The sequence below is a fragment of the Paenibacillus antibioticophila genome (genome assembly GCF_000455265.1).
Taxonomy (GTDB): Bacteria; Bacillota; Bacilli; order Paenibacillales; family Paenibacillaceae; genus Fontibacillus; species Fontibacillus antibioticophila.
In genome coordinates this window covers 698,422-755,949 of the sequence record NZ_HG005140.1, presented here as the reverse complement: position 1 = coordinate 755,949, position 57,528 = coordinate 698,422, and the positions used below count along the sequence as shown (strand labels likewise).

Here is a 57,528-nt window from a genome sequence, read left to right as displayed (position 1 = left end):
AATTAATCGAGTTCTATGAAGACCTGTATGAATTGCTTAACTCGGAGAACAATCGGATCTATAACGTGTTTACTGAGGTGCTGAATGCGCTTAGCTCGATTTTTGCCAAGAACGGGGATATTCTCATCAATGGCGAGGAGCAAACCGATCATAAGGGAAACAAAACCTATTACTGGAACCTGGTGAGCGTTCCTGATATCTCCAAGCTGGTCAACCAGCTGATGGATCAAAAGGATGTCGACGATCTGATTCGCGATTTCTCTTCAGAGCTGCTGAATCATTCCAGCCAATGGATCAAGGAGCAGGAAATCGATATCGTCAACTCGATCTCTTCCTTCCTCAGTGACAAGTTCGGAGATTTGATTACAAAGTCGATGGAAGAATTCCTGATTATCAAATACGGACAGGATGAGTCCATTGAGAAGTTTGTGGAGCGCCAGATTGCCAGCAAGCTGGACGAAGAGGCCGTGCCGGTCTTCCATCTATCAAACAGCACAGGCAATCTAAATTTCCCGGCCTGGGGATTTGTATCGGTGCCCGTGCAGGCGCCAAGCATCCTGAAGGGAATTCGGAATTATCAGAATAACGCGGTAGGCAAATCGCATTTCACCGTGAAGGAAAGTGAAGTCAAGAACCGGATCTTCTGGCTGAACACCCGGAACGGAGTTCCGCTCTTTGTCTACACCCCGCTGAAGGTGTACGAGGAGAGCTACGAGCGCACGATTCTGGAGAAGGAAGGCATCGGACGCCATCTGGTTCAGACCGAGAAGAACAACTGGACGTATTTGCCTTCCCCGATCCCGGAAAGATCCTGGGGCGATGTCTATATGAATCCGCGGGTGAAGAGCTACAACTCCCGGGTACGCGGGGAATTTGCCAGTGCCCGCGAGTTCAAGGTGATTGTCGAGAAGGGCATGGATCAGAATACAAGCAGCCGTTATGCCGTGGTGCAGACCGTGCCGTTCGATCTGAACAAGCAGCTGCAAAAATATGATATGCGACTGGATGCGCCGAAGCCGAACCTGGGTGAGGTCAAAGCGGCCTATACCGAGTTGAAGCGTCTCTTGTCCGATGGACTGGAGCTCGTAGCTTCGAAGGACATTTTCGGCAGCATTAACGAGGAGATGGCGCAGGAGAATCTGATCCGTTCGCCGGAGCTGATTCAAGCCGTGCGCGTAGAACTGGCGAAATATACGGCCATTCAGGAGATGGCTGCGAAGCTGGAAAGCCTGCTCGGACAATTCCGGGATGAAGAGAAGCTGCTGGAGCAATTCCTTGAAGCGATGTACACCAGTACAATCGTGAAGAAGGGCGCCCTGTATGTCTATGACCGCGATGCCGAGGAAGAGGCCTGGGAGCCGTTTGCGAATCTGATGAAGACGCGCAATTATGCCGAGTATGAGGTGTTTGTTCACTTCCGGGGACTGGATGATAAGAGCCGGAGCGCACTCTTGCGGAAATCCTCGCGCCGTGCGAATGAAATGACTTCCTCCGAGGACATCACACCGCTGCTGTCCAAGCTGGATGAGTTGACCGTGAACTTCCTTGAAGCGCGGGATGCGCTGGAATATGAGAAGGTCGAGCTGGCCAATGGTCAGGATATGTACCAATTCTACAAAGAGATCGCATCTCAACTGAATGATATCCGGAAAAGGTTGAAATAAGACATGAAGCAGCAGTTGGAGCGATTTGCACTTGATTATGACCGCGCCGAGGAGCGGTTGGCCGGACAGGGCGATGACCAGAGCAGTATCCATTATCCTGCCCTGTACTTGTTTATTGGAGACAAGGCAGGCGAGGCCATCGGGGCGATGAAAGAAATTCATGACCGCAAGTGGGATAACAGCCGCGGTGTCATGTATTTGTGGGTGACGACCGCAGGAGGAGCCTCTGTGCAAGCAGAGGAGTCCCCTGCGGTTAAGCGCCATGTTCTTGCAGGAACCGAGGGAGGCGGCGACCCCAAGAAGGCTCGCGCCGAGCTGTACCGGAAGCTGTATGACAGCGGGCAAGGCTGGTTCGAGCTGAACCGGACGCTCCGTCAGGTCAGCAGCCATATTGCGGAGTACGGACGGTTATATGCTTCGTTCGACCGGATTCATCTCTCTGTCATTACGCGGGTCGATGACCCGCTTAATGTGTTTGTACAGGAGCTTTCCTTGTTGGCGAAGTCGATCCTGGGCCAGTCCTTCAAGTCTGTCCAGATGGACCTGTATGCACTGATTAGCGAACGGGAGCAGGTGGAGGCTTTCGGTTATGGCAGCTCGGCGGGCGTAGCCTTTTTGCGAGAGCTTGATTATATGCAGCAGCCTGACTACAGCTTCTCGGCTCCTCTGCACGTCACAGAGGACGGGATCTCGATCCCGGTGACGCATCAGGCCTCGCCGCTTTTTGATCTGGTCTATGTGTTATCCGATCGCAATGAGCGGGGCTTGCTGGCCGCAGACGAGCTGCAAGGCTGCTATGAGATGATTAGCCATATCAGTCTGCTGAAGAACAGGAAATACAAAGAGCAAGTCTTTGGCCCTGGCAGTGGCAGCTACAATAATACTTCGTTCAAGAATAATGTAATGACGGAATCAGGACGCCAAGGATATGTCTCTGCGGGGATGGCCAAGGTGAAGCGGCCGAACCAATCGATTGCGCTGGTAGTGCTGTATCACTTTCTGCGTCAGCTCAAGGCAGATATGGCGGAGGAACCGGAGATCGGCGAGCAGGAGAAGCTGAGCATGTTCGGCGTCCACCCGGCAGCCTTCGAAGAGCAGGCTGCGCGGCTCGTACCCGATGTCGAGGCGATATCCGAGATGCACGCGCTCATGACGCATGAGGTGAGCTATGCCTCCCTACGCCAAATGTCGCTTCGTGAAGCCGAGCAGGCTTTGTATGGCGAAGGCTGCCGAGCCTTCTTCCGGAGTAATTATGAGGACCCTGCCCGGCACGGACTGGAGCAGCTGGATGTAGCGGCGAAGCTGGAGAACGAGCTGCGGAGCCGCACGTCGGCAACGCCGATGATTGGTTTATTTCAGCTATATCATTGGAGCGGAGAACGCAAGGAGGAGGGCGGACTTCTTCCTTACGTGCAGAATCTGTACCGGGAGACCCAGCGCGAGCTGGAGCTGGCGCGCTTCGAGCTGGAACAGGCCTATGAGGGAAGAGTCGAGCAGCTTCCTTTCAAAAAGGTGCCGTTCATGGATAAGCGTAATGTGCGAAGCTTCATTTCCGAGCTGTTCCGGAGTGTTTATTATCGAAAGCGCGATCTATTAATGCTGGAAATCAAGCTGAAGCTGATCTCCAGATACGAGGCGGAGATTGAAGCATTCCATAAACGCTGCGAGGTGAAAATACATCAGTTCGAGAGCCTGGAGCAGCTGCTGAGAGCATCTGCCCAGGAAAGTGTAACTTGGGCTGATGATTATATCGGCCAGAACATTATGGAGTATTATGAGCTGGTGACCAAGCGTGTTACGGATGAGCTGAAGGCTAAACGGGGAGCGGGAGCCTTTTTCGAGGATCGGCTGCTTGGGAACCAAAGGGAGCTGCTGGAGCAAGGCACCGAAGGCTTTTTAACGAAGCTGATAAAGGCATGCCGGGAGCATATCCTGACCTCCCCGTATTTCAAGCTCTCCTTCGAGGAGGAGCTGCTGCAGCGCTCGAATGTCACGATCGAATACAACAACAAGGAGGTCCTGTCGAAGGACGACCTGTTTAAGAAATTGTATCGAACCTTGGAGGACCGGGCGGCTATTCAATTGCGCCTGTATGATTATACACAGGAGCATCGTTACGAGGAGAAGTACGTCTTTGGCGATGTGGAGAGCGAATTTGTCCGCTATGTATTCAGCGTGGATGAGTCTTCAAGGATTTACAAGCTGGGCGGGGTGCACGAGAAGCGGAGCAGCGGAATTGTGAAGCTGAATCTGATGGGCGGGTTCCATTTGGAGGATCTGATGTACTACCGGAACGGCAAGGTGTATTACGAGAGCTACGTTGCGAATGGTTATGAGCTCCATGGGTTGGATCCGGCAAGACTGCCTGAGCTTCGTTAACAGCTCCTTATTTCATTTGGAAAGGAAGCAAACAAGATGACGAGAAAAATCAATTTGCTCCTGCTGCTGTTCAGTCTGATCGGAGGGGCCATCGGCTTTGGGATCGGCGAAGTGCTGCTGCATCAGCTATCCGGAGAGGTGCCGAGCATCGTCCTGATCGGGCTGTACTTCGGCATTCTTGCACTATGTGTCGGATTGTCCTGCCTGATCGCAGAGATGATCAAGCCCCGCCTGAACGGCTCGTCCTGGCGCCAGAGATATGTCGGCGCTTCATGGAAGCTGCTGGTGCCTGCGACGCTGGTGCTGCTCTTTGCGCTGGGGACGCTCCTGGAGTTTGTCTATGAATTGAACTTGAACGGAGCGAAGCAGGTAAAGAACATTGTGTTCGTGATTGACGATTCAGGCAGTATGGATGTTAATGATCCGAATGGCGACCGATATGAAGCGACTAAGATGCTGATCGGCAAAATGGATCAGGACAAGGAAGCAGCCATTGTCGTCTTCGATGACAGAGTACAGCTGTTGCAGCCTTTTGTGAGACTGAAGAATCAGGAAGTTAAAAATGAGGTGTACTCCAGACTGGATGAAATGGAGCCGATGCAGGGCGGGACGAACTTCAATCTTGCTCTCAATGAGGCGATGGAGCAGATTCAGGGACGAAGCACCTCCCGGCGCGGAACGCTTGTCATTCTGCTGTCCGACGGATTCAGCGAGGTAGATCCTTCCGGTGTGCTTAGTGAATATCAGAGCAGCGGGGTGGCGGTCAACACGATCGGACTCGGCCTGGATAATCCGGAGGGCTCCGAACTCTTGAAGGAGATTGCAGCCGTTACAGGCGGACAATATCAGGATGTGAGCGAGGCGGATCAGTTGTCCTTTGCCTTTCAGAAAATCTATGACAATATCGGAGAGCGGACATTGGTTACCGAGCGAACCGGAGTTACACAGAACAGCAGCTATTATATGATTCTTCGCATTGTGTTCGTGATCCTGCTCGGTGCTGCGCTTGGACTGGGCTTAGGAGTTCTGTTTGATAACCGCCATCTTGCCAAGAGCTTCAGTATCGGCGGGGCCACAGGCGGCGTGCTGGCCGGACTGCTTCTGGAGTTCGGACTATCCGGAGCTGACTTCCCGGATGGGATCATTCGCCTGTTGGCTTGCCTGATCCTGGCCGCCGTCATTGCCCTGTTCACGCTCGTGGTGCCAGTCAAGGATAACCAGCCTCGAATATCGGAACGTCGCAGCAGATTCGGCGGTGCCAGATCCGCAGGAAATGCGGTCGGCAGACGTCAGGGCGAGAACCAGAACCGGGGATTCTAGAACCCAAGGAGGAGAGAGGAATATGCGGGTTATTGACGCTACATCATCCACCCCGGCCATCCGGGATATGACCCACAGCCTGGATGAGGACCGGGTATGCCTGCGCTGGCGCTGGCCCGAAGGGGTTCAGGCTGTATACATTCACAAGGGTCCGGTCTCCGATAGCACCGCCGACAGGATGCCTGACGAAGCAGACCTGAAGCTGTATACGCGCGAGGAATACAAGGCCTCCGGCGGCTATCGGGATCGTCTCGAAGAGATCGGACAGGTGCAGTACACCGTCTATGCCGGTCTGATGGAGGAGGATGAACTGGAGCTTGTCCTTCAGCAGGATGGAAGGAACCGGCTGACTGTAAATGCCGGCCGGGCCCGCATTTTCTATACGATCTCCCAGAAGAACAACTTGTTCCGCAAGTACAAGAGTATCCAGATTCAAGTGATGGCCGAGGCGGCGGTTGCAAAGGATGTGCTCTGCTATGTGAAGAAGCAGGGCGGCTATCCGGCGAACAGGGAGGATGGTACCGTGTACCACTTCCTGCACGACTTTGCCCCGGGAAAAAACACCCTGCCTGTCATTGAGGTAGGCAAGAACGATTATGTCCGGCTGTTCTTTACGGATGGCCGCAAATACGGGCAATTCTATGAGCTTATTGCACAGTAGTTGCAAGCCTGAAGGAGGAATGGACCATGGGCCTTTTCGAGCTTTTCAAGAAAAAAACGCAGGACGCGCCGCGTCCGTTATTTTACGATATTGTCTGTCCTTTTTGCTTCAGCAAATTTTCACCGGAGGCCGTTGTCTTTCGTGCCGCCCATCACCGGGAGGACGATGAGGATTACGCGCTGGGCGAGGATGAGCAGCTGAATAAATACCGGGAGCGCTTCGGATTGGATACGGTCTATGATCTGGAGGCGATTATCCACCCCAGACAGGTGCCGGAGGAGCATCATATTTACTCGGATCATGTTCTGATCGGACTGAACGACCGTTATGGCATTGTGACCCGGCGCAGACTGTGCCCGCATTGCCACAACGAGCTGCCGGTCACGGCAGGCAAAGTGCCGAGCAATATCATTTCCATTATTGGAGCTTCCCAGGTGGGGAAATCGGTCTATATGACCTCGTTGATCCATACGCTGCAAAATACGACCGCAGATCATTTCGATGCGGCCTGTATGCCGCTGAATGCGGAGATTAGCCGTAAGTTCCGGAGTATGTATGAGGAGCCTTTATTTGAACGGGGCGATCTGCTTGCCTCCACCCAGAAGGAGAGGATGCAAGAGCCGTTTATTTTCCAATTCGTCTTCAAGGACGAGAGTAAGCCGCCGCTGACGCTGGTGTTCTTCGATGTAGCCGGTGAGGGCATGGTGGATCAGGACTATCTTGGACTGCAGGGGCAGCATATTAAGAACTCCTCCGGTATTTTATTCATGGTCGACCCGCTGCAGATCCGTTCCATCCGGGAACGAATCCGGATCAATCTTGGCACCGAGCCGGGAGAATGGGTATCCCAGTACGATGAGCCGCGCGATGTCGTTCTGACCATGTTCGGGGATTTCATCGCTTATGAGGATAAGGGGAAGACCGATATTCCTACAGCCGTCGTCTTGACGAAGAGCGACATGCTTCGTGCGCTCAGTGACGAGGACGGAGAGTATATCAAGTCGAATAGTAACGTCTTCAACAATGTGGTGCACCGGAAGACATTCAATATTACCGAATTCGAGAATATCGACGGCGAAATCCGGCGCTTTATTGAAAAGGTGGATCGGCCCTTCAAGGGAACGATGGACGTTTACTTCAAGAACACCGCGTATTTCGCCGTCTCCGCGCTTGGCAGCAACCCTATCGACCAGAAGCTCCAGGGCGTGGTTAGCCCGATCCGGGTGGATGAGCCCTTTATCTGGCTCTTGTATCAACTGAAATACATTGAGGGGAGAGAAGCGAATTGAAGCCGAACTCTCCAGGAAGCATCCAGCAGCAGATGTATACCCGGGAGCGGAAGGGTGTCTTTCGTTCCACGGAAGGCTTTGATACGGTAGCCAAATCGTCCGGGCTGGATGTCGCATTTATTAAAAAGGTGCTCCACCCTTTTTGTATGTATGATGCGCCGGCGGAGCTTGTATCCCGCAGCGAGAAGGATGGAGCGCTGTATCCGGAGGCCGTTCACTTGTTTCATGCAGAGAACGGAGAGACGGTACTGGGACGGAGCATCTATCAGCCGGTGGATTTCACGGGGCTGCGAAGCGCCTTTTTAACGCATAACTACATTATTCCTTCGGGCCGTTCCGGGGAAGTAACTGAGAGCTTTAGTGCCTGGCTCGACGCGTCATTTGCGGATAGCTATGATCCGGAGATCGGCACAGAGCTGGCTGAGCTGGACGAAGTCCCGACAAGAGCGGCTGCGGATGCTGCGCTTGGACATGCTTCCGCCAAGGAAACTTTGGAGCGCCTGGGGTTTGACGAACAGCTATTCAAGCAATTGCTGTTTGCGGTCATGACCGCTTCCGGCGAAGGACGGAAGAAGGTTTATATCTCGCTGGATGTCCCCGTTGAAGATATCTCGAGAGAGGCCCTCTCGTTAATGCAAATTGTATATTCCTGTCTACCCTATGAACATCGCAGACGGCTTGGATTTCTATCCTATGTGAAGGAGCCGCAGAGCCGGAAGTTTATTCAAGTGCAATTTGTGGAGAAGGGCAGCCTGCGCCCGCATGACCGGAGCATCGAGAAAGACTATATTTTTGATCTGGCAGCCGGGCGATTTGGGCAGATTGATGCGGACTGGTCCCGTCAGCCTTATTTGGACTTCGTATGGAGCCATTTAGAGCAGAAGGAGCAGCTTCAAGGATTTTTTGATTTTGCCGATGAAATGCTGTCCGGCATGGAGGGCGAACGGAAGTCGGCCTTATCCAGCTATCATGAGTTGGCAGTATATTACCGGATCGAGCGCGGTGAAGAGTCTCTATACGAAGAGAACAAGGTTACGGTTCTTCGGGGCTTATTGGAATATTTGAAGCCGCCTGGCGGGCTGGATGCCCGGATGAGGCTGAATGATCTCTTCCTTTCCCGCTTTGACCGGGAATTTGATCTTAACAGGCTGGGACATATCCCGCCTGCTGCTGTGGCAGAGTGCTTCCGCGATTATTTCGGCTTGCCTGGTGCGGGACAGGAGGACAAGATTGTCTCCTATTATATTCTTGCGCTGCACAACGCTATGACACAGGAGCGGCAAGAGGAGGCGGATGCCTTCTATACGCTTATTGAAGGACATACCGGGCTGGAGGCCGCCTTCTTCACGAACGTATTGAATAGTGAGCGGCTGATGACGGTCTTGTTCGATCCGTATATTCGGGCTAAGTTTCAGCGGGCAACCGATCTGAAAGCACTCTTGAATCTGATTCGAGCCTGGGGAAAGAAGTTCCCGTTCGTGCTGCAAAATCATTCCTTTCAGGAGTTGAGCCGAACCCGGCTGATGGACAAGCTCCGAAGTGCGAACCAGCTTCTGCGGGCTGCAGATATTGTGATGAAGGAGATAGGCAAGTGGGATGCCGGAGTCCCGGAGAGGGAGCGGGTCTTCCAAAATTCCGGCATGACCGAGCTGCTAACCTCGTCGGCTCTTCGTTTGCTGCTTAGCGAATTGGATCTGGACAGGCTGACGAAAGAACAGGTGGTAGGGGCCGAATTTCTGAGACAGCATGATTTAAGCCGCCCGGCCAAAGAACTGCGGGATTCCAGACTGAGCAGTCATGCCGTCATGCTTCATGCGCTGTACCGGTTGTTCACCGAACCGAAGCCGGAGGCCGAGATCTTCGCCGGACTTGGACCGATGGAGACAGACCGGGTCCAGCAAACGGCCCGGAAATGGCTGCAGGGCGAGATCGAAACGGCTGAATTTCCGCGAATTGCGCTTGCTTTCTTCCGGGAGTCGGATGCCGGATTTGTAGAGTATGGGGCGTTGCTGGATTACTTGCGCAGAAATGCTGCGGATAAGAATATAATTTACAAGTTCTTGCTGTGGTCGCAGAGCGATTCGAGCTTTACCCGCCCGCGCGGCCTGGTGCCTGCTTATGCTGCGGCAATTCTGGCTTATTTCAAACGGCATGATAAAAATGCATTCAAAAGCCGGGAAAACCGCCGTGAATATTTCGCCAAGGCTGGCCCGGCATTAAGCACGGTGCTCAACAAGGCAAAGCTGGAGCTGTCGTCGCCGGTGAGCCGATTTTTTTCCGGGAATCGGAAGACGGTCATGATGGGTTCTACGATGATGGTGCTGCTGATTTTGATTGTGGCGGCGAGCTGGCTGGTTCTGAAACAGACCGGCATCATCGGAAAGGCAGATCCGTTGCCTGAGACTCCTCCGGTAGTGGCGGACGAAGGGAATACTGCCGAAGAACAGATTGTCTTTGCCGAGAAGCTGATCGTGGCTGACGGTGAAAAAGAGCAGACACGCTTGATTTTCCCGTTTGATGATCTGGCTCAGTGCACGGTGTTCACACCGACCGAGCTGACGCTTACAGCGCCGGGCCTGGATCCGCAAGTGGTGCCGATACAGAACTATGAGAGCGGATGTGCGCTTCCGAAGCAGGAAGATTCAGACGCTGCGGACACACCGGATACTTCAGGTGACTCAGGTAACCCAGGTAGCTCAGGTAACTCAGGTACCTCGGATAACTCGGGTACCTCAGGAACCTCAGGAGCCCCGACAACTGAAAATGGAACTACGGATCAGGTTGAGAACGGGGATGAAGCCGGTGATACGGCAGGAAATCAAAACAACATAGATGCGGCGGATGAAACTGATGGCGAGGCTGCAGATCAAGACAAAGCAGATGCTGCCGGAGAGAGTACCGGCGAACCGGATCAGACTGGGAAATCCGAGTCTGGAACAGCTGCAGGGACCGCGGTTTCCGATGGAGAGGACAACAATGCCGGTCTTCCGAAGGAGAGCAAGACAAGCCCGGATCAGTATGCAGGGCGGGTTACCGTGGTGCTGGATCAAGCAGTGCCTGAGGGCAGTGTAATTCAAGTGAACGGAGTAAATTACAAGGTAAAGGCGTGGACATCCCCGGAGATAGATTCACCGGATTCTACCCGTACAGATGGAGCGGGAAATGCAGAGTCTTCCGGCAACACCGAACGGCCTACGGATTCCGGTAATGATTGATTTACAGTGAAAATTCCGATACGATGAGTACATTAATGGTATTGAATTTGAGCAGGAATGCCTCGGAAAGGAAGAACACCATGCCTAAAAAGGTGAAAGTATCTGAGCTTGTCAATCAGTTCGGGCTCGAAGTCGTGTCAGGAGAGCAAGGACTGAAGCGTTCGATTACCGTGGATGATCTGTACCGCCCGGGCCTTGAAATGGCCGGTTATTTCGAATATCACCCGCCAGAGCGCGTCCAGATTCTAGGAAAGACTGAGCTGGCTTTTTATGAAATGCTTCCGATTGAAGAACGGAAGGACCGCATGGAGCGGTTGTGCAGCAGTGAAGAGACTCCATGTATTATCGTCACGAGATCCTGGGAAGTACCGCAGGAGCTGATCGAGATCAGCTCGAATAAGCAGATTCCCGTACTTCGCAGCAGCATGGCAACGACGATTTTGTCGAGCCGCATCACCAGCTTCCTTGAACGGAAGCTGGCGCCTACCGCTACGATTCATGGCGTGTTGGTGGACGTGTACGGTGTGGGGATGCTGATTACCGGCAGCAGCGGGATCGGGAAGAGTGAGACCGCGTTGGAGTTGGTTAAGCGTGGACACCGTCTGATCGCAGATGATGCGGTGGAGATTCGTCAGACCTCGGATAACCAGCTTCATGGTTCCGCGCCGGAGCTGATCCGCCATCTGCTGGAAATCCGCGGCGTGGGTATCATTAATGTGATGACGCTCTTCGGTGCCGGCGCGATCCGCAATAACAAACGGATTACCCTGGTAGTCAGACTGGAAGCCTGGCAGCAAGAGAAGCAGTATGATCGTCTCGGTCTTGACGAAGAGACCACACGTATCATTGATACTGATGTTCCTTTGGTGACGATTCCGGTTCGCCCGGGACGAAACCTGGCAGTCATTATTGAGGTTGCAGCCATGAACTTCCGCCTGAAGCGGATGGGCTATAATGCGGCACTTCAATTTACAACGAAGCTGACGGAGACGATTGCGGAAGATATTGACGATTTGGATTAGGAGAGTGAAGGATGAACACATTGTTGATTAATCCCATCGCTTTTTCAATCGGCAGCCTGGATATTCATTGGTATGGACTGATCCTGGGTAGTGCTGCATTGATGGGCCTGCTGTTAGCGATCTGGGAAGGGAAACGGTTTAACATTTCGCAGGATTTCTTCATGGACCTGCTCCTGATCGGCGTCCCTTCTGCGATTGTAGGAGCGCGGATTTACTATGTCGCCTTCATGTGGGATGACTACAAGAATAATCTGATTGACATTTTCAAGATTTGGAATGGCGGAATCGCCATCTATGGCGCTTTGATCGGTGCAATTATTGCCGCGTTGATCTATGTGCGGAAGAAAGGCTACAATTTCTGGCGCATTGCGGATATCTGCGCGCCATCCCTGCTGATTGGACAAATCATCGGGCGCTGGGGGAACTTTGTGAACCAGGAGGCCTACGGCGGTCCGACGACGGAGAACTTCCTGCGAGGCAATTTGCATCTGCCTGATTTTATTGTGAATCAGATGAATGTTCAGGGAGTCTTTCATCATCCGACTTTCCTGTATGAGTCCCTGTGGAATGTAGTTGGTATTCTCATATTGCTTGTGCTTCGCAGACAGAAGTTTTTGCGCGCGGGCGAGCTGTTCATGTCTTACTTCATCTGGTATTCCATCGGACGGTTCTTTATTGAAGCACTAAGAACAGACAGCCTGGCCTTCCAAGGGGCCGAATGGTTGGCTTCGCTGATCAATGGCATGTGGGCACCGATGACCTGGTTTGGCTTTGAACAGGGCTATTTGGCACCGTCTTACGGCAATGTCCGGATCTCTCAAATGCTGGCGATTGTCATTGTTATCGCAGCGGTTGGTATTATTATATACCGGAGAAAGACTGTGGTTGATCTGCCGAGGTACTTGGATCCTATTGTCTCAACCAAGCTGCAGGACGCAGAAGCTATGCCCGTCGCGGAAGTCCCGGGGCAGGCTGAACAGCCAGTAGTGAATGAAAGTTCCGTTACTGAGAAAGATCATTCGGATCATCAAGGGGAGCACGGACCGAAGGCGTAAAGGAGTATTTGCTGCATGATTAACACGGTATTGTTTGACCTGGACGGTACAATTATCGATACGAATGAGCTGATTATCAGCAGCTTCATCCATGTGATGGGAAAGAATTTTCCCGGACAGCCCTATGCCAGAGAACAGATCATTCCTTATATGGGAATGACGCTGGAGCATCAACTGCAGACCTTTTCAGGCCGGCAGGAGGTCGAAGATCTTGTCGCGGATTATCGGGAGTTTAATTATGCCCATCACGACAGCATGGTTGCGGAGTTCCCTCGTGTTCATGAGGTCATCTCGACCTTGCATGCGAAAGGTATCCGGCTCGGCGTGGTTACCACCAAAATCCGGCCGACGACGCTCCGTGCACTAGAGATGTTCAAGTTGAAGCAATATATGGACGTTATCGTGACGGTGCAGGATGTGGAGCATCCCAAGCCCCACCCGGAGCCGGTATTAACAGCGATAGAACAGCTGGGGGCCGATCCGGCCTGTACGGTGATGGTGGGCGACAGCCCTGCGGACATCAAGTCGGCCAGGGCTGCAGGCGTGCTGGCCGCCGGGGTGGCCTGGTCGCTGAAGGGTGAGGAAGAGCTTAGGAAGTATGAGCCGGATGTAATCCTGCAGGACATGACTGATTTATACAGTCTGTTGGGATGGGAGTCGAAGCTGCGGTGAGAAAGGTTACCCGCTATCCCGTTGAAGGGCCGAATGCTTTATGGCAGCTCTATCGGACGGTCAGCCCATGGAAGGGTGTAAAGAACTTTATCTTTATCCAGATCAGTCGGTACACTCCGGTTCTCTCCATCAAGAACTGGATTTATCGCCATATGCTTGGGATGCGGGTCGGAGAGCATACGGCATTCGGCCTGATGGTGATGGTCGACGTCTTCTTTCCGGAGAAAATCACCATAGGCCGTAACTCGGTTATCGGCTATAATACCACGATTCTCGCCCATGAATACATGATCCGGGAGTATCGTCTCGGTGAGGTCGTCATTGGAGACGAGGTGCTGATCGGTGCCAATACCACAATCTTGCCCGGCGTCACCATCGGGGACGGCGCTGTCGTTGCTGCCGGTTCTGTAGTACATAAGGATGTAGCTCCCGGCACCTTCGTCGGCGGCAATCCGCTGCGGGAATTAGAGCGCAAGACGCCGGAAGGAATTAAGCCCTGAGCATCGAAATGGAATAAGGTAGTTTATTCCATTTGAGGAGATGGGTTTTTGTGAGTGAGATGGCGAATGTTAGCAATGCGTTCCAGACGTTTATCCGGGAAGCCCCCGAGCAGCAGCAAATCTGGATGGACACGGTAGAGAGGCTTGGACAAGCAAGCAAGCTTGACCCGAAGACGGAGGAACTGGCTTACATTGCCGTACTAGCCGCTGTGAGAATGCATGGGGGAATTCCATTCCATGTGAAGCATGCGAAGGAACTCGGCGCTACAAGAGATGAAATTATCAGCACTGTGCTTGTAGGCCTGCCGGCGGTAGGCAATACCGTGATCGAGGTCCTCCCCGCTGCTTTGAAGGCGTTCGATGAATAGAATAGAAGGATAAAGACAAGAGGGTTCCCAAAAGTGTTCATAAGATGAACTGAGGAGCCCCCTCTTTCATTTCATCAAGCAAAAAAACCGCTCTCTGGAAAATGGAGGTACCACCAACCATAAACCAAAGGGGGCGGTTTCTTTGTACATTCGATCGCAGGGATCAACTCTGTTTACCAATGGAAGCCATGCGGTACATTTGATCTAAGCGAAGTAAATACGTGGTACTTGGTCTAACGGACGTTATATCTCCTTACGGTCCGCTTTTGGATGAGCCAGAATTGTAACGGACATTTTGGCTGCTAAGAGAGTAGAATCGGGTGAACCAGCGTCGTTTGCGTCCTAAGCGCCCGAAATGTCCGTTAACCCTTTGAATCATGAGAACAAGTCTGCTAAGGGTTCAGAATGTCCGTTAGCGAGTCTAGAATGTCGGTTAGCGATTAAAATATCCGACAGCGAACAGCAGATGGCTAATCAGAGAATCGGTTGCACCCAAAGAGGAGTCTCATAAGGAGAGTCCAGCATCATTCCGAAAAAACGGTTCGAAAAATGGTTCGAATAACTGTTCTTTATGAAGTCCGTGCTTACTGTTCAATAAATGGGAAATCCCATTGCATAGCATGCTGTATCTGCTCCCTGTCAATCTGATTGCCTGTGAAGGTCAAGGGCTGAGGATAAGATAATGCATCAAATTTGAGAATGGCTACTCTTTTTAAATAGTCTCCACTAAGGAAGCGATGCCGGTTTCCCTCCTGATCCAGGAAATAGCGATTAAAATCAAAGGATAAGGGTTCGAGGTCAGGGCTATCGGGCTGAGGAGGACTGTAACGAAGCTGAAGTTCTACCTCCTGAGCATTATTTTCTTTCAAGCTGAGTAATGTGAAATTGGATGGAGCAGCTATTAATTGTTCTTTAGCGGTGTCTATTGTTATTTCAAATGCATGGCGTGAGCTTAGTGTAATACCTGAAGCCTGGAAGGTGATCTCGTTGATGTCACGGTAATAAATACTGTTGAAAATTAGTCGCGACAAGCTTAAGTTATCATCGGCTGCATACCTGTACTCGTAGTTTCTTGGATAAATAGCCTGTACAAACCGCCCCTCCTGTTTACGGTCTAAAATCAGCTTGCTATTGATAAAGCCCTCAATTCCTGTGCCGGCTTCCGGGTCTGTATCCACAGCCAGCGTTGTGGCGAGCGGGGTCAATACAAGACTATTCAGCGTAAACGAGTGTCCCTCGATGACTTCTGTTTGATGAAGTGCAATTGTGCGCTGCAAATTTTTATAAATGTCCGGGTTCCACTCGATGGAAATTTCAAATGCGCTTTCAGCTTCATAAGAGCTGCTGGATTGTATATTCCCGGAAAAGACAAGAAGCCCGGCCGGTGACTCATCAAAGGATAGGGTATAGGTCAGGTGCTGAACCGTCTTGTACTTATCGTTGGACATAAAAGCAGGCGATGTTATTCTGCGAGGGGAGCGGTCTCCTTTCGGATCATAAAATTGATAATTGGAAAGTTCCATGGGGGTGGATTTTCCCGATTGATTAGCAAGAGTTATAAACAGATAAATTTGCTGCTGATCAGCCAGTATGCCATCAACCGTAACCTGATAAGGTCCAGTCTGTTCAGAGCGGTTAACGGGTTGATAAAGACCATGCTCGGCAGCTGCCTCCATATCGGAAGTCATCTGTGACAGCACATATTCGGGTATATCTCCGAGACTCCCTTGAACAACAGATTCGTAAGAGGAATTACCCTGCTCTTTCATGTCATGTCCCCAATAATTTAGCAAAAATACAGTCAGGGCGAGAAGCCCGGCCATGATCCCCACCTGAAAACCGATTCGTCTCTTGATGGAAGTCTTCTTGGCACGATCGAGTCCCTTCGCCACTGCCTGATGAAGTCGTTCCTCAGCAACTTGTTCGCTAGCAGCTTCAATTTCCTGTTTAATTTCGTGAAGCCGGAAGTTTTCCAGATGCTCCATAGTATTGCTCACCTCCCTTATTTATTTGCTTTCTAACTTGCTTAAGTGCCTGGTGAAGCCAAGTCTTTATCGTGCCCTCAGGCCGATCCAGAATTTTTGCAATGTCCGGCAATGTCATGTCATGGTAGTACTTCAAAGTCAGTACGTGCCGATATTTGGGCTTAAGACGGGCAAGCGCTATTTCAAGATCCATTCTGTAAATGCTCATCATTTCATGCGTTCCTTCATACGCGGCGTGGGATTGAGGCAGTACCCTCTGCTTTCTCTTCAATTCATCGATACAACCGTTTATCAGGATACGGGTAATCCAGGGCAAAAAAGCATCACGGTCTTTGAGCGTCGCTTTCTTAAGCCAGGCCTTGCATACGCTATCCTGCAGCGCCTCCAAAGCATCAGCCTCATTACGCAGATAGCTGTAGGCAATACTGTAAAGCTTTCTTTTATGCAAAGATACTAATTGATTGAAGGCTAGCTCATCGCCATGACGTGCATGCACAGTCCATTCCTTTTCATTCATTTCAAGGTTCCTTTCCTCGTTACAGCAGCGTTGGATTACCGGCCGGTAATCTTGATCTCTATAGTTAAGACTCCCAAGTGACACAAATGGTTTTAAAATTTTCCAGTTGCAGTTATGATGGATTATATCTGGGTTTTCGGCTTCATTCAGCTTGATTTCAGCTTGATTGGGTAACTTATTATAAATTACCGGCTGGGAGTGGATGATGTGGTATCGAAAATAAAAGAACGGCTTCCTCAACTGGATTTATTCCGGGCGTTTGCGATTTTTTGTGTCATTCAGGTGCATGCCTCTTCATTTGCAGCAGCTGAGCAGGCTTTATCCTCCCCGATCCATTATTTTTATAACGGGATGAACATCTTTTTCCGGGTCGGGACAAGCTCCTTTATCTTTCTTAGCAGCTTCGTGCTCTTCTATAATTATTACAGTAAGTCCTACACGATGGAGCGGATTGGACGCTTCTATAAGAAACGGCTTCTATACATCATTCTTCCTTATGTACTGGTCTCCTGTTGCTACTTTTTTGTGGTCTCCTGGTACACCAAGACGCTATTCAATCTTCCGGTTACGGAGCTTCTCGGCAAGCTGGGTATTCAACTGCTGACCGGGTCGGCATATACCCACCTGTACTTTGTCTTCATCAGTATTCAGTTTTACCTTCTGTTTCCGCTGCTGCTATGGCTGATTCAGAAAATGGGCCGAAGCAAAGTTGCGGTAGCCTGGATCATTCCGATCGGACTCATGCTTCAATGGGGGTTCTTTGTCTGGAATAAGTATGATTTGCAATTGGTCAATAAGGGCAGCTTCGCCCCCTCCTATTTTTCATTCTATTTGCTTGGCGCGGCTGTCGCCGTCTATTTTGATTACATTAAGGATTGGCTTAGCAAAGGCTGGAGTGACTCTACCAAGCGTCAAAAAATAGCAACGGCCTCTCTGTGGGGAGGCTGGCTCCTTCTGTCGATGGTCGATGTACAGCTCTACTATATGCTGCGGCAGCGAATTTACACAGCAAGTACATATACCTTTGAATTAGTCTGGAATATTCACCTGCTGCTTTCTGCGCTTGTACTGCTTCACGCTGCTTTTGCGGTCTATCGCCATGCATCCGCCAGGTGGCTGCGCTGGCTTACCCGGCTTGGGGAGCTGTCCTTTGCTATTTATTTGTTCCATCCTGTTGTTCTGCTTGTCTATCGGCACCTGCGTTATCGCCTGATTGGAGAGGGGATTGGACTCGCTTATTTCTTGTACATTATTGGCGGGGCAATCCTAGCCTTGGCCTTGTCCTGGGGATTCACTCAATTCTGCTTCAAAAGATTGCCGTATGCCTCCGTTATTCTGGGGAATACCCCTGCTTCCTTGAAGAAGACCAAGCCGCTTGCTTCTGTGGAGGACCAGGCATCGGCAAGCTTTTGAATAAATGGCAAGGATGAAAGAACCGTCCGTTGACGATTTGATTTGGAGTATGATAAGATATGGCATATTCTTTATTTTGGTAGCATGGTAGCACTTTAATGTACTAAAGAGGTGAGAGCTTTGCCGAAACCAAAGGGGTTCGAAAAACCGGCCGGCGTCCGCGACTATTTGCCGCATGCCGCAGAGAAGCTGCGGGCGATTGAGCGTAGTGTGCTGGATTGCATGGGGGCCTGGGGATACAGACAGATTATAACTCCGACGATGGAGTATTACGAAACGGTCGGCGTAGCCAGCTCCACGTCTGATCAGAAGCTATTCAAGCTGCTAAATAACCGGGGGACGACGATGGTGCTTCGCTCGGATATAACCGCTCCGATTGCTCGGGTGGTCGCTTCCTTATTGAAGGAAGAGCCGTTGCCGCTCCGGCTGTCCTATCATGCCAATGTCTTTCGGGCTATGGAAGAAGAGGCCGGAAGAGAGGCGGAATTCTTCCAGACGGGTGTGGAGCTGGTCGGCGATGATTCGCCGGAGGCGGATGCAGAGGTGGTTGCGCTGGCGATCGAATCGCTGAAGGCAGCAGGAGTTCAGTCGTTCAAGATTGCACTCGGGCATGTCGGCTTCCTCAATGGACTTCTGGAGGAGGCTATCCCGGGAGAAGGGCAGGAAGACATCCGGGCGGGCCTGAAAGAGGTGCTGCTGCAGCGAGACTTCGTTGGATATCGCGAGATGCTGACGGGACTTGCACTCTCTGAGCTCCAAAAGGAAGAATTGGAAGGGATTTTGCGGCTGCGCGGCGGCAAAGAAATTTGCTCGCAGGCGATAGAATTAAGCGGAAATCCTGAAGCCAAGCATGCCGCCGAGCATTTATGCGCGGTGTGGGATGCTCTGGAGGATTACGGTGTGGCCGAGCAGGTCATGATCGATCTGACGATGATTGGAGACTTCTCTTACTATACAGGAATGACCTTCGAAGGATATGCAGCCGAGCTTGGCTTCCCCGTCTGCAGCGGGGGCAGATATGACAACCTGCTGCAGCAATTCGGACGGCCGGCTCCGGCGACCGGATTCGCGCTCAAGACGAGCCGGATTCTGGACGGTGTGAACGGGATCAAGCAGGAACGAGTGCTTCCCGTGCTGCTGCAATATGATCAGAGCAGGCGCAAGGAGGCTTTTGCCGAGGCGGCGCGTCTTCGGAGCCAAGGACAAAGCGTCATTCTCCGCCATATGGACGATGAAGCAGCTGCACTGAATAAGGAGAAGACAGAAGGGATATCCGAGAGCGGGAAACCGTCTCCCGTGGTTGGTCCTCTTGGTACCACATATGGAGAGGTCCTTACTTTTGCAGAGCGGAAGGGAGCGGATCAGTCTTGACACAGACGATTAAAGTCGCGATGCCGAAGGGCCGGATTTATAAAAAAGCTTCGGAGCTGTTCCGTGAGGCAGGTATTCCGGTGCGGCCGGATGTGGATGAATCGCGCAAGCTGGTGATTGAATTGCCGGAGATCGGGATGGAGTTCATTCTCGCCAAGCCGGTGGATGTGCCCACCTATGTGGAATACGGTGTCGCCGATATCGGAATTGTCGGCAAGGACGTATTGCTGGAGGAAAGCCGGGACGTCTACGAGTTGCTGGACCTTGGCATTGCCCGCTGCCGGATGTCAGTCATCGCCTTGCCGGATTGGACGCCGGGCATTTACCAACGGGTAGCGACCAAATATCCGAATCTGGCCTCGCAGTATTTTCGCGAGCAAGGGCAGCAGGTTGAGGTGATCAAGCTGAACGGCTCCATCGAGCTGGCTCCGCTAATCGGGCTTGCCGACCGGATCGTCGATCTGGTGGAGACAGGCCAGACCTTGAAGGAGAACGGATTGATGGAACGGGAGACCATTCTGGATATTACGAGCCGCCTGGTGGCAAACCGGGTCAGCTATCGGATGAAGAATGCCGAGATTCAGAGCGTATGTGATGCGCTCAGTAAGGTCATTCCGGTTAAGACAGGGATCTAAACGGCGGGCATAAGGGGGATGATGACGATGAAGATCGTCAAGGCGGAGGATTTCGATCTGCGGCGGGAAGTGGAGTACGGCTCTCCCGAGCAGAATAAGGCCGTTCGAGAAATCGTAGCGCAAGTGAAGCAGCAAGGGGATGCAGCCCTGCTGAAATATACAGAGCAGTTCGATCGGGTACATCTTACGGCAGGACAGCTGCGGGTAATGGAGGAAGAGCTGGCGGCAGCTTACCGGCAGGTAGAGCCTTCCTTTGTGGAGGCTATCGCCGCGGCCGCGGCCAATATACGGGCATTCCATTCTCGGCAGAAGCGCAATTCCTGGATGGATTTGCAGCCCGACGGCAGCCTGCTTGGACAGATCATCCGCCCGCTGAAACGGGTCGGCGTGTATGTCCCTGGAGGCAAGGCAGCCTATCCGTCATCGGTGCTGATGAACGTCATTCCGGCACAGGTGGCCGGGGTGCCGGAGATCGTGATGGTGACGCCGCCTTCGACGAGCGGCACGGAAGGCATCGACCCGTATATTCTGGTGGCGGCGGCTGAGGCCGGCGTCAGCGAAATTTACCGGGTCGGCGGGGCCCAGGCCATAGCGGCGTTAGCCTATGGCACGGAGAGCATGGCCCCGGTCGATAAGATCTGCGGACCGGGGAATATCTACGTCGCGCTGGCTAAGCGCGAGGTGTACGGGGTCGTCGATATCGACAGTATCGCCGGCCCCAGCGAGATCGCCGTGCTCGCGGACGACAGTGCAGATCCGGCCTATGTAGCCGCTGATCTGCTGTCCCAGGCGGAGCACGATGAGATGGCGTCGGCGATCCTGGTGACGCCGTCGCCAGCCTTTGCCGAGGCCTGCCGGGCGGAGGTGCAGCGGCAGCTGGGCGAGCTGCCGCGCCGCGGGATTGCCGAGGCCTCGGTGCGGGATTACGGCGCCATTATTCTGGTTGATTCCGTCGTGGAAGGCATCGACGTGATCAACCGGCTGGCGCCGGAGCATTTCGAGCTGATCGTGGAGGAGCCGATGGCGTATCTCGGCCTGATCGAGAATGCCGGGGCGATTTTCCTCGGGCCTTACAGCTCGGAGCCTGTGGGGGATTATTTTGCCGGACCGAACCATATTATCCCTACGAACGGCACGGCAAGGTTCTCGTCGCCGGTGGATGTGGACGATTTTATCAAGAAATCGAGTCTGATTTACTATAGCAAGGAAGCATTGCTGAGCAATGGAGCGACAATTATGGAGCTGGCACGCCGGGAAGGGCTGGAAGGCCATGCCCGGGCGATAGAGATCCGGCTGCGCAAAGAGGGAAAGGCGGGGGAAGCAGAATGATGTCAGAAATTACAGGAGCTGGGGACGTGGTGCGTGAGCGCCGTGCCGAGATCAGCCGCAAGACGAACGAGACGGATATTAAGCTGGCGCTGGGCATTGACGGGACAGGTCAGGCAGAGCTGGCAACGGATGTGCCCTTTTTGAACCATATGCTGGATCTGTTCACCAAGCATGGACAGTTTAATCTGTCCGTGGATGCTCGTGGCGATATTGAGATTGATGACCACCATACGGTGGAGGACATCGGAATTTGCCTTGGACAGTGTCTGCGTGAGGCGCTGGGAGATAAGCGCGGGATCAAGCGTTACTCCAGTGTCTTTATTCCAATGGATGAAGCGCTGGCTCAAGTAGTGATTGATATCAGCAATCGGCCGCATTTTGAGTATCGTGCGGAGTATCCGTCAGACCGGGTTGGCAGCTTCGATGTTCAACTGGTGCAGGAATTCTTGTGGAAATTAGCGCTGGAAGCGCGGATTACGCTGCATGTGATCGTTCACTACGGGCAGAATACGCACCATATGATTGAAGCGGTGTTCAAGGCGCTTGGCCGGGCGCTGGATGAGGCGACCAGCATGGATCCGCGCGTGAGCGGTGTGCCTTCGACGAAGGGAGTGCTATAGCCGGTGGCGATTGCAATTGTCGACTATGGAATGGGCAATCTGCATAGCGTCAGCAAGGCTGTGGAGCGGCTGGGTTACGAGGTGATTGTCACGGGTGATGCGGAGACGATTCTGTCTTCGGACGGGGTGCTGCTTCCCGGGGTAGGGGCATTTGGCGATGCGATGATGCATTTGCGGGACACGGGGCTGGATGTTGTGGTTCGCCGGGCTGCCGCGGATGGCTTGCCCCTGCTCGGTATCTGTCTCGGAATGCAGCTGCTGTTTGACAGCAGTGAGGAGCATGGCCGACATGAGGGCCTTGGCCTGCTGCCGGGGAGAGTTGAACGCTTTGCAGGAGACAGCGGCCTTAAGGTTCCTCATATGGGCTGGAATCGGCTGGAGTTTTTGCAGCAGGATCACCCCATTCTGGCAGGGCTGACGGAGGGTCATGTGTATTTTGTTCATTCCTATCATGTACTGACCGGGCGTTCCGGTGATTTGCTGGCGGTTACGGATTACGGACATCCGGTCACAGCGATTGTCGGTCACGACAATGTGTACGGCATGCAGTTCCATCCGGAAAAGAGCGGAGAGCTGGGCATGTCGCTGCTGCGGAATTTTCTGGAGCTGGCTGTCCGGGGGCGGGAGCAGAGTTAGAGTTGATAGATTGATGTGTGTGTTTTGTGTTGTGTTGTGTGCTGCACCCCAAAGCCGGTTGTATTTAGTGAAAAAACATACCTAAGAATTGGCCGACAGTGGGTATATAAGCGTATAGTGAAAAAACTTCCGCTAGATTTGGAGAAGTGCCCTGATTGGCTGTTTTTTTAAAATGTAAGGTAAGTAATTTCACTAAATTGGGCATATCGCGCAAACTGGAGATTTTAAGGCAAGTTTTTTCACTATATTGCTTTGCGGATGGTGCAAGAGAGCATGTCCAATATACGAAGTACAGTTGGTGCTCTCGGTGTGCTGTGTGGACGAAACAAGAGTTATGCGCATCTATGAGATGTAAGGAGGAGGAGCCTGTATGTCAGCTTTTACAATTTATCCGGCCATCGATATCCGCGGCGGCAAATGTGTGCGTCTAGTGCAAGGGGATTATGCCCGGGAGACGGTTTATAATGAGAATCCGGCGGAGGTCGCTCGTTCCTGGGAAGCTCAGGGCGGCAGCTATATTCATCTGGTTGATCTGGACGGGGCAAAGGCCGGGCATCCCGTAAACGACGAACTGATCGGCGAGATTGCCCGCAGCGTACAGGTGCCGGTGCAAGTTGGCGGAGGGCTGCGCACGTTAGCGGATGTGGAGCGTTTGCTAGGTCTTGGTGTAAGCCGGGTCATTCTCGGCACAGCCGCGATTGAGGACCGCGCATTTACGGAAGCGGTGCTCGGTACATACGGCGACAAGGTGGCTATAGGCATCGATGCAAGAGACGGCTTCGTAGCTACACGCGGCTGGCTGGAAACCTCGGAGGTGCAGGCGGAGGTGCTGGCCAAGGAGCTGGCGGCAAAAGGTGCGGAAACGTTTATTTTCACCGATATTTCCCGTGATGGAATGATGCAGGGACCTAATGTCGAGGCGATCCGCTCATTAGCGCAGGCTTCCGGACGGACCGTGATTGCCTCCGGCGGCGTGACGGTGCAAGACGATCTGTTGAAGCTGGCGGCTTATGCCGCGCAGGGCATCGGCGGAGCGATTGTGGGCAAGGCGCTGTATACCGGCAGTATTGATTTGGCGCAAGCAATTCAGGCGATATCGACGGTAAAATCAGCAGACTAGATAAGTTGAACTAGAAAATGATGTACAGAAAGGGCATAAGTGTGAAGTGTACTGTAGAAGCGTAAGCGTTCGCCTTTGTGAGTGGATTTCTACCTTATAATAACTTAGTTCAATTAGAGAAATCCGCGAACAACAGCGATCGTAAGCACACTTCACACGTTGCCCTCAGTGTTTAATCTTTAGTTCAACTTATATAGACTAGATTTTGAATCCAGCCGAGGAATTGTGGTTAAAGTTGGCCAGACTGGGGACTGGGCTGCAAATGATAGAAAGCGGGTGAAGGCACGATGCTGGCAAAGAGGATTATTCCCTGCCTGGATGTGAAGGATGGTCGGGTTGTCAAAGGCGTGAATTTTGTGAATCTTCGCGATGCAGGGGACCCGGTAGAATTGGCGGCCTTGTATGATCGCGAAGGCGCGGACGAAATTGTATTTCTCGATATCTCGGCTTCGAATGAGGGCCGGGCAACGATGATCGAGGTCGTTCGCCAGACGGCGGGAGAGATCGCGATTCCTTTTACGGTAGGCGGAGGCATTTCTCAAGTAGAGGACATGAAGCGCATCCTTCGAGCCGGGGCGGATAAGATCGGTATTAATACAGCGGCTGTGCTGAACCCGGAGCTGATCTCGGATGGGGCGCGCCGCTTCGGCTCTCAATGTATCGTGGTTGCTGTGGATGCGAAGTTCAACCCAGCCTGGGGCGAGTGGGAAGTGTACACCCACGGCGGACGAAAAGCAACAGGCATCAAAGCCTTGGAATGGATAAAAGAAGCTGAGGCACGGGGAGCGGGGGAAATTTTACTCACCAGTATGGACGCCGATGGCACGAAGGATGGCTTCGACCTGCCGCTCACGAAGGCAGTTAGCGCAGCGGCTGGCATTCCTGTGATTGCCTCGGGCGGAGCAGGGAAGCCGGATGATTTCTACGAGGTGTTCACGGAAGGTGCGGCAGATGCGGCACTGGCGGCGACGATTTTTCACTTTAAAGAAATCGCGGTTCCGGATTTGAAGCGGGATCTTAGAGCAAGAGGAGTGGAAGTGCGATGACAACAGACGGACAAAACCAAGCATTGCGGCTGTCCCAGCCATTGGAGGAGCTTCTGCAGCAGATTCGCTGGGATGATCAAGGATTGGTTCCTGCGATTGTACAGGATGCGCAGAGCCGTGAGGTGCTGATGCTGGCGTATATGAACAAGGAGTCGCTTGGCAAGTCGCTGGAAAGCGGACAGACCTGGTTCTGGAGCCGTTCGCGCAGCGAGCTGTGGAACAAGGGAGCAACCTCCGGGAATACGCAGCAGATTCGGTCGCTGAGCTACGACTGTGATGGAGATACCTTGCTGATGCTGGTGGATCGGAACGGACCTGCCTGCCATACAGGCGAGGATAGCTGCTTCTATCGGACAGCGGCAGAGCTGGAAGGTTCAACGGAACTTGCTCGCGGGCGCTTTGAGGTGTTGGCGGAGCTGGAGCGGTTGATCGGCGAGCGCTATAAGGAACGTCCCGAAGGCGCGTATACGACTTATTTATTTGAGAAGGGCATCGATAAGATTCTGAAAAAGGTGGGCGAAGAGACTGCCGAGTCGATCATTGCCGCGAAAAATGGAGATAACGACGAGCTGCGGTTAGAGGTCAGCGATCTGATCTATCACCTGCTGGTGCTGCTGCGCGAGCGGGACTTGCCGCTGAACGATATTATGGCAGAGCTGGAGCGGCGGCATGAACGGCCGCGGCGCGATTAAGGCGGTGGCGAATCTATGCTGATTGATTATCATACGCATCATGCCCGCTGCGGCCATGCGGTAGGCGAGCTGGAGGAATACGTGAAGCGGGGAATCGAGCTGGGCTTGTCCCAGCTTGGACTGTCTGACCATATGCCGCTGCTTCATGTGGACCCGGCTGCCTATTATCCCGAGATGGCGATGCCGCTGGACGAGCTTCCCCGCTATGTGGAGGAGGCTTTTCAGCTTAAGGAGAAGTATCGCGGGCAGATCGACCTTCGGGTCGGGCTGGAGGGTGACTACATCGAAGGCTGGGAGCGGCAGATTGAAGAGATCGTCAAGGCCTATCCATGGGACTATGTCATCGGCTCCGTTCATTTTCTCGGCGAGTGGGATGTGTCGGACTTCCGGCAGGTGCACAACTGGGAGGGGCAGAATGTATTTGCCGTCTATGAGCGGTACTATGATGCCGTCGCCAAAGCGGCGCGAACCGGCTTCTATGACATCATGGGGCATCTCGACGTGATCAAGCGCTTCGGCCATCGCCCGGGTGCAGCGCTTGAAGCCGAGACGGTTGATCTGGAGCTGCATACGCTGACGGCTGTTAAAAAAGCTGGCGTAGCGATGGAGCTGAACGCTTCGGGTTTGTCCAAGCCGGTGGCGGAAATGTTCCCGAGCCGGCGGATTTTGTCCGCTGCCGTGGAACGGGGCATCCCGCTCACCGTTGGTTCAGATGCGCACGACCCGCTCAAGCTGGGCGAGCATCTGGGTCAGGCGCGGGCGCTATTGCATGAGCTGGGTGTACGTGAGCTGGCGACCTTTGAGGGACGTAAGCGGACGATGGTGCCGCTGGAGTTGAAGTAGCTTAGCAAGATGAATTAGGAAATTTTGAAAAAAGAGCCGGCCAAGAGATGTTATTCTTGGCTGGCTCTTAGCAATTTTAATGACGTTCTGGCATCTATTTCCGCCACGGACGGAAGCCGCTCCGCTTGAATGGTCAAGCGCCGATGTTCTGTAACACTTGCTCAAGCCGGTCACTGGCTGACGAGATGAGATCATAATCCTTCCCGCGCAGCGCCTTCTTCGTGTCTTTCATGGCGGAGGCCAGCTGTGCCTTCAATTCCTTGTCCAGCTTCTTTTTCTCCTGGGTCTGTGCTTGAACGATCAAATGGTCCGCACGGCTGCGAACTTCGCTCTCATGATGCAATTGAGCGTCTTCGGCGGCATGCTGTTCGGCATCCCGAATGGCCCGTTCAATTTCGAGGTCGCTCATATTGGAGGAATCAGTCAACGTGATTTCTTGCTGTTTGCCGGTGCCCAGGTCCTTGGCACTTACATTTACGATGCCATTGGTATCGATAGTAAAGGTAACCTCGATCTGAGGTACTCCGCGGAGCGCGCGCTGGATCCCCTTTAGCTTAAATTTGCCCAGCGTTTTGTTTTGTTTGGCTAGCGGACGCTCTCCCTGCAGCACATGGACTTCCACGGATGTCTGAAAGTTTGCCGCCGTACTGAAAATCTGGCTTTTGGAAATAGGGATGGAAGTATTCCGGTCAATAACGGGAGTAAATCTTCCTCCTACCGTTTCGATGCCGAGCGACAAAGGAGTGACGTCGAGCAATAGAAGCCCTGTCACCGAACCGATCAAGACTCCGCCCTGCAGTGCAGCTCCCATCGCGACGCATTCATCGGGATTAATTCCTTTGAAGCCCTCTTTTCCCGTGATACTCTTCACCGTCTCCTGGACGGCCGGAATTCGGCTGGAGCCTCCAACAAGCAGTACTTTGTCGATATCCTCGCCTTTCACGCCCGCATCCTCCAGCGCTTGCCGTACCGGAATCAGACTTGCCTTGACCAGATGACTGGTTAGTTCATTGAATTTAGTTCGGGTCAGCGTGATCTCCATGTGCAGCGGAGCGCCCTTTGCATCAGCAATATAAGGGAGATTTATTTCTGTACTGACAGAACCGGAAAGCTCGATCTTTGCCTTTTCTGCTGCTTCCTTCACACGCTGCATAGCGGTTGGGTGGGCAGCTAGGTCCAAGTGATGCTCCCGTCTGAATTCCTCCAGTAAATATTCCACTACACATTGGTCAAAATCATCGCCGCCTAGGTGGTTGTTGCCTGAAGTTGCCAACACCTCGATGACTCCATGATTAATATCCAGGATCGAGACATCAAAGGTACCGCCGCCCAGATCATAGACCATGATTTTCTGGGATTGCTCCTTGTCTACCCCATAAGCTACTGCTGCAGCGGTAGGCTCGTTAATAATCCGCTGGACTTCCAGCCCTGCGATACGTCCGGCATCCTTAGTGGCTTGACGCTGAGCGTCGGTGAAATAAGCGGGAACGGTAATAACCGCATCCGAAACCTTTTCTCCCAAAAATTCCTCCGCGTCTTCCTTCAGCTTCTTCAAGACCATCGCCGATATTTCTTGTGGTCTGTATTCTCGCCCATCAATGTTAACGACGTGCTTCGTTCCCATTTGTCTCTTGATTGACATGATCGTTCGGCTGCTGTTAATGACGGACTGCCGCAATGCGGTTTGTCCGACCAGACGGTCTCCATTTTTGGCGAAGGCTACGACGGAGGGCATGGTTCGTCCTCCTTCTTTGCTGGGGATGATTACGGGCTTGTCTCCCTCCATAACAGCCACACAAGAGTTCGTAGTCCCTAAGTCAATGCCTATTACTTTTCCCATATTGTTCCGGTACCTCCATCTGAGTAGGTTATGCCGATGCCTGGTCATCAACACGGCCGACAGCAGCATAGACAGAAAAATTGTAGTGCGCAAAATTGCAGCAGGGTTTTGGATAAGGGATTCATATCGAAGCCATAGCCTTGTCCGGCTTGACGGTAATTGAAAATGCCTTTTTGAAATTGTTCAAGCAGGGTGAGATATTCCTCTGCGTTAGGATTGAGACGTACAGCTTCCTGTGCATGATTCAAAGCGGTAATACGATTTCCGGCTCCTGCATGGGCAATGGCACTGGCGTAGAACCATTCATCATCCCGTTCCATTTCCGAAAGGGTGCGCAGGGCTTCCTGGTATTGGTTGCGTTCGATGAAATTGAACACAGCCTGCATTCTGGGAGAGCTTGCTTTGTACGGTTCCTGCCGGGCCTTTCCAAAAAGATCATTAAATTGCTTATAAAAATCACCATCCTCAAACGGATTGCCTTGTCCGTAAGGATTCCCTTGTCCAAAGGGGTTCCCCGCCTGTCCATAGCCTTGAGGACCGGAGGCCCCGGCTCTCGTCTGCCCGGCGGAGGCGCCGCTTGTCCCTCCCTCGCGCTCCAGTTTGATTTGCTCATAGGCCGCATTAATCTGCTGCATCTTAACCTTGGCCGACTCATTCCCGGGGTTGAGATCGGGATGGTACTTTTTGGCCAGCCTGCGGTAGGCCTGTTTAATCTCCTCTTCCGAGGCAGAGGGGGTCAACTCCATGATTTTATAGGGATCGCTCATGATGTTTACTTACCTCTTCTTTTCTCGGCTTAAATTTCATCCATACGCCGGAATATAGGATATTGCGGAGAATATCCTGATCGCGCTGCAGGGGAAGTGCTTCGAACTCCTGGGTGCATTCGCTGATCAGCATCGTCAGTAACAGGCTGTGATCTATGTTGCTCTGGGCGGTCAAAGGATTATAACGGCCATGCTTCAAGTCCGAAGCAAGATCCATGCTGGCATCCATAATGTATATAAAACGGCCCAAGGCGGCACCCAGACGATACAGCTGTGCCGACCATTCATCCTCCTTGATCACCAGCAGCTTGCCCATGACTTCTCCGAAGACATTTGCCGGCAAATCCGGGTTGAGCTCGTTCGCCTGCTCCATCTGTGTCAGCAAAGCCAGCGAATCTCTAATCGTGGTGCACTGGCCGGGCCAGCGCGCTTCAACCTTCTTCATGCCGGGCTCCAGCAACTTAAGGAGGCTTTTTGCCGTCAAACTGCGGTCATCATTCCAATCATCAAGCGCCTTATAATACGCAAGTACAAGGTTCATATCCGCCGCATATTCAGTTATCTCCGTCGTTATATAGGGAAGCTGGCGGACAGGGTGGATCAGACAACGCTGCATAGCTTGTTCCTCTTGGGGAGCGTAGAGCGAGGATAGCAGCATGCTTACAAAGGTCAAGTCATAGGTAAGTGTCGTGCGCCCCCATTTGCCATGTCTTTCATCAAGCACGCGGCACAGTCCGCAATACATCGCCTGATACCGCTGCTTATCACTCTCGCTCAACTGCTTGGGGTTAATCATGATATATCCAAACATAGGCTAGCTCTTCCTCTCGAATTGCGCTCTGCATTTCGGACAGGTAATCATAATCTTCCCCTTCCCCTTCGGGACCCGCACCTTCTGTTTGCAGGAAGGGCAGCTGTAGAACCGGTGAGTTCTCGATTGCTTTACCTGCTGTACAGCTGATTTAAACCTTCCGGTGATCTTTCGTTGCAGTGAGATATAGGCCAGATTTTCCTGGCTGCGTTTTCCGATGTTGCGGCTGAATATTCGGAAGGTCTGATAGAGGATCAGTGCAAAGCCGAAGGTTGCCAGCAACCGGAAGAAGAAGCTTCCCAGCACGACCATGATTAAAGCGGTGATATTTAAGAATTGCCCAAACTGGTCTACCCCGTAACGGCCCAACATCCATTGACGTATTCGTTCTTTCATGTCCCCGAGCTCCTTTTAATTACGAATCAGAGTGCATTTTGGCAGCTATTTCATTCATCCTGCAGGCAATCCGCAGATACTCCCGGGTATCCTGCTCGCCAAGTGCTTCAAGCAAATCCTTCAAGGCGTTGCGTACATGCCGCCGATATTCTAATACATGCGCTTCTCCTTCCGGAGTTAGATGCACAATCGTCTTCCGATGGTCCTCCTGATCGACTTCCCGATACACCCATCCCTTGCGTTCCATGCTCTTCACGGCTGCCGCAATCCGGGCTGTGCTGGTCCCCAAAGCCTCACTAAGCACGTTTGATCTGGCAGTCCCGCTGTAGGAATGCAAATAACTCAGCAGAAAAACTTCCCCCTTGGACAGCTCGCCAATCTGTTTAAGCGGAGAATTGCGCGACAAAGCCTCCAAGACTTGAAGAATTTCGTCGGCAGTAGCCTCATAATTCATGTTCAATTTCCTCCAAGTAATTAGCTAACACTATTAGTAATTATTATAATTGAGTTTTACCTAGTGAGTCAAAATTTGAAGGGAAACTCTGATAGCTATGAAGTGATACCACGACAAATTAATCGAAGGAGAAGACTCTGATTTTGGTGGAGTTTCATTTATTGAGGATACATTCTCCTATTATGATGACAATGGACACGGTACTCATGTTGCAGGGATTATCGGAGCTCAATTAAATGGAGTGGAGTGGTAGGTGTAGCGCCAAATGCATCAATATATGCAGTAAAGGTGCTAGATTCAACTGGGAACGGAAGGTATAGTCAAGTCGTTGAAGGTATAAATTGGGCAATAGATAATGGGATGGATATAATATCTATTAGTTTTGGTGGAACATAGTATAGTGAAATTTTGCACGAGTCAATACAAAGGGCCAAACATGCCGGTATTTTTATTTTCCGAAGTTGTTTCGGTAGGTGCTGTAAAGAAATCTTTTAGGGTAGCACCATATTCTAGTAACGGGCAAGAACTGGATGTTGTTGCACCTGGTAATGAGATCGAAGAACGGATTGAAATTGTACAATACACCATTGCTCACCTCACGATCTCAATTATCAGAAAGCAATCGACCAATACGGTGTCCCTTACCAACGGGTGTAGACATGGGTTATGGGGCCTTACCTGTTTCGCTTGTTCGCCTATCTGTCCTCTTCCTGTCCGATCCGTGGCTCATGTTTGTCTGTTCACAGGCCGCTGGCGACCGGAAATCTGCGATAAAATGATAGTGTAGCCGAAGAAGGATACAACAACATAAAGCTTGCGCAGGGCCGTGAATGAGACCTTTACGGCCCTGCTGTTTTCTCGCCGGTTCCAGGCATTTGGACCGGCTGTTCGTGTTTGGCGGGACCCTTGCACCGGTTCAACGAACCCTCGCAGGCGCTATAGAGGAAGGGCGCTCTCAGCATAAGGCAAGTCGAGGTCCCGCTCCCACAGAACAACAGATCGTGAAACGTCTGGAACAAGGCAGAGACAGCAAATGCAAGTGAAGTCGAAAGCAGGTGATTGTATTTTGACACAGATGACTTTGAAGGACGTTGTACAGAGCTTGGCTCATGTGCTCACCGCCGGTATCCCGGAGGTCCCCGTGCATACGGAGAAGCAGCCTGGGGAGACGGAAGAGTCCTATTTGCTCGTACAACTGGCGAAGTCGGAGCAGAGCCGAGAGCTTCATCGAAGGTACAAGCGTACCCATTCGCTGGAGGTACAATTCGTTCCAGGCGGAGCGGATAGCCGGGTGTCTACCTATGACATGGCAGAGCGCCTTTATGAGCTGCTTGCTGATTTTGGCACAGGTGATGGTCTGATGCCGGGCGCGGCCTTGGCAGCACAGTGGCAGGAGGATGGGCGGCTGCTTGTGCAGCTGACATTTACTCAAATCGTCTGGTCGCCGGCTGGCGAAGAGATCAAGATGGGAAAGCTCCGGCAGGAGGGAGAGCTTAAAGATGGTGTTTAAGAAGAAAAAGACAGCCCAGCCTGTGCAGCGGACTTACTCCAAAGCACAATTGCTGGCAGCAGGCCGTTTCAGTGGTGTGGAGAAGGATGTCCTGCACGTGGCACTAACGGATGAGGGAGTTTATACGGCGGCTCAAGCCGAGCAGGCCGTGCAATCATTTATTCAAAGAGGAGTGAAGGAACATGGCTAATGGCACATGGACAACGCAAAATAAAGTATCCCCGGGGACGTATATCAACTTTAAATCAGCGGCCCGTGCAGTGGGTACAGTGGGGGAACGAGGGGTGGCTGCTTTCCCGGCACCCTTGCCTTGGGGCCCTGAGGGAGTTATCAAATTGGAGGCGGAATCCTTTCTGCAAAATGCAGAGAAGCTGCTGGGCTTCGGAGCAGCCGATGCCAGGATCCGTCATATCGCAGCCGCCATGGCTCATGCCAGCCGAGTGCTCATTTACCGGCTCGGAGCCAAGGGGTCTGAACAGGCCAAGGCCACGGTAGGCGAACTGACAGCTACGGCCAACTATGGCGGTACGCGTGGGAACGACCTGCAGATTATTGTGCAAGCTAGCGTCGACGAGCCGGATCACTATGAAGTCCGCACTTTGCTCGAAGGCGAAGAAGTAGACGCGCAAATCGTAGGTTCCATCGAAGAGTTGGTGAATCACGACTTTGTTACCTTTACGGGGAGCGGTGAGTTGACGGAGACGGCTGGAGCAGCGCTTGCGGGCGGTGTGGATGGTCCGGTAAGCAACGGAGATTGGACGGCGGCGCTGGCAGCTTTGGAAGCGGAAGAGTTCGACGTGCTGGGCGTGCCGACGGATGATGCGGCGATCAAGCAACTGGCTGTAGCTTACACGAAGCGTCTGCGTGAGCAAGAAGGCAAGAAAATCGTCACTGTGCTATATAATCATCCGCAAGCTAATTACGAAGGAATTATCAGCTTGAAGAACAGCATTATTACGACAGACGGCCTGGCCGTGGAGCCTATCTACCTGCTATGGGAAATTACGGCCATGGAGGCTGCCGCCAATGTCAACGAATCCCTTACTTATACGGAGATCCCGAATGCAGCGGACGTATCGCCTAAAATGACTTATAGCGAGATGATCCAGGCGCTGCAAAACGGGGAGCTTGTGCTTACCGCCTCCAACGGCAAAGTGCAAATCCAACAGGACATCAATACACTGACTACTTTTACCCCGGAAAAAGCCAAGCATTTCAGCAAAAACCGCGTGGTACGGGTGCTGGATACGATTGCCCGTGATCTGCAACGGACCTTTGCTTCGAGCTACCTTGGTAAGATTGGCAACAATGCGGATGGCCGCAATTTGTTGAAGGGTGAAGTGCTGAGCTACCTCGGCAGCTTGCAGGGCATCGGTGCGATTCAGAATTTCGATGCGGAGAGCGACCTTGAAGTGCTTCCAGGCAACGAAGGCGATGCCGTCGTGATTAACCTGAATGTACAGCCGGTGGACAGCATCGAAAAAATCTACATGACCGTGACGGTCAACTAAGGAGGACGAAATCATGGCAGGCTCTTTTTTTAATGTGAAGGATGCCGTAAGCGGCAAGCAAGCCAAGGCATTTATCAAAATCGACGGGCGTACGGAAGAATTGTTTTATGCTAAAACACTGGAATCTACGATTGAGAAGACCAAGGTAGACGTGCCTACGCTGGGCAGAACCAGCACACCGCAGCGTTCCGCCGGCTGGAAGGGTACGGGGACGCTGACGATTTATTATGTCTCCTCCTTCTTCCGTAATCTGATGCAGGACTATGTCAAGAACGGGACGGACTTCTGGTTCGATCTGATGATTACCAATGAGCAGCCGGGGAGCGGCGCGGGCAAGCAGACGGTGTTCCTGCGGGGCTGCAACATCGACAGCATTATCGCGGCTAAATTCGATGCGACCGCTGATGATATGCTGGATGAGGAAATTCCGTTTACCTTTGAAGACTATGACATTATCGAATCGTTTGGCACGGTTCAGCCAAGCAACTAAACCAATTCAGGAGGAGATTCACGAATGAGTGCTTTAACTGCTTCTTTTGCCCAAAATGCCGCCGCCGGACAGGTGGAGGAAGTCGTCGTTTCCGATCGTTTCCAAGATGAGAATGGAGCTGCCGTGCCTTGGCGGCTCCGCAGCATGACGGAGGAGGAGAACGAAGCCATTCGTAAATCCTGCCAGCGTAAGGTAAAGGATAAGGGGGTGGTCAGCTATGAGACGAATACGGATGAGTATTTGGCCAAGCTGGCGGTCGCAAGCGTCGTATTCCCGGATTTGAAGAATGCGGAGCTGCAGCAATCCTATCAGGTGATGGGTGCGGACCAATGTCTGCGCAAGATGCTGCTGCCTGGTGAGTACGCTACGCTGGTGCAAAAGGTACAGCAGATTAACGGCTTTGACAAGAGCATTAACGAGCTGGCGGACGAGGTAAAAAACTAATCAACGAGGGCGACGGCGAGGCGACCTGCGCCCTCTTTGCCTTAAACCGCTTCAACCTGATGCCATGGGAATTCGCTGCCTTGGGCATCAGGCAGAAGGCGGCCTTGGTCGCAATGATCCAGGAGATCATCAAGACGGAGAAGAAAGCAGCGAAGAGAAAGTGAATTTCCGGCCAGGAAAGAAGGTGAAACCTTGGCGAGTATTAATTTAATGCTTCAACAAAATACGCTTTTTCAAACCTACATTCAACAACAGAATGTGGCTATTGCTAATTCCAATATTGTGTTTCAACAAGTTAATAACATCAATCAAGCTCAGACCAAGCTGAATAAGACCATGGATGATTCAACCAAGAAGGCGAATGCATTGATGGGCATCTTTAATGGTCCGGCACTTGGGAAATTAGCGAAAGCAGGAAGTGCAATTTTAGGAAATATGTTTAAGGAGGGTACGGACCAACAATCCGTTCTGGACCAGATGTCCCTTCGAGCCGGAAGCTCTGGGGCAGGACAGACCATCTTTGACCAAACGGCGACACAGGCTCTGAAATACGGTCAGGATGTGAAGACTGCTTTGGCAGGAACGCAGGGGTTCATGGCGAGTACCACTGACCCGGCCCAGTTAGAACAACTGAATATGCTGGCAATGCGTATGTCGCAATTGAACCCGGACAAGGGATTGAAAGGGGCCGCCGATGCGCTATCCAAGCTGATGACAGGCGATAGCAAGTCCTTGGGAGAGGATTACAAATTTGAGGCAGGGGATCAAGCGGCCCTAAGCACCGCATCCAACTCGGGAGATATTAACGGCATGATTGCGGCGATGGATACGTTGCTGAACAAGCAGGGAATCACGCAGGCCGCGTTTGATACGATGTTAGATTCACCAGCGGTGAAATGGAAGAGCGTAGTGGATGGCTTTAATTTTCAATTAGCCTCATTAGGTCAACAAGGGATGAATGCGCTCACTCCTGCAATAGACGCCCTGTTAAGTATGTTGAACAGCGAAGCGTTCAGTCAGTTTATGAGCGGTGTTGGCGCAGCCTTTAGCCTTGTAGGCTCTCTTTTGGGCGAAGCCATGGCAGGGGTCGCATCCTTTATTGGCTCGCTAACTTCTGGTGGCTCCTCTACGAACATGTTACTTATTGGCATGGGAGTGGCGCTAGCTGCCATGGGTGTCATTCTCTGGGCCATGGTGGCTCCGGTGGTGGCACAGGCTATTGCTTGGCTAGGTGTGTATTGGCCCATTCTGCTGGTTGTGGCTGTCATTGGGCTGATTATTGGGGCTCTCATCAAGTTTGGAGTATCTGCAGAGTCTATCGTTGGCTTTGTTGTGGGCTTATTTTATGGCTTATATGCTGCTATTTATAACTACGTTGCTATCTGCGTCAATTTATGGATTACCCTTGCAGAATTTCTAATCAATACCTTCCATAATTCGGTGTATCGCATTAGGAAGTTTATCTTTGATATGGGACAGTTCTTTGGCGAACACATGTATAAAATGCTCCTTGCCGCGGAGGACTTCGCCAGCGGATTTGTAAGTATCATTCTGGATGCGGTAAATGGAGCCCTTCGCGGCATTAATTTACTCATCAAAGGGTTCAATAAACTGACTAATTCTGATATTTCAGCCATCTCATTACTTGATAAACCCGACATGCACATGCTGAGCGATAAGCTCAGAGTTAAGCTGGACAGTATGGAGGCTCCGGAGGCTCCAGGTGATTCGGTTCAACTGGGTAGAATGGAAACGAAGGATATACTAGGAGCCTTTAATCAAGGTAACCAGGCTGGGAAGAATCTCGTGAGTAAGGGAACGGATTTTCTCGATTCAGCAAAATCCAAGCTTGACAATAATCGGGAAGAGATGCTCCCAGGCAGCCCAGGTACCGAGGATGCAGCTCAGCTAGGAACTCAGCTAAGAACTCAGCCAGGCATGAACATTTCTCAAATCGGCAGCGTTGGTCATGTCGGCAGTGTGGACCGCATTAATGAGACGGTGGATATTTCTTCGGAAGACCTCAAAATGATGCGTGAACTGGCGGAGGTAACCGCTATTCAGAACTTTACGACGCTGACACCAACGGTGACGGTCAACACGGGGCCGGTCTCCAAGGAAGTCGACATCCACACGATCGTGACGCAGATTGAACAAGTATTGGAAGAGGAGATTGCCACCAGCGCAGCGGGGGTGTATGCATGAGCTATACATTAATGCTGTCCTATAACAATGGGGCAGAGAAGATTTATCTACCGGTGCTCCCGGAGAAAATTGAAGTTAATCAGAGCGGCAACAGCAAGAGCTACGATATCTCCCAGCTTGGGGAGGTTCAGGTGTTAACGGGACAGAAGTTGCTCGATATTTCGTTCTCTGGTATTTTCCCGGCACATCCCCTGTATGCAAGCGGGCAAGAGCCTGGCGCCTTTCAGGAGCCGTTGCATTATTACCAGACCTTGGAGAAGTGGCTGTCCAACCAGAAGCCGATTCGTCTGACCTTTATCGGGTCCACGCTTAATCTTGATTTGCCAGTGAGCATTGAGAGCTTTACCTATTCCGAATCAGGCGGAGCCGTGGGGGATATCAGCTATACCTTGAAGTTAAAGGAATATCGCTACTATACCGCAAAGAAGCCGGCGGTAGAACAGCCCGGGGGGGCCAAGGCTGCGGCTGCTCCCGCAGGAACAAATGCCCCAGTCCGGCCCGACACCAGGGTACAGCCCAAAACCTATACGCTGGTATCCGGCGACAGCCTGTGGAAGGTAGCGCAGAAGTTGCTGGGAAGCGGTGCCCGTTACAAAGAAATACAGAAGCTCAACGGCATTCAGGACAGTGAACTGCGCCGGTTGCCTGTCGGCAAGGTGTTGAAGCTGCCATGAGGAGAGGTGAGTCGTTTGCTGCAAGTTTTGCTGGACGATAAATTAGGCACGGTTTGGGATATTTCTGAATTGGTCACGGAAGCAACCTGGAAAACCACGCGGGCTATTCAGCCGGGAAGCCTCGACTTCCGCATGATTGCCTCCTCGCAGATCGCCGTGGCTAACGGCAATATTGTCCGCGTGAAGTGGGATGATATCCCACTGTTTTATGGCTATGTGTTTTCTGTCAACCGCGGGCAGAGTGAGGAAATTTCGGTCAAATGCTATGACCAAATGCGTTACTTGAATGCTAAGGAGACTTATGTGTTCAAGAATATCACCGCTGCGGCCGCCGTGAAACGGATTACTGATGATGTGGGCCTAAAATGGGGCCATATTGCCGATACGAAGTATGTTATTCCAACGCTGGTGGGCGATGGGAAGAAGCTGCTGGATATCCTGTCGGAGGCGTTTGACAAAACGGTTATTAATACCGGTATCATCTATACCCTTTATGACGAGTTTGGAGCGCTGGCTGTGCGGGACTGCGCCAAAGAGATGAAATTGAATTTGCAGCTTGGGGATCAAAGCCTCCTGTACAGCTACTCCTATGAGCGGAGCATTGACAGCGATACGTATAACTATTTCAAATTGGTGCAGGACAACCAGAAGACTGGACATCGCGATGTATATGCAGCCAAGGATGAAGCCAATATCGCCACATGGGGCAAGCTCATTTATTACGATAAGGTGGACGATAACCAGAATGCGGCTCAGATTAACAAGCTGCTGGACATGCTCCAAAAGCTGAAAAACCGTGAGACACGGCGACTCAAACTGGATGTGCTTGGCCAGCCGCAGCTTCGTGCAGGTTGTCTGGTTGCGGTGAACATCAGCGCCCTGAGCATGAACCAGGACTTTTTGATTGACGAGTGCTCTCACCAATTTCGTGGGGGCGAATATACCACTTCTATAGATTTGAAGGTGATTTAATGGGGTTGGCGAACAAAATCCGTCAGCTCGGCGCCGGGGCGGTCGATGCGTCCAGCCCGGTGTCTGTGCTGTTCGGTAAAGTGATGAATACGGCTCCGCTGGAAATCCTGGTCGATCAACGTTTTACCATCGATCAGGATTTTTTGGTCGTTACGCAGCAAATGACCCGCTATGAATTGGACTTGAAGCACAGGCACAAGACCCGTGAGGAGGACACTCAGGAGGCGCTGATCGATAAAGTAGTCATTCGCGAAGGCTTGCAGTCTGGCGATAGCGTATTGCTGCTACGCATGCAGGGCGGTCAAAAATACATCGTATGGGACAAGGTGGTGAGCGGATGATTCCACAAGGAGGAAGCCTGATGCCGGACACAGTCCCGGTGGAGCAGCCAAGCCGTACCTACAAGCTGGATGTGAGGCAAGGCCGTATGGCGGGAATGGCGGATGGACTGGATGCGGTAAGGCAGGCGGTGTATAAAATACTGCATACCCAGCGTTTTGCCCATTTGATCTATTCAGGAGACTACGGCTTTGAGCGAGCGGGCTTGCTTGGAGGCAATCCTGACTTTGTACGTTTGGAGTTAGGACGCCGGACTCGCGAGGCGCTGCTGGCGGATGAACGGATCTCGGATATCACGGATTTCCGGATCGAAATGCAAGGAGATGAGGCGGAGGTCAGCTTCACGGTACTATCCGTGTATGGGGATTTCCGCATGGAGGTGAATACGAATGTATGAGCATGAGACTTATGAAGCCATTCTCTCCCGGATGCTGTCCCGGATACCGGATACGATTGACAAGCGGGAGGGGAGCATCATCTATGATGGGCTAGCCCCGGCGGCGGCCGAGCTGGCGCAGATGTATATTGAGCTGGATCTCAGCTTTGGTCTGTCCTTTGCGGATACCGCTAGCGGGGATTATTTATCGCGTCGTACTGCTGAATTTGGTGTGGACCGACAACAGGCCACGAAGGCGCGCCGGAGAGGACGTTTCTATGGAGCCCAAGATGCCCCTATCGATATTCTCCCTGGCAGTCGGTTCTCGCTGAATGATCTGGATTATACGGCAATATCCCGAATCACGGTCGGTGAATGGGTGCTGGAATGCGAAACAGCGGGAGCCGTCGGCAATCAACAGTATGGGGCTTTGCTGCCCATTGATTATGTGCCTGGCTTGGTTCGCGCAGAGTTAGCGGATGTGGTTATTCCTGGCGAGGATCAGGAGACAGATGATGCGCTGCGGCTGCGTTATTACGAAACCGTTAATGAGCCTGCCTTTGGCGGGAATGTGGCGGATTATGAACAGACCCTGAACAAGATGGAGGGTGTGGGAGCCACCAAAGTATTCCCGGTCTGGAACGGCGGCGGGACCGTCAAATGTACGGTAATCACTTCGGATTGGAGCGAGCCATCTGCGGCTTTTCTCGCCGAGTTGCAGACGGCTATAGACCCTACGGTAAACCAGGGCAAGGGTTATGGTACAGCCCCGATTGGGCACACCGTTACGGTGACCGGTGTAGCTGGGGTTACCGTGGATGTAGCGACGACGGTTACGCTCGCTCCAGAGACAACCTCCGGTCAAGTCCAGGCCCCGATTGAGGAAGCGGTGACGGCTTATCTGCTGGGATTACGGCAAACCTGGGCCGACACAGAGCAAATTATTGTACGGGTGGCCTTGATTGAGGCTGCCATGTTGCAGGTTCCCGGGGTCATTGATGTGACGGAGACAGAGCTTAACGGGGTAGCGGGCAATCTTACGCTGGCGGCTGAGGAGATTCCGCGAGTGGGGACGGTGATTGTTCATGCCTGAACGCATTTTACCCTATCTTCCTGACTATTACGGGGAGGTGCTGGATTTTATCCAATTGGCCCGCACAGAAGATCTGGAGCTGGATCAATTGGAGGGAGCGGTGGAGCAGCTATTTGCCGATCAGTTTGTAGAGACGGCCGGACTTCAGGCGATCAAACGCCGGGAGCGTATGCTGGGCATTCAAGCCGATCCTGCCGTGGAGACCTTGGAGTTCCGTAAGCAGCGAATCCTCAATCGCTACCGGACGAAGCCTCCTTTTACCGTGCGCTGGCTGCAAGAACAGCTTGACCGCCTGGTTGGGCCGGGCATGACCATTGTGTCGGTGGACCCGGATCGGTTCATGTTGTATGTCACGACGAGCATTGAGAATGCCAATGTCTTCAAAGAAGTTCAATATACGCTGCAAACGGTAAAGCCGGCGAACATGGTCTATCAGCAAAATACGGCGCTCCATGACCGCATCGGTCTGGAAGAGCATGTCGCCAGCAGGTCCGTGACCTGGAACTATAAGCTAGATGGTTCATGGCAGCTCGGGGAGAAGCCGTTTGCCACACTCGGAACGGAGGTGCGCGTGATATGATAACCGCCACTTTTAAACAGGAAATTGCCCAGTACGTCCATTCGCGGCTGGCGAAGGTCGTATTAAATGGCAGCTTTGAAATTACAGAATTCCAGCAGAGCGTCGTTAACGACTCGACCTTGGCCTTGCAATATCTGATCCCGGCGAACGAACTGCCGGTCATCACACAAATCGAGCTGCGTGATGAGACCGATGCCACGCTGTCCACCCACACGGTGAACTTACCCGTGCCGTCAGACACGCTCATGCTACAAACGTTACAAATCAAGGAGGTCAACAACTAATGGCCAAAACCGATTGGAGATTTACAGATACCGTCATCCCGGAAGACCTTAATGGAATCGGGGAAGAAATCAACGGACTGCGCACCGAGCTGTCCACCCGCTTCGACCACGAAGCCACCACTCCCCTCACCCTCCAGCCCGGCCTCCAGGTCGTCCACGCTGAAAAGGACTCCCGCTTCAAGCTGGGCGAAATTCGGGGGCGGACGTTGGTGAATTTGTTGGGGGTAGCAGGAGGTTGTGAGAACTTAGGTGAGTGGAACTTAGCAGGAAACCAACTACCAACACTCGATACTGCCAAAAAAAAGTACGGAAGCAGTTCTATTTCTTTGGTTAGATCATTCCCACCAGTAGACTCATATATTTATCGGGTTGTAAAGCTAAAACCAGGCGCTAAATACGTAGCTATACAAGAAATTAATATAGCATCAACCACAGGGGACCAAGGAGCACTGCTAAGTATTCAGCAGCCATCTTTAGGGGAGGTCATTACAAATAAGTCTGCAGATATGTCTAAGTTAAATGTATGGCAGCCTGTATTTGCTAAATTTACCGGTGATAGTGCCATTGACAATACAATAAATATTGTGGCTATTGTGGGATGGGGAACAAACGGAGATATTTCCGTTAATGTAGACGGTATAAGGCTCTATGAAATATCAGAAGCAGAATACAGCGCGCTTGATAATATGACAGCAGAGGAAGTGGGTATGAAATACCCCTTCGTTTCTCTAGGTATTGTTGGGGTCCAATCTCCTTACGTAATCGATACGTCAGGTAATCTGCTGCCGCCGTTTTATAAGTGGGATGAACTTGGCAACCTCGTATCGATTACGGAACCTTACAGCGCACTCCTTGCTCCATCTGCATCCGTCGCTATTTTTTATGTGAATGTGCCCGTAATTCAAGGACAAACTTATACCTTAGACATGGGGGAATCGACGGGGTTTGCGGCATATATTCTTCGGGATAGTGCGGGTAATGCTTTGTACGACTCCGGCTTAATCAGCGGAACCAAGACATTCACCGTCTCAACAGAAGGTGCAAGCTATTTACAAATGATTTTCGGAAATGGCGGGCCATCAAGCGAAACGCTCACTTTCGAAAACCCAATGCTCTCTATCGGTGCCGAGCCGCAACCATTTGTACCACAACGTAAATCCATGCTCGCCTTTCAGACGGAGTTACACGCTAACCCTACGGATGGTAGTGATCCGGATATCCTATTTGAGCAAAACGGGGAGTACAAGAAGCTAGCGAAGTGGAGGAAGGTTGTGCTAGATGGGTCGCTGAGTTGGGAAATCCATTCAACTGGAACTGGTTTTAAACAACTTAGGGTTAATAGGCTTTCTCCGAATTATGTAGGTGGAAGTAAGATTGTCACAAAATTTAATGGTGATCGGCTGTCTAATACAACTGTTGGGATGACCCTCCCTGATTATGTGTACAATCATCCAACAGATTCAACAGATAATCTTTATATATCTGTTTCGAGTGCAAACAGTGGATGGGGAGACGACTATACACCCACACAAGACGAGATCAGGGCATATTTCAACGGGTGGAGGATGGCGGCCAACGACAATTGGGGTCTTCCGTACCCCGGAACTGGAGTTAAGGCATGGGGTCGTATCAACTCTACTGGCGGACTTGTTCCAGGTTCAGGAACAACTGTACTTCCAACAGCCTTAAATACAGAAGGGGGATACACACCTTATCAACTCCTATACCGCCTAGCCAAAGAAACCGTCGAACCTGTAGTGACAGAAGGTGCGCTAACACTGTCCGAAGGTGACAATATGGTAGAAGTAGGTACGGGGATTGTGTTGAGAGAGCGAGCGAATCCATACTATCACGCTCCGCAAAACCGTTACTATATCAACAACCTAAATTTCGGAACGTCTCTGCTTTATTTTAAATCCAGCAGCATAATAGCCGTATATAAAGACAGTACGGATGATGCGACATGGCACGTGGATGCCACTCCCGGGGGCGGAGCAAATCTAGTGCAAGCCTATGTGGATACGTGGAACTATGACCAAGCCGCAGCCTACAGCGTCACCTATATCAAACTTGATACATCGCCAATCCAGCCGCTTGTAGGCACGTTGGCCGCTAATGAAAAGGCGCAGATCAGCGACCTGACCGCAGGCGTGACCGAGGCGCTGCAACGTGTGAGCGTGGTCGAGCAGAAGAAAGCGGAGAAGGATGCGCCGGGATGGATTACGCCTACGCTGCTTAATGGGTGGGTATCGCATTCGGCGAATTTTCCCAAAGCTCAGTATTATAAAGATTCCAACGGAGTTGTGTGCATAAGGGGTTTTGTTAAAGATGGGACAACGTCAGGCGTGTTGTTTGTTTTGCCGGAAGGATACCGACCCGATTTATGGCTGGCTTGGCCGGTAACCTCATATGACGGAACAAATGTTGCGCCTGGAACAGTCAACATAAAATCTAATGGTGAGATACAGATCGCTGTGAATGTAAAAAATACTTGGCTTAGTCTTGAAGGTATCTCATTTCTTGCAAACAATAAAGGAGGCATCACATGAAAGCCATACCCAAAGTAAATACAGAAGGCCTCTATTTAGAGGACGCCTTAGTGGACGATGCCTTTTCTGGGGTCGTCCCTTTTTATGCCGAGTTGCCAGTACCAGAGTTGCCATTGGAAACGGGGACCGTGGATGAGCAGCCAGCTAAACAGGAGCCGGAGATTGCCGGCTACATGGTGGGCCTGCCTGTTACGCCGGGATTGTACCTTCCGCGATTTGATATGACTGCCTGGGAGGACTATCAAGACAACTTGTCTACTGTACAAGAGGAGTACAACACAGCTTATGCAGAGTGGAGTAGTCTACCGGAGGATGAGCGCAGCGATCCGCCAATGCATCAGTTGCCTGCACAACCCCAACTCTGGTTGGAGGGCCTCACGCCATCAGAGATTGAAGCCTTAAATCCCCCGAAACAGCCTACTGAGCTGGAGCGTTTGCAACAGGAAAACATGGAGTTGAAGCTGGCTCTCACCGAGTTGGCAGAGGCTAACGAAACGGACAGAACACAAATGCAACTAGCTCTTGCCGAGTTAGCTGAATTGGTGGCAGTTCATTAGGAGGTGATGAGAGCAATGGCTAAAATTTATGTTGATTTAATTCAAAAAGGATTAAAGTCCATCGAAGATGTACCTTTGCGCTGGAAAGAGCAGGTTCAGGAGCTCATGGACCGTGCCAATTAGGTAATCACGATATGCGCTACTATGTAACTTCAAAAAGGTCGATCCTGGGGATTCTCCAAGGTCGGCCTGCTTTTTAGCGTGATCCCAAGTGGGCCCCATTCTCCTCATTAGCCTGTGGACTCTTAGTTGCCCATTCACCAACCTGCTGTCGGGATTTCTTTCCGTAATCACAATCATCGGCACAATTAACGTTGTATCAACCGGCAAAAACAACTAGGGCAATTCCCCCCCCTTCAGGCCCGTATCCTCCATGTCTTTCATCAAGCACGCGGCACAGTCCGCAATACATCGCCTGATACCGTTCCTTATGCGGCAACCAGCAGCAATGTAAAATGGTATGAAATTAATGTTAAGTCTACTGATTCCTATTCGTACGCTTACTTCTTTGGGCTTGTCCAATAGTTGGGATGCAAATTCTAGGACAGTGACAATTAAGAATACCTCTGGTGATGTATTAACTATTACCCCAGAGAGCAACATTGCTTATAAAAATGGAAAACGAATTGAAATGAGTGTTCCTGCTCAAAGTAAGCACGGTCGTGTGCTCGTACCTATTCGATTTGTTTCCGAAAGCATGGGCTATCAAATGCATTATGAAACCATTCGCAACATCATCTTCGTGATATCTTCAGAGCATACTTTGAACACTGATGTGCTAGACCCGTCTGATTTAGTATCGGCTCGTAAAGCAGCGATTTCTCTCCCCATAGTGGCTGATTTTAAGACGATTGGATTTGCTACAAGAAGAGATGTGACTTATCGTTTCCCTGAAGGAAAAGCAGATATGTATGAGTTAATGATGGCCTTACGCATACTGTTGTAAAAATTGAAAGTGGTAAGGCGGTTGCCATGGGTCAGTATACAATAGGGGATCGTTCTAATATTTTGCTTAAGGCAGGGAGAATAACCTGGGAAAGTACCGTCTCCGATCCTATTTTAGAGCCATTTTCGATTGCTGTTTACTTTGATAATGATCCGAACACAATCACAACAAATGTTATCTATTGGGAAGTATTACAGTATCCTTTTCTGACATATAACCTGCAATCCTGCTGCATAAATTTATTTTATTCTACGTTAAAATCGTATTCGACGGGTGATTTGATATCAATAATACAGAATCGAAAATCCGCCCGTTTCTCATATGCATTTGGGCATATGAAATAACCATTAAGTGATTTCACAGAAAGTTTCCTGAAAATTTTGCGAATGCTATTATATAGCTCCTTTGAAGCTTCAACATCATAATGTATGGTACTGATTGTCGTAGGGAAAAGAGCAGCAGACTGGTGTACTCCACCCAAATCTATATCAATGTATTCTTGATTTTCATCACAGTGAGAAGAATATCTGGTTCTTACACCATGCTCACTTTTGCATTGATACTGTCTCCATACACATTTTTGATGTTCATGAAATACAAGAAATTGATTATATCCAATATGACTGCCATAGCGATTTGTACCGAATGTTTCAATTTTAGTAATATCATCAATCTGAATAGCACCTATGTCTGAATACGTGGGCGTGTAATAAACCTTCAAATTTTCTTGAAGTTGAGTGAAGACAGCATATAAATCTTCTTTCGTTGCATAAGCGCGGAAACGTCTGGTTGCCAAAATCATTTCACCTCTTTATATACTGCGTTCATCTGTTACATCAAAGGATACTTGATCCGGGATGATAGATATAGTAATTAAATCATTGCTGTACTGTGCTGCGAGGTATTCAAGCTCTGCAAGCCTCTCTCTTGCTCATAGTTAAAGCTCGTCTAATCCCCCCGCCCCCTATTTTTATACTCCAGCGGAGACAGCCCGACCTTGTTTTTGAACACGCGGCTAAAATAGTATTGGCTCTTATAGCCTACCTTGGTGGCGAGGCTGTTTATTCGAATATTGGAGGCTGCATCGTCCAATACCTCCTTGGCCTTGGCTATTCTTAGCCCGGTTACATAATCCAGAAAAGAGAGCCCGGTCTCCTGCTTCATCCGCTTGCTGAGATAGGTTGGATTCATATGAAATAAGTCGGCTACTCGGGTGATGGTTAGCTCGGGATCCTGATAATGATCGTTGATATACTCCGTTACCTTGTAGATCAAGAGTGTACCGTCGCCGCCGGAGATCATACGATGGGGAAGTGGTGTATCCTGTGATGCCCTTGTATGGGACTGATCCGGAAATTTCTGCTGCAGATGGGTATCCAGACGATGAAGAAGCTGTTCCAGATCGCTCTTGGGGACTGGCTTCAGGACATAGTCAAATGCCTGCAGCTGCACGGCTTGACGCGCATATTCGAAATTGTCATATCCGCTAATAATGACCACCACCATCGAAGGGAACCGCTTGTGCAGTAAGCTGATTAGATCGAGTCCGTTCATATTCGGCATATTAATATCAATGAAGCAGACGTGAGCAGGCAGCTGGTCCAATTGCTGCAAAGCTTCCCCTGCATTTTTGGCTTCTGCAACGACAGTGAAGGGGGAGTGACTGCTTTCAATGAACTGCCTCAACCCGCGTCGAATAATTGTTTCGTCATCTACAAGCATGATTTTCCACATCTCACTCACACTCTCTTCTATCATTTTTTGGCAGGAGGATCGTCATTGTGGTCATCCCCTCGCTGCTGCTTATCTTCAGCCCATACCCTTTCCCGTATAGCATTCTGATTCGATGATTTACGCTGTATAGGCCAAATCCGGCTACGGCCCCGTCTTGTTTGTCCTCCGTCAGCATTTGGTTGATTCTGACGAGCTTGTCTGAAGGGATTGGCAGGCCGTCATTTGCCACATGAATTACAAGCTGATCTCCCGTGGAGCAGGCCTGAATTGAGATCGTGCATCTTCGGTCTTCCAGCGGCTTAATGCCATGATAGATGGCGTTCTCAACCAGCGGCTGAAGCATGAAGCGAAGGACCGGGCATTGTAGGATATCTTCTTCATAGCTCAGCTCATAATCGAGGATTTCCTCATACCGCACACATTGGATTTGCAAGTAGCTTTCAACATGGTACAATTCCTGCTCCAGTGAGATATACGTCTCTCCATGGCCAAGGCTCAGTCTGAAGTATGTGCTGAGCGCCTCTACCATCTCAACGATATTATCAGCTCCGTATTCTCCGGCCATCCATTGGATCGTATCCAGGGTGTTGTACAAAAAATGCGGCTTGATCTGTTCATGCACCAGCTTGAGCTCGATTTCTTGCTTTTCTTGCTCGGAACGATACAGTTGTACAAGCATTTCATTGAAGCTATGGGCCAGGTCGCCAATTTCATCTTGTCGCGATTCATCTGCACGTATATGCTGATTGCCCTGCTGCACGTTCTTCATCACCTGACGGAGCGCTTGAATGGGGCGAATAATAGAGGTCAGCAGCAGCATCAGTAATAGAATGAATATCAGTCCCAGCAGAGGGCCTACGATTAGAGCCGTTCGCTGAGTTCTTACGACAGCCAGAGACAGCTCGGAATCCGGCACCTCGAGAACGATTTTCCAACCCTTTACACTATCAATCGGGGCTTCAAATACACTGATTCCATCACACCCCTTGCTATGGTTACACCCAATCGCCTGCTGCTCCGGCTCGTCGCTTCCGCCCACAATCAGCTTGCCAAGCTGGTCGTACATGGAGATATCCTCTGCAATCTCCTTCATCTTCTCTAGCGAGACCCCAGCGGCAATGTAGGCAGCTTCTTCATTCTTCAGGGGTTGAATGCGATAGAGGATAACAACAATCTCTACGCCGTTTGCTTTGGATACAATCGGATGACTGACTACATAATCGGCATTGGATTCGATAAGGTGCTGGTAGTAGGGACGATTCAAGATAGAGAAGGGCTTATCCTCCATTCCCCAGGAGAAGGCATGAAGATCCACGACGCGAATTGATTCATATTCTTCCCGCTTTCGCCTCTCCAGCCTATGCGTCTCTTGCAGAAGCTGCTCCCTGGACCACTGATGGTCAGAGGCTAGAGCAGCCAGCGTATCAATTTCGCCAATTCTTTGATTAAACCAATAATCGATTTGGTCGCTGCGGGCGTCCAGCACCTGCTGGGTCAAGCTTTTGTTCAAGGGAATCACCGTATGATTCATCTCCATATAAATCGTAACCAGCAGAGCAAGAAACAGAAGCGTAAAGCAACTGCCCGCATACAATAAGAGCTTTTTCTGTATAGAGTTCATCGCGCTTATCAGCTCCTTGTATTTCAAATGGCAGCTTGTCCGGAATAAAGCCCGAAAAAGATAAAAAACATCTGAATCGTGCAAATACTTGTGATTGCAACTGCCTTATAATAGCTCTTGTGCACATTTTCACATGAAAAGCTGTTTGTGTCTAGGAGCCTGGTGACAAAGAGGGCTTCCGGCCGTGAGAATCAAAATGAAGGGGAGAACAAAATGCTGCAACGAATTTACTCAAAAAGAATACTGGCGATGCTGTTGACTTTATGTCTGGTGCTTATGGCAACTGCTTGCGGGGGCACGGAGACACCCAGCGCGAACAACAGCGCAGATACTGGAACCAAGGTCGTTGAAGGTGTTGGACAAGGTAAGCACGGAGATATTAAGGTCAAGGTAACCTTCACGGACAATCAAATTACTGACATTGAAGTCGTGGAAAATAAGGAGAATGAGGTGCTGGCGGAGCCAGTCTACACACAGCTGAAGGAAGTGGTTATTGCAGCGAACAGCCCGGAGGTTGACGCGATTAGCGGCTCTACTGTAACGAGCAATGGCTATCTGGATGCGATCAAGGATGCTATTGCCAAGTCAGGACTGACCCTTGCTGCCGCTGGCGCTGCGGCTAACAACGCCCAGAGCAAGGAGGCAGCTGAGCAGACATATGATGTTGTAGTAATCGGCGCAGGCGGAGCCGGCTTCAGTGCGGCTATCGAAGCGAATCAGGCCGGATCCCAAGTCGTGCTATTGGAGAAAATGCCAACGGTAGGGGGAAACACACTTATATCGGGCGGAGAAATGAACGCGCCTAACAACTGGGTGCAGCAGAAGCTGGGAATTACAGATGATACGGCAGATTTATTCTATGAGGACACGCTTAAGGGCGGAGATAACCTGGGTACACCTGAGATGGTTCGCATTCTGGCCGATCATGCACTGGAATCTGCCGAATGGCTGCGTGATGAGGTCAAGGTGGAATTCCTGCCGGATCACCTGTTCCAATTCGGGGGTCACTCCAGAAAGCGCGCCTTGATTCCTGTCGGTCATACAGGAGCTGAACTGATTACAAAGCTGAAGACCAAGACGGAAGAGCAGGGCGTTATCATCAAGACGAGCATGAAGGCAGATGCATTGATTACAAATGATGAAGGCAGAGTAACCGGAGTAGAGGCTACTGACGGCAGCGGCAATAAGATTATTTTTCATGCAAAAATGGGCGTTGTAATAGCTTCAGGCGGGTTTGGATCTAATATAGAGATGCGCAAGAAGTATAATCCGGAAATGGACGAAAAGTACCTGTCCACGGACACACCGGGGACAACGGGCGATGGGATTGTCATGGCCGAGGCTTTGGGTGCTAAGCTCGCTAATATGGAATATATTCAGACTTATCCGGTGTGCAATCCGGAGACAGGGGTCATTTCTCTTGTCGCCGATTCCCGGTTTGACGGTGCTATTCTGATTAATCAAGAGGGAGAGCGTTTTGTCGAGGAGCTGGAACGTCGGGATGTCATCTCGAAGGCCATTCTTGCTCAGACAGGCGGCTACACCTATCAGCTCTGGAATCAGACAATTGCTGATATAGGCAAGACCATCGAAGTACATCAGGATGAATATGATATGCTGATTAAGCAAGGTCTGTTGTACAAGGCGGATACCCTCGAGGAAGCAGCAAAATTCTTTAATGTGGATATAGATACGTTGAAAGCCACCGTAAAAAAAGTAAATCAATACGCAAGCACGGGTGATGATCTGGATTTCCATCATCGCGGCGGACTGGTCTCGCTGGAGACAGGACCTTATTATATTCAAAAAGCCGTGCCTTCTGTCCATCATACGATGGGCGGGCTTGTAATTGATGAGAAGACGCACGTAATAAATGAGGAGGGCAGTATTATTCCAGGGCTGTACGCAGCAGGCGAGGTCACGGGTGTGATTCATGGCACGAACCGTCTCGGCGGTAATGCCATCGCGGATGTATTCACCTTTGGCCGTATTGCAGGACAACAGGTTGTAGCCGAGAATTAATCCAGCAATAAAATAGGATGGTATTTGTAAGAAATTAAGGAGTTAAGCAGTCTATTCTCGCTTAGCTCCTTGTTTTTTGTTGTCTGCTCGCTGTGGAAGCTCATTACCTCCATAGCCACATCCGCGCCGATGGTGCCAGGGAGCTTTTCTAACGGGATAGCAGCTGCAGTGAACAAAAGGACATTACATTTCAGAGAAATAGGCCGAGAGCACCTCTAGTGAAATTTTTGATATTAGAGTGTGCTAAAACTGGGGAAATCCATTATTTTGAGGAATTTAAGAGAAGATTCTTCACTAAAATGGGGTTCGAGCCTCGAATGGCGGATTTAAGGGAAAAAAATTCACTGCGGTAAACGGAGGCTCCCCCTCATTCCCTTGTGTCCCCCTATCACCTTCACCTGTATTTTACATGGGACGCCAGCTATCGCTATGGTATAATGTAAGGTAGAGCTGAGAGCTTCTTTAAGTTGCTTAGGCATACTATCATAAGTTTGACTATTGATTGTTACGTATAAAGGGCATAAGTGTGATGTGTACTGTAGAAGCGTTAGCGTTCGCCTTTGCGATCGGATTTCTACTCTATCATGGCTTAGTTTAATCAGAGAAATCCGTGAACAACAGCGATCGAAAGAACACATCACACGTTGCCCCATTACGTACATCCCATTAGTTTAGACTTATATAGAATAGACTTGATGGTAGATAGGAGGTGCCTTGTTTGAAAGAATATAGCGAACCGGATCAGCAGGAGGGGAAAGTGCTTCCGCTTGAGATGGATGCGGGCTTTTTCTTTGAACGGGCAGTCTCTTCACTGGACCGTCGCCACTATGATAAGGCATTAAAGTATTTTCGCAAAGCGGCGGAGTATGAGCCGCAGAATCCGGTAAATCATTGCAATCTGGCGGGGATTCTATCCGAGATGGGGGACTTCGAGGCTTCGAATGCAGCCCTGTCCATCGTCCTGGATGAGATCGATCCGAACATGACAGAATGCTATTTTTATATGGCTAATAATTATGCGAATATGAATATGTTTGAAGCGGCGGAGCAGGCACTGGTCACATATCTGGAGAGGGATGCCAGCGGCCAGTTTCTGGAGGAAGCGGAAGAGATGATGGACTTGCTTCAATTCGAATTGGAGCGTCCGACGAAGGTAACGAGTATTAAAGCCATGGAGGGTGTAGTCGAGCATGACCGCGCGCGTTTGTGGCTGGAGGAAGGCAAGTTTGTTCAAGCCGTCAAGCTGCTGGAGGAGATCGTGGAGAAGCAGCCGGACTTCCATTCCGCCCGTAATAATTTGGCGCTGGGCTATTATTACCTGGGCCGGTTTCAAAAGGCGCTGGATATGGTGGAAGAGGTGCTGCAGCAGGAGCCGGGGAATTTGCATGCGCTCTGCAATCTGGCGATTTTCAGTCAGCATGTGGGCGATCAAGAGGCGCTGAATGCCCTCTCGGGGCGTCTCGGCAAAATTGTTCCTTTTCATCAGGAGCATGTGTTTAAGCTGGCTACGACGATGGGAATTCTCGGCGACCACGAGGCAGCCTACAGTCACTTCCTCCGCTTGCTCCGGGAGGATGATATCGTGCCTGAGCCGTCTTTGTACCACTATGCGGCTACCGCTGCTTTTTATACGGGAAGATTTCAGGCCGCAGAGAAGCTGTGGCGGCAAGCGAAGAGCCTTGATCCTGCCTCCAAGGTTGCTGAATACTACCTGGAGTGGCTGTCGCTTTTTCAGGAAGAATTGGGCCGTGACAAGGAAGAGAATGAGACAAGCAGTTCGTCTGTGCCCGTGATCAGTTACCAGTATCAATTGCCCTTCGAGGAGCAGATGAAGCATTGGGAAGGCTCGGAAGAGGGGCTTACAGAAGACCTGCTGGCGAATCCGCTCGTTCGGGCGTCCTGCTTCTGGGCGCTGCGTCATGGTGATGATAATGTCAAGCTGCAAGTGATCGAGGCCTTCCGGCATATTGCCGATCATGAGGCGGAGTTGGAGCTGCGGGCCTTCCTGCAGAATCCTGACGAGGATCCTCAGTTGAAAGAGACTGCCCAATTTGTGCTTCGGAACTGGAGTGCCGAGCAGGAATGCGCGGCGTCCATGAGGGAGCGTGAGCTTGCCGGTGCGCTGCAAGGAGAAGCTCATAGACTGCCGGTCTGGAAGGTCGAATGGCAGGCCGTGCTTGATCTTGTGTCCCTGCAGAACAAAGGAGAATTTGATGCAGAGAAGCTGCAGGATTTGAAATCCTTATGGATAGAGTTCCTGGACTCTATGTACCCGAATGTGCCGGAAATCAAACACCTTGAGGGCTGGGCAGCTGCGCTGGAATATCTGGTCGCCAAGCTTCACAATCTTCCGCTCACCTATAAAGTGCTTGCTGAACGCTACGAGGTTACTGCATCGCTGATACGGCGTTATGTGGAACGGATTGATGAGGTATGTGCGGTCAAGAAGCGATTGAAGCCAACCGTTCCATTCGTCCAATAAAATAAAGGACAAGGGCCGTCAAATCCAGCCCTTGTCCTCTGCCAGCCGGATCGCTTCGATCCGGCTTTTGGCGTCCAGCTTGCCCAGTATCTCCGAGATGTAATTGCGCACCGTCCCGCTGGACAAATGCAGCTGCTTGGCGATTTCCCCGGTGCGATAGCCGGCTGCTGCGAGCTTTAGAATCTCCTGCTCTCTTGGCGGGAGTTTGATCTCAGCATATCTGATCTGGCGGAAGCTCGTTAGTAGGGAGTGTCATGATTTCAAGATGACAAATGTCATGTGAGAGCCGGATTAACCTGCTTTTCGAACAAATTTGGAATGGACAGGCGGGCTAGCAGCGGGTAAATGGGCGTCATGTTGGGTAAAACTTAGATAGTAGAACAGGATGGGAGATGAGTCGTTGTGAAGACGATGCATTTCTGTCATCCATCAAGGAGGTAGCGTGATGTCGATATATAAGTCTATTGTGATCGGAACCGGGCCAGCCGGGCTGACGGCGGCCATTTACTTGGCTAGAGCGGGACTTGCGCCGCTTGTTATTGAGGGAATCCAGCCGGGCGGTCAGTTGACCACGACGACGGAGGTGGAGAACTTTCCGGGTTTTCCCGAAGGGATTCAGGGGCCGGAGCTGATGGACCATATGCGCAAGCAGGCCGAGCGCTTTGGTGCGGAGTTCCGGAGCGGTTGGGTGACCGGGGTGGATTTTGCGAGGCAGCCTCGGGTCATCACACTGGAGGGCGGAGAGACGCTGCAGACGGAGACAGTAATACTGTCGACAGGCGCGTCGGCCAGATACCTGGGAATTCCGGGCGAGCAGGAAAATGTTGGGCGGGGAGTCAGCACGTGTGCGACCTGTGACGGTTTCTTTTTCCGGGGAAAAAAGCTCCTCGTCGTCGGAGGCGGGGACTCAGCTATGGAGGAAGCCAGCTTCCTTACACGCTTCGCGACACAGGTGACCATTGTGCATCGGCGGGACGAGCTGCGGGCCTCCAAGATTATGCAGGATCGGGCTCGAAGCAATGAAAAAATTGCATGGGCGCTGAATCGGACGCCGGTGGCCGTCGAAACGGACGAGCTGGGACGAGTCAAGGGTCTGCGGGTATTGAACAATGTTAGTGGCCAAGAGGAGCTGCTAGAGGCGGATGGCTTATTCGTGGCGATCGGTCATACGCCGAACACGGCATTTCTCGGAGGGGCGGTCGAGATAGACAGCCATGGCTATATCGTGGTTCAGCCGGGAACGACGAAGACGAACGTGCAGGGCGTGTTCGCATGCGGGGACGTGCAGGATATACGCTACCGCCAAGCCATTACCGCAGCAGGCAGCGGCTGTATGGCAGCGATGGACTGCGAGAAATACCTCGAAGGCAGCATGGTGCATGACTGGAGCGGTCTGGCGGGGCCCGGAGAGCGCGTGTAAAAGAGCGTTGTGAAAGCCGTCGTAGATGGTCAGGGCACCGGATGGTGCTGAACAATCAAAAGAATGTTTTCTCCAATAAAACAAAAAATGTTGGCTAAAACCTCTCAAACAATGGTACATTTGTGTTATAATCCAGTATCATTAGTCAAGAAGAAGATCGGGTGCTATCATCGGCCGATTGAAAGGGGATTTTGCGTTTGCCAACCGTACAGGGAATGGGGAAAACTTTACTGAGTATACAAAGTCATTTAAACGGGCTGACCAAAGCGGAACAAAAAGTGGCGCAATATATTTTGGATAACGCCTCCGATATTATCTATCATTCGGTAACCGAATTGGCGGAAAAATCCGAAGTCGGCGAAACGACGGTGCTGCGCTTATGCCGAAAGCTGAAATATCAAGGATTCCAGGATTTTAAATTATCTCTGGCGCAGGATCTGGTGAAACCGATAGATCATTTGCATCAAGAGGTGACAGAGGAAGACGATCCTGCCGCTTTGAACAAAAAAATTATCGCCAACCATATCCGCACCTTGGAGCAGACAAGAGAACTGGTCGTTTCAGAGCAGCTGGGCAAAGCAATCACTGTACTGCTCCATGCCCGCCGCATCAATTTTTTCGGGGTCGGTTCATCCGGGTTGACGGCCATGCAGGCGGCGCACAGCTTCTCCAGAATCGGCAAACAATGCAGCGCCAAAACAGACACGCACTTCCAGGCGATGGAGGCGGCATTGATGACCCCGGACGACGTGGCGGTTGGCATATCCATTTCCGGCAGCACGAAGGACACGATTGAAAACCTGACCCTGGCCAAAAAAGCGGGGGCTACCGTCGTAGCCATTACAAGCAACGCTCGCTCTCCGATCACCAAGGTGGCGGATATCGTCCTGTTAATGATTGCCCGCGAAAACCCGCTGCAGGGCAGCTCGCTTTCCGCTAAAATATCGCAGCTGGCCGTTATCGATATTCTGACCGTCGCTGTTTCGCTGCAAATGAAGGAAGAGTCGCTCAGATTCAGAGAAATCATGGCCAAGTCTATTTCCGAAAAGCTGTATTAGTCTTGACGGCGAACCCTCAGTTTAATGAAAAGTAAGGCAAAAGCAAAGGACCCTTCGCGGGTTCTTTTTTTTATATGCGCTTCCTAAAAGTAGGAATAAATCTTTCAATTCATAAAAAAAGGTGGAGATATTCTCCTAACGATGCTACAATGAGTGTGCCAGAGAGGAAAGCATTTGTAGAAATCATATAGATCATGGACGTTTTGTAAGCGCTTATCCAAAATGAAGCTTCAGCTTGCAATGTTTACGGCCGCTTCCCCGCTTCCTCTCGGGGCAACCAATTACAAAAAGGAAAGGATGAAGGGGCATGAATTTTATAGGAAGAGGATGGATCTCGTTATTGCTGGCATCAATCATGATGGCAGGGCTATTGGCCGCCTGCGGATCAGGTTCGTCGGACAATGGAGCGGCAGCTAAGAACGGGAACGCCAATGAAAAGAAGGCGGAGAAGCAGGTCACGGTAGAATTTTGGACGATTTCATTGCAGCCTACCTTTAACGATTATTTTGAACAACTGATTACAGAGTACGAAACGCAAAATCCGAACGTCAAGATCGATTGGAAGGACTATCCTTACGATGCCGTGCTAAATAAGCTGTTGACCAACATCGCGGGCGGGGACGCGCCGGACGTGGTGAATCTCAACACGGAATTTGCCAATCAGATGGGAAGCAAGGGCGCATTGGTCGACTTTAATCAGGCGCTTACGCCGGAGCAAAAAGCGGCTTATTTCCCGGGCATTTACTCTTCGACGGAGATGGACGGCAAAGCGTACTCGCTTCCTTGGTACACCGCTCTGCCGGTATTGTTCCTGAATAAAGATTTAGTGGAAAAGGCGGGACTCGATCCAAGCAATCCGCCGGCGACGAAAGAGGAACTGAACGAATGGGGCCGCCAAATCAAAGAAAAGACCGGCGCCTATGGCTACATTTTCACGATGGAAGCCCGTACGCTGCTTGAAGAGAACCTGCCATTTTTAACCGAAGATTATAAAAAAGCCGCTTTCAATACGCCGGAGGTGGAAGAATACATCCACGAAAATCTTAAGCTGTTGGACGAAGGCGTGATTCCGAAGGATATTATCAACTACGACAAACAAGTCCAATACTTTGCCAGCGAGCAAGTGGCCATGTCCTTGTCCAGCTCCCCGTTTATCAACAAAATCAAAACGGCGGCGCCGGATGTTTACAACAAAATGATCGCCGTGCCGAGTCCGGTCGGCAAAGCGGGCATCCGCTTTTCCAATACGATGAATCTCGTGGTGCCGGAGGCGACATCGCATAAACAAGAAGCGGTCGACTTCGCCGTATTCGTCACCAACGCGGCCAATCAGCTGCAATTCTCCAAGATTGCCAACACTTTGCCCTCCACCGTCGAAAGCGCCAAGGATCCATTTTTCTCGGAAAATGACGGATCCGTGGAAGGCATGGCCAAGTCGATGTCCGCGGTCAGCCTGGATCAGGCCAAAGACTTCTACATCGGCATCGAGAACGCAAACGATGTGAACAATGCCGTCACAAAGGCCTTGCAGATCATCTACTTGAACGATGGCGACGTGAAAAAAGAGCTGGCGGAAGCGGAGAAGGAAGTCAATCAAATATTGGGTAATTAAAACGTCGAACCGGGCAGACTTGTCCTGCCCGGTCCGGTCATAAAGGTAGGTGAATAAGGCGTGAGTAAACCTTCTTTTTTTTCCAGGCTCGGGAAGTCTGAAGCGTCTACCGCTTGGCTTTTTATGACACCCGGTCTGATTTTACTGATCCTGTTTGTGTTTTGGCCGATTATTTACAGCGTTCCACTGGCACTGACCAATTATTCTGTCATCGGTAAAACGGAGTTCGTCGGGCTCGACAACTTCGTGCAGGCCTTTCAGGACAGAAACTTTATTACATCGCTGGTAAACTCGCTGCTTTATGTGATCGTTGTGCCGTTTATCCAGATCTTTTCCATCCTTATGGCGATCCTGGTCAACAGCAGTGTGAAGGGCATTAAATGGTTCCGTACCGCCTATTACATTCCCGTCGTCACCTCCATGGTTGCG

General features: G+C 51.2%; 57 protein-coding genes and 1 pseudogene (2 of these 58 cut by a window edge). 47 read left to right on the top strand and 11 right to left on the bottom strand.

Annotated features, from left to right (window positions below):
• The 11 genes from TX85_RS17230 to TX85_RS17180 form a co-directional block, all read left to right on the top strand.
• Positions 1-1,664, top strand: the 3' end of a protein-coding gene (locus tag TX85_RS17230) for a tubulin-like doman-containing protein (RefSeq protein ID WP_044480780.1). It extends 1,726 nt beyond the left edge of the window; only the last 1,664 of its 3,390 coding nucleotides appear in the window; its start codon lies off the left edge, out of view; its stop codon occupies positions 1,662-1,664.
• Between the two features lie 3 nt (positions 1,665-1,667).
• Positions 1,668-4,043, top strand: coding sequence for a transcription initiation factor TFIID (locus tag TX85_RS17225; protein WP_044480779.1), 2,376 nt, complete (start codon positions 1,668-1,670; stop codon positions 4,041-4,043).
• A gap of 36 nt (positions 4,044-4,079) precedes the next feature.
• A complete protein-coding gene (locus TX85_RS17220) occupies positions 4,080-5,363 on the top strand; it encodes a vWA domain-containing protein (RefSeq protein ID WP_044480778.1) in 1,284 nt (427 codons plus the stop codon).
• Positions 5,364-5,385: 22 nt separating this feature from the next.
• Positions 5,386-6,024, top strand: a complete 639-nt coding sequence (locus tag TX85_RS17215; protein ID WP_044480776.1) for a hypothetical protein — start codon at positions 5,386-5,388, stop codon at positions 6,022-6,024.
• A gap of 26 nt (positions 6,025-6,050) precedes the next feature.
• Complete coding sequence (locus tag TX85_RS17210; RefSeq protein ID WP_044480775.1) at positions 6,051-7,313, top strand: TRAFAC clade GTPase domain-containing protein; 1,263 nt, start codon at positions 6,051-6,053, stop codon at positions 7,311-7,313.
• Positions 7,310-10,528 carry a GAP1-N2 domain-containing protein gene (locus TX85_RS17205; RefSeq protein ID WP_049895018.1) on the top strand — a complete coding sequence of 1,073 codons (3,219 nt, stop codon included), beginning with the start codon at positions 7,310-7,312 and terminating at the stop codon, positions 10,526-10,528. Before TX85_RS17210 ends, TX85_RS17205 begins: the two co-directional genes overlap by 4 nt.
• 80 nt (positions 10,529-10,608) lie before the next feature.
• Entirely contained in the window at positions 10,609-11,550 is a 942-nt protein-coding gene (hprK, locus tag TX85_RS17200) for an HPr(Ser) kinase/phosphatase (RefSeq protein WP_044480773.1), read from the top strand.
• Positions 11,551-11,561: 11 nt separating this feature from the next.
• The gene (gene lgt / locus TX85_RS17195; protein WP_044480772.1) at positions 11,562-12,605 is read left to right on the top strand and encodes a prolipoprotein diacylglyceryl transferase; all 1,044 of its coding nucleotides are present in this window, start codon (positions 11,562-11,564) and stop codon (positions 12,603-12,605) included.
• 15 nt (positions 12,606-12,620) lie between these two features.
• Positions 12,621-13,277: a pyrophosphatase PpaX gene (gene ppaX / locus TX85_RS17190; RefSeq protein WP_044480771.1), complete on the top strand. Its 657-nt coding sequence runs from the start codon at positions 12,621-12,623 to the stop codon at positions 13,275-13,277.
• Entirely contained in the window at positions 13,274-13,777 is a 504-nt protein-coding gene (locus tag TX85_RS17185; RefSeq protein ID WP_187375168.1) for an acyltransferase, read from the top strand. The genes ppaX and TX85_RS17185 overlap by 4 nt, the downstream gene beginning before the upstream one ends.
• Before the next feature lie 59 nt (positions 13,778-13,836).
• On the top strand, positions 13,837-14,145 hold the full coding sequence (locus TX85_RS17180) for a carboxymuconolactone decarboxylase family protein (RefSeq protein ID WP_044480916.1): 309 nt from the start codon (positions 13,837-13,839) through the stop codon (positions 14,143-14,145).
• A gap of 584 nt (positions 14,146-14,729) precedes the next feature.
• Here the strand turns inward: TX85_RS17180 and TX85_RS17175 are convergent.
• Positions 14,730-16,130, bottom strand: coding sequence for a DUF4179 domain-containing protein (locus TX85_RS17175; protein ID WP_044480768.1), 1,401 nt, complete (start codon positions 16,128-16,130; stop codon positions 14,730-14,732).
• Positions 16,093-16,647 carry a sigma-70 family RNA polymerase sigma factor gene (locus TX85_RS17170; protein ID WP_044480766.1) on the bottom strand — a complete coding sequence of 185 codons (555 nt, stop codon included), beginning with the start codon at positions 16,645-16,647 and terminating at the stop codon, positions 16,093-16,095. Before TX85_RS17170 ends, TX85_RS17175 begins: the two co-directional genes overlap by 38 nt.
• Before the next feature lie 207 nt (positions 16,648-16,854).
• Between TX85_RS17170 and TX85_RS17165 the strand changes: the two genes are divergently transcribed.
• The 10 genes from TX85_RS17165 (at position 16,855) to hisJ (ending at position 26,352) form a co-directional block, all read left to right on the top strand.
• Positions 16,855-18,060, top strand: coding sequence for an acyltransferase (locus TX85_RS17165; RefSeq protein ID WP_049895016.1), 1,206 nt, complete (start codon positions 16,855-16,857; stop codon positions 18,058-18,060).
• A gap of 120 nt (positions 18,061-18,180) precedes the next feature.
• Positions 18,181-19,431 (top strand): ATP phosphoribosyltransferase regulatory subunit, encoded by a 1,251-nt coding sequence (locus tag TX85_RS17160; protein ID WP_044480764.1) that lies wholly within the window; start codon positions 18,181-18,183, stop codon positions 19,429-19,431.
• On the top strand, positions 19,428-20,066 hold the full coding sequence (gene hisG / locus TX85_RS17155) for an ATP phosphoribosyltransferase (RefSeq protein ID WP_044480763.1): 639 nt from the start codon (positions 19,428-19,430) through the stop codon (positions 20,064-20,066). Before TX85_RS17160 ends, hisG begins: the two co-directional genes overlap by 4 nt.
• A 27-nt stretch (positions 20,067-20,093) precedes the next feature.
• The gene (gene hisD, locus TX85_RS17150; RefSeq protein ID WP_044480762.1) at positions 20,094-21,395 is read left to right on the top strand and encodes a histidinol dehydrogenase; all 1,302 of its coding nucleotides are present in this window, start codon (positions 20,094-20,096) and stop codon (positions 21,393-21,395) included.
• Positions 21,395-22,015 (top strand): imidazoleglycerol-phosphate dehydratase HisB, encoded by a 621-nt coding sequence (gene hisB, locus TX85_RS17145; protein ID WP_044480914.1) that lies wholly within the window; start codon positions 21,395-21,397, stop codon positions 22,013-22,015. The genes hisD and hisB overlap by 1 nt, the downstream gene beginning before the upstream one ends.
• Before the next feature lie 3 nt (positions 22,016-22,018).
• Entirely contained in the window at positions 22,019-22,651 is a 633-nt protein-coding gene (gene hisH, locus TX85_RS17140; RefSeq protein ID WP_044480760.1) for an imidazole glycerol phosphate synthase subunit HisH, read from the top strand.
• A gap of 370 nt (positions 22,652-23,021) precedes the next feature.
• The gene (hisA, locus tag TX85_RS17135) at positions 23,022-23,771 is read left to right on the top strand and encodes a 1-(5-phosphoribosyl)-5-[(5-phosphoribosylamino)methylideneamino]imidazole-4-carboxamide isomerase (protein WP_044480759.1); all 750 of its coding nucleotides are present in this window, start codon (positions 23,022-23,024) and stop codon (positions 23,769-23,771) included.
• Positions 23,772-24,058: 287 nt separating this feature from the next.
• Positions 24,059-24,817 (top strand): imidazole glycerol phosphate synthase subunit HisF, encoded by a 759-nt coding sequence (gene hisF, locus TX85_RS17130; protein ID WP_044480758.1) that lies wholly within the window; start codon positions 24,059-24,061, stop codon positions 24,815-24,817.
• Positions 24,814-25,509 (top strand): bifunctional phosphoribosyl-AMP cyclohydrolase/phosphoribosyl-ATP diphosphatase HisIE, encoded by a 696-nt coding sequence (hisIE, locus tag TX85_RS17125; RefSeq protein ID WP_044480757.1) that lies wholly within the window; start codon positions 24,814-24,816, stop codon positions 25,507-25,509. The genes hisF and hisIE overlap by 4 nt, the downstream gene beginning before the upstream one ends.
• Positions 25,510-25,524: 15 nt before the next feature.
• Positions 25,525-26,352, top strand: coding sequence for a histidinol-phosphatase HisJ (gene hisJ, locus TX85_RS17120; RefSeq protein ID WP_044480755.1), 828 nt, complete (start codon positions 25,525-25,527; stop codon positions 26,350-26,352).
• Positions 26,353-26,485: 133 nt separating this feature from the next.
• Here the strand turns inward: hisJ and dnaK are convergent, their stop codons facing one another.
• Genes dnaK through TX85_RS17095 form a run of 5 tightly spaced genes read right to left on the bottom strand, consistent with a single transcriptional unit; the run spans position 26,486 to position 30,620 of the window.
• A complete protein-coding gene (gene dnaK, locus TX85_RS17115) occupies positions 26,486-28,192 on the bottom strand; it encodes a molecular chaperone DnaK (protein ID WP_044480754.1) in 1,707 nt (568 codons plus the stop codon).
• Between the two features lie 47 nt (positions 28,193-28,239).
• Positions 28,240-28,938 carry a DnaJ domain-containing protein gene (locus tag TX85_RS17110; protein WP_222860716.1) on the bottom strand — a complete coding sequence of 233 codons (699 nt, stop codon included), beginning with the start codon at positions 28,936-28,938 and terminating at the stop codon, positions 28,240-28,242.
• A 4-nt stretch (positions 28,939-28,942) separates the two neighbouring features.
• Positions 28,943-29,770, bottom strand: coding sequence for a DUF5685 family protein (locus TX85_RS17105; protein ID WP_044480752.1), 828 nt, complete (start codon positions 29,768-29,770; stop codon positions 28,943-28,945).
• 3 nt (positions 29,771-29,773) lie between these two features.
• Positions 29,774-30,166: a zinc ribbon domain-containing protein gene (locus tag TX85_RS17100; RefSeq protein ID WP_044480751.1), complete on the bottom strand. Its 393-nt coding sequence runs from the start codon at positions 30,164-30,166 to the stop codon at positions 29,774-29,776.
• Between the two features lie 19 nt (positions 30,167-30,185).
• Entirely contained in the window at positions 30,186-30,620 is a 435-nt protein-coding gene (locus TX85_RS17095; RefSeq protein WP_044480750.1) for a MarR family winged helix-turn-helix transcriptional regulator, read from the bottom strand.
• Between the two features lie 121 nt (positions 30,621-30,741).
• Between TX85_RS17095 and TX85_RS28215 the strand changes: the two genes are divergently transcribed.
• From TX85_RS28215 to TX85_RS17015, 20 genes are all read left to right on the top strand, one after another.
• Positions 30,742-30,873, top strand: a complete 132-nt coding sequence (locus tag TX85_RS28215) for a S8 family serine peptidase (RefSeq protein ID WP_148444380.1) — start codon at positions 30,742-30,744, stop codon at positions 30,871-30,873.
• Positions 30,867-31,016, top strand: a complete 150-nt coding sequence (locus tag TX85_RS28210) for a S8 family serine peptidase (protein ID WP_158297351.1) — start codon at positions 30,867-30,869, stop codon at positions 31,014-31,016. The genes TX85_RS28215 and TX85_RS28210 overlap by 7 nt, the downstream gene beginning before the upstream one ends.
• Before the next feature lie 434 nt (positions 31,017-31,450).
• A complete protein-coding gene (locus TX85_RS26840) occupies positions 31,451-31,663 on the top strand; it encodes a hypothetical protein (RefSeq protein ID WP_148444377.1) in 213 nt (70 codons plus the stop codon).
• A 32-nt stretch (positions 31,664-31,695) separates the two neighbouring features.
• The gene (locus TX85_RS17090; RefSeq protein WP_222860715.1) at positions 31,696-32,130 is read left to right on the top strand and encodes a phage tail terminator family protein; all 435 of its coding nucleotides are present in this window, start codon (positions 31,696-31,698) and stop codon (positions 32,128-32,130) included.
• A complete protein-coding gene (locus tag TX85_RS17085; protein ID WP_044480747.1) occupies positions 32,120-32,320 on the top strand; it encodes a hypothetical protein in 201 nt (66 codons plus the stop codon). The genes TX85_RS17090 and TX85_RS17085 overlap by 11 nt, the downstream gene beginning before the upstream one ends.
• A complete protein-coding gene (locus tag TX85_RS17080; RefSeq protein WP_044480746.1) occupies positions 32,313-33,641 on the top strand; it encodes a phage tail sheath family protein in 1,329 nt (442 codons plus the stop codon). Before TX85_RS17085 ends, TX85_RS17080 begins: the two co-directional genes overlap by 8 nt.
• Before the next feature lie 13 nt (positions 33,642-33,654).
• Positions 33,655-34,131 carry a phage tail tube protein gene (locus TX85_RS17075; protein ID WP_044480745.1) on the top strand — a complete coding sequence of 159 codons (477 nt, stop codon included), beginning with the start codon at positions 33,655-33,657 and terminating at the stop codon, positions 34,129-34,131.
• A gap of 24 nt (positions 34,132-34,155) precedes the next feature.
• Entirely contained in the window at positions 34,156-34,575 is a 420-nt protein-coding gene (locus TX85_RS17070) for a phage tail assembly chaperone (RefSeq protein WP_044480744.1), read from the top strand.
• Between the two features lie 192 nt (positions 34,576-34,767).
• On the top strand, positions 34,768-36,780 hold the full coding sequence (locus tag TX85_RS17065; protein WP_044480742.1) for a phage tail tape measure protein: 2,013 nt from the start codon (positions 34,768-34,770) through the stop codon (positions 36,778-36,780).
• On the top strand, positions 36,777-37,454 hold the full coding sequence (locus TX85_RS17060; protein WP_044480741.1) for a LysM peptidoglycan-binding domain-containing protein: 678 nt from the start codon (positions 36,777-36,779) through the stop codon (positions 37,452-37,454). Before TX85_RS17065 ends, TX85_RS17060 begins: the two co-directional genes overlap by 4 nt.
• A 15-nt stretch (positions 37,455-37,469) precedes the next feature.
• Complete coding sequence (locus TX85_RS17055) at positions 37,470-38,426, top strand: XkdQ/YqbQ family protein (RefSeq protein ID WP_044480740.1); 957 nt, start codon at positions 37,470-37,472, stop codon at positions 38,424-38,426.
• Entirely contained in the window at positions 38,426-38,767 is a 342-nt protein-coding gene (locus TX85_RS17050) for a DUF2577 domain-containing protein (protein ID WP_044480739.1), read from the top strand. Before TX85_RS17055 ends, TX85_RS17050 begins: the two co-directional genes overlap by 1 nt.
• Positions 38,768-38,787: 20 nt before the next feature.
• Positions 38,788-39,162 (top strand): DUF2634 domain-containing protein, encoded by a 375-nt coding sequence (locus TX85_RS17045; RefSeq protein ID WP_233500777.1) that lies wholly within the window; start codon positions 38,788-38,790, stop codon positions 39,160-39,162.
• Positions 39,155-40,234, top strand: coding sequence for a baseplate J/gp47 family protein (locus TX85_RS17040; protein ID WP_044480736.1), 1,080 nt, complete (start codon positions 39,155-39,157; stop codon positions 40,232-40,234). The genes TX85_RS17045 and TX85_RS17040 overlap by 8 nt, the downstream gene beginning before the upstream one ends.
• Positions 40,227-40,814: a putative phage tail protein gene (locus TX85_RS17035; protein WP_044480734.1), complete on the top strand. Its 588-nt coding sequence runs from the start codon at positions 40,227-40,229 to the stop codon at positions 40,812-40,814. Before TX85_RS17040 ends, TX85_RS17035 begins: the two co-directional genes overlap by 8 nt.
• The gene (locus TX85_RS17030; protein WP_044480732.1) at positions 40,811-41,098 is read left to right on the top strand and encodes a hypothetical protein; all 288 of its coding nucleotides are present in this window, start codon (positions 40,811-40,813) and stop codon (positions 41,096-41,098) included. The genes TX85_RS17035 and TX85_RS17030 overlap by 4 nt, the downstream gene beginning before the upstream one ends.
• Positions 41,098-43,647 carry a hypothetical protein gene (locus tag TX85_RS17025; RefSeq protein ID WP_044480729.1) on the top strand — a complete coding sequence of 850 codons (2,550 nt, stop codon included), beginning with the start codon at positions 41,098-41,100 and terminating at the stop codon, positions 43,645-43,647. Before TX85_RS17030 ends, TX85_RS17025 begins: the two co-directional genes overlap by 1 nt.
• On the top strand, positions 43,644-44,204 hold the full coding sequence (locus TX85_RS17020; protein WP_044480728.1) for a hypothetical protein: 561 nt from the start codon (positions 43,644-43,646) through the stop codon (positions 44,202-44,204). The genes TX85_RS17025 and TX85_RS17020 overlap by 4 nt, the downstream gene beginning before the upstream one ends.
• Positions 44,205-44,219: 15 nt before the next feature.
• Positions 44,220-44,327, top strand: coding sequence for a CD1375 family protein (locus tag TX85_RS27075; protein ID WP_199558838.1), 108 nt, complete (start codon positions 44,220-44,222; stop codon positions 44,325-44,327).
• 346 nt (positions 44,328-44,673) lie between these two features.
• Entirely contained in the window at positions 44,674-45,150 is a 477-nt protein-coding gene (locus tag TX85_RS17015) for a copper amine oxidase N-terminal domain-containing protein (protein ID WP_222860714.1), read from the top strand.
• A gap of 244 nt (positions 45,151-45,394) precedes the next feature.
• Here the strand turns inward: TX85_RS17015 and TX85_RS17010 are convergent, their stop codons facing one another.
• The 3 genes from TX85_RS17010 to TX85_RS25440 form a co-directional block, all read right to left on the bottom strand.
• On the bottom strand, positions 45,395-45,946 hold the full coding sequence (locus tag TX85_RS17010) for a hypothetical protein (protein WP_148444376.1): 552 nt from the start codon (positions 45,944-45,946) through the stop codon (positions 45,395-45,397).
• Between the two features lie 152 nt (positions 45,947-46,098).
• Positions 46,099-46,908 carry a response regulator transcription factor gene (locus tag TX85_RS17005; RefSeq protein ID WP_081671786.1) on the bottom strand — a complete coding sequence of 270 codons (810 nt, stop codon included), beginning with the start codon at positions 46,906-46,908 and terminating at the stop codon, positions 46,099-46,101.
• A complete protein-coding gene (locus tag TX85_RS25440) occupies positions 46,886-48,505 on the bottom strand; it encodes a sensor histidine kinase (RefSeq protein WP_049895015.1) in 1,620 nt (539 codons plus the stop codon). Before TX85_RS25440 ends, TX85_RS17005 begins: the two co-directional genes overlap by 23 nt.
• Before the next feature lie 213 nt (positions 48,506-48,718).
• On the opposite strand from TX85_RS25440, the gene TX85_RS16995 reads away from it, so the two are divergent.
• Positions 48,719-50,527: a flavocytochrome c gene (locus tag TX85_RS16995; RefSeq protein WP_233500785.1), complete on the top strand. Its 1,809-nt coding sequence runs from the start codon at positions 48,719-48,721 to the stop codon at positions 50,525-50,527.
• Between the two features lie 772 nt (positions 50,528-51,299).
• Positions 51,300-53,009 carry a tetratricopeptide repeat protein gene (locus TX85_RS16990; RefSeq protein ID WP_187375176.1) on the top strand — a complete coding sequence of 570 codons (1,710 nt, stop codon included), beginning with the start codon at positions 51,300-51,302 and terminating at the stop codon, positions 53,007-53,009.
• 18 nt (positions 53,010-53,027) lie between these two features.
• On the opposite strand, the pseudogene TX85_RS25965 reads toward TX85_RS16990, so the two are convergent.
• A pseudogene (locus TX85_RS25965) lies at positions 53,028-53,213 on the bottom strand (response regulator transcription factor); the annotation flags it as partial.
• 247 nt (positions 53,214-53,460) lie between these two features.
• Between TX85_RS25965 and trxB the strand changes: the two are divergent.
• The 4 genes from trxB to TX85_RS16970 form a co-directional block, all read left to right on the top strand.
• The gene (trxB, locus tag TX85_RS16985) at positions 53,461-54,429 is read left to right on the top strand and encodes a thioredoxin-disulfide reductase (protein ID WP_044480910.1); all 969 of its coding nucleotides are present in this window, start codon (positions 53,461-53,463) and stop codon (positions 54,427-54,429) included.
• Positions 54,430-54,644: 215 nt separating this feature from the next.
• Positions 54,645-55,487 carry a MurR/RpiR family transcriptional regulator gene (locus TX85_RS16980; RefSeq protein ID WP_044480909.1) on the top strand — a complete coding sequence of 281 codons (843 nt, stop codon included), beginning with the start codon at positions 54,645-54,647 and terminating at the stop codon, positions 55,485-55,487.
• A 307-nt stretch (positions 55,488-55,794) separates the two neighbouring features.
• Positions 55,795-57,099 (top strand): ABC transporter substrate-binding protein, encoded by a 1,305-nt coding sequence (locus TX85_RS16975; RefSeq protein WP_044480722.1) that lies wholly within the window; start codon positions 55,795-55,797, stop codon positions 57,097-57,099.
• A gap of 60 nt (positions 57,100-57,159) precedes the next feature.
• Positions 57,160-57,528, top strand: partial view of a carbohydrate ABC transporter permease gene (locus TX85_RS16970; RefSeq protein WP_233500776.1) — the 5' end (the start) only. 531 nt of this gene lie beyond the right edge of the window; 369 of the gene's 900 nt are visible here — the first part of the coding sequence; it begins with the start codon at positions 57,160-57,162; its stop codon lies beyond the right edge, outside the window.

What these genes read in the sequence shown, in the direction of transcription:
- TX85_RS17035 (WP_044480734.1), top strand. Translation starts at nt 40,227, where the DNA reads ATGCCTGAACGCATTTTACCCTATCTTCCTGACTATTACGGGGAGGTG.
- TX85_RS16975 (WP_044480722.1), top strand. Translation starts at nt 55,795, where the DNA reads ATGAATTTTATAGGAAGAGGATGGATCTCGTTATTGCTGGCATCAATC.
- TX85_RS17095 (WP_044480750.1), bottom strand. Translation starts at nt 30,620, where the DNA reads ATGAATTATGAGGCTACTGCCGACGAAATTCTTCAAGTCTTGGAGGCT.
- hisF (WP_044480758.1), top strand. Translation starts at nt 24,059, where the DNA reads ATGCTGGCAAAGAGGATTATTCCCTGCCTGGATGTGAAGGATGGTCGG.
- TX85_RS17030 (WP_044480732.1), top strand. Translation starts at nt 40,811, where the DNA reads ATGATAACCGCCACTTTTAAACAGGAAATTGCCCAGTACGTCCATTCG.
- TX85_RS17090 (WP_222860715.1), top strand. Translation starts at nt 31,696, where the DNA reads ATGACTTTGAAGGACGTTGTACAGAGCTTGGCTCATGTGCTCACCGCC.
- TX85_RS17220 (WP_044480778.1), top strand. Translation starts at nt 4,080, where the DNA reads ATGACGAGAAAAATCAATTTGCTCCTGCTGCTGTTCAGTCTGATCGGA.
- TX85_RS17110 (WP_222860716.1), bottom strand. Translation starts at nt 28,938, where the DNA reads ATGGAGTTGACCCCCTCTGCCTCGGAAGAGGAGATTAAACAGGCCTAC.
- TX85_RS17015 (WP_222860714.1), top strand. Translation starts at nt 44,674, where the DNA reads ATGTTAAGTCTACTGATTCCTATTCGTACGCTTACTTCTTTGGGCTTG.
- hisD (WP_044480762.1), top strand. Translation starts at nt 20,094, where the DNA reads ATGAAGATCGTCAAGGCGGAGGATTTCGATCTGCGGCGGGAAGTGGAG.
- TX85_RS17225 (WP_044480779.1), top strand. Translation starts at nt 1,668, where the DNA reads ATGAAGCAGCAGTTGGAGCGATTTGCACTTGATTATGACCGCGCCGAG.
- TX85_RS17210 (WP_044480775.1), top strand. Translation starts at nt 6,051, where the DNA reads ATGGGCCTTTTCGAGCTTTTCAAGAAAAAAACGCAGGACGCGCCGCGT.
- TX85_RS17105 (WP_044480752.1), bottom strand. Translation starts at nt 29,770, where the DNA reads ATGTTTGGATATATCATGATTAACCCCAAGCAGTTGAGCGAGAGTGAT.
- ppaX (WP_044480771.1), top strand. Translation starts at nt 12,621, where the DNA reads ATGATTAACACGGTATTGTTTGACCTGGACGGTACAATTATCGATACG.
- TX85_RS17170 (WP_044480766.1), bottom strand. Translation starts at nt 16,647, where the DNA reads ATGAATGAAAAGGAATGGACTGTGCATGCACGTCATGGCGATGAGCTA.
- TX85_RS16995 (WP_233500785.1), top strand. Translation starts at nt 48,719, where the DNA reads ATGCTGCAACGAATTTACTCAAAAAGAATACTGGCGATGCTGTTGACT.
- TX85_RS17080 (WP_044480746.1), top strand. Translation starts at nt 32,313, where the DNA reads ATGGCTAATGGCACATGGACAACGCAAAATAAAGTATCCCCGGGGACG.
- hprK (WP_044480773.1), top strand. Translation starts at nt 10,609, where the DNA reads ATGCCTAAAAAGGTGAAAGTATCTGAGCTTGTCAATCAGTTCGGGCTC.
- TX85_RS17075 (WP_044480745.1), top strand. Translation starts at nt 33,655, where the DNA reads ATGGCAGGCTCTTTTTTTAATGTGAAGGATGCCGTAAGCGGCAAGCAA.
- TX85_RS17020 (WP_044480728.1), top strand. Translation starts at nt 43,644, where the DNA reads ATGAAAGCCATACCCAAAGTAAATACAGAAGGCCTCTATTTAGAGGAC.
- TX85_RS16980 (WP_044480909.1), top strand. Translation starts at nt 54,645, where the DNA reads ATGGGGAAAACTTTACTGAGTATACAAAGTCATTTAAACGGGCTGACC.
- TX85_RS17215 (WP_044480776.1), top strand. Translation starts at nt 5,386, where the DNA reads ATGCGGGTTATTGACGCTACATCATCCACCCCGGCCATCCGGGATATG.
- TX85_RS17050 (WP_044480739.1), top strand. Translation starts at nt 38,426, where the DNA reads ATGGGGTTGGCGAACAAAATCCGTCAGCTCGGCGCCGGGGCGGTCGAT.
- lgt (WP_044480772.1), top strand. Translation starts at nt 11,562, where the DNA reads ATGAACACATTGTTGATTAATCCCATCGCTTTTTCAATCGGCAGCCTG.
- TX85_RS17070 (WP_044480744.1), top strand. Translation starts at nt 34,156, where the DNA reads ATGAGTGCTTTAACTGCTTCTTTTGCCCAAAATGCCGCCGCCGGACAG.
- TX85_RS17180 (WP_044480916.1), top strand. Translation starts at nt 13,837, where the DNA reads ATGGCGAATGTTAGCAATGCGTTCCAGACGTTTATCCGGGAAGCCCCC.
- hisIE (WP_044480757.1), top strand. Translation starts at nt 24,814, where the DNA reads ATGACAACAGACGGACAAAACCAAGCATTGCGGCTGTCCCAGCCATTG.
- TX85_RS17085 (WP_044480747.1), top strand. Translation starts at nt 32,120, where the DNA reads ATGGTGTTTAAGAAGAAAAAGACAGCCCAGCCTGTGCAGCGGACTTAC.
- TX85_RS17005 (WP_081671786.1), bottom strand. Translation starts at nt 46,908, where the DNA reads ATGATAGAAGAGAGTGTGAGTGAGATGTGGAAAATCATGCTTGTAGAT.
- TX85_RS25440 (WP_049895015.1), bottom strand. Translation starts at nt 48,505, where the DNA reads ATGAACTCTATACAGAAAAAGCTCTTATTGTATGCGGGCAGTTGCTTT.
- TX85_RS16990 (WP_187375176.1), top strand. Translation starts at nt 51,300, where the DNA reads ATGGATGCGGGCTTTTTCTTTGAACGGGCAGTCTCTTCACTGGACCGT.
- TX85_RS17060 (WP_044480741.1), top strand. Translation starts at nt 36,777, where the DNA reads ATGAGCTATACATTAATGCTGTCCTATAACAATGGGGCAGAGAAGATT.
- TX85_RS27075 (WP_199558838.1), top strand. Translation starts at nt 44,220, where the DNA reads ATGGCTAAAATTTATGTTGATTTAATTCAAAAAGGATTAAAGTCCATC.
- TX85_RS17040 (WP_044480736.1), top strand. Translation starts at nt 39,155, where the DNA reads ATGTATGAGCATGAGACTTATGAAGCCATTCTCTCCCGGATGCTGTCC.
- TX85_RS17100 (WP_044480751.1), bottom strand. Translation starts at nt 30,166, where the DNA reads ATGAAAGAACGAATACGTCAATGGATGTTGGGCCGTTACGGGGTAGAC.
- dnaK (WP_044480754.1), bottom strand. Translation starts at nt 28,192, where the DNA reads ATGGGAAAAGTAATAGGCATTGACTTAGGGACTACGAACTCTTGTGTG.
- TX85_RS17045 (WP_233500777.1), top strand. Translation starts at nt 38,788, where the DNA reads ATGCCGGACACAGTCCCGGTGGAGCAGCCAAGCCGTACCTACAAGCTG.
- hisA (WP_044480759.1), top strand. Translation starts at nt 23,022, where the DNA reads ATGTCAGCTTTTACAATTTATCCGGCCATCGATATCCGCGGCGGCAAA.
- hisB (WP_044480914.1), top strand. Translation starts at nt 21,395, where the DNA reads ATGTCAGAAATTACAGGAGCTGGGGACGTGGTGCGTGAGCGCCGTGCC.
- TX85_RS17025 (WP_044480729.1), top strand. Translation starts at nt 41,098, where the DNA reads ATGGCCAAAACCGATTGGAGATTTACAGATACCGTCATCCCGGAAGAC.
- TX85_RS26840 (WP_148444377.1), top strand. Translation starts at nt 31,451, where the DNA reads ATGAGACCTTTACGGCCCTGCTGTTTTCTCGCCGGTTCCAGGCATTTG.
- TX85_RS17175 (WP_044480768.1), bottom strand. Translation starts at nt 16,130, where the DNA reads ATGGAGCATCTGGAAAACTTCCGGCTTCACGAAATTAAACAGGAAATT.
- hisJ (WP_044480755.1), top strand. Translation starts at nt 25,525, where the DNA reads ATGCTGATTGATTATCATACGCATCATGCCCGCTGCGGCCATGCGGTA.